The 53955-nt window shown below is 72.2% G+C and carries 60 protein-coding genes (2 of these 60 only partly in view); 23 read left to right on the top strand and 37 right to left on the bottom strand.

The features are described from left to right. The 6 genes from DEJ02_RS03875 to DEJ02_RS03900 all read left to right on the top strand — a co-directional run. Positions 1 to 123 carry the end of a hypothetical protein gene (locus DEJ02_RS03875; RefSeq protein ID WP_152376630.1) on the top strand. The gene continues 276 nt to the left of window position 1, outside the view, so 123 of the gene's 399 nt are visible here — the last part of the coding sequence; its start codon lies beyond the left edge, outside the window; the stop codon is at positions 121 to 123. Beyond that, the gene (locus tag DEJ02_RS03880; RefSeq protein WP_163342685.1) at positions 120 to 911 is read left to right on the top strand and encodes a YqjF family protein; all 792 of its coding nucleotides are present in this window, start codon (positions 120 to 122) and stop codon (positions 909 to 911) included. Before DEJ02_RS03875 ends, DEJ02_RS03880 begins: the two co-directional genes overlap by 4 nt. Next, positions 908 to 1375, top strand: a complete 468-nt coding sequence (locus DEJ02_RS03885) for a DUF1810 domain-containing protein (protein ID WP_111032051.1) — start codon at positions 908 to 910, stop codon at positions 1373 to 1375. The genes DEJ02_RS03880 and DEJ02_RS03885 overlap by 4 nt, the downstream gene beginning before the upstream one ends. A 175-nt stretch (positions 1376 to 1550) precedes the next feature. Then, positions 1551 to 2201 carry a GntR family transcriptional regulator gene (locus tag DEJ02_RS03890; protein ID WP_111032052.1) on the top strand — a complete coding sequence of 217 codons (651 nt, stop codon included), beginning with the start codon at positions 1551 to 1553 and terminating at the stop codon, positions 2199 to 2201. Between the two features lie 176 nt (positions 2202 to 2377). After that, on the top strand, positions 2378 to 2833 hold the full coding sequence (locus tag DEJ02_RS03895; protein WP_111032053.1) for a MarR family winged helix-turn-helix transcriptional regulator: 456 nt from the start codon (positions 2378 to 2380) through the stop codon (positions 2831 to 2833). 298 nt (positions 2834 to 3131) lie between these two features. Further along, positions 3132 to 4004 (top strand): phospholipase, encoded by an 873-nt coding sequence (locus DEJ02_RS03900; protein WP_111029332.1) that lies wholly within the window; start codon positions 3132 to 3134, stop codon positions 4002 to 4004. Between the two features lie 164 nt (positions 4005 to 4168). On the opposite strand, the gene DEJ02_RS03905 is transcribed toward DEJ02_RS03900, so the two are convergent. Beyond that, positions 4169 to 4975, bottom strand: a complete 807-nt coding sequence (locus DEJ02_RS03905; RefSeq protein ID WP_111032054.1) for a family 1 encapsulin nanocompartment shell protein — start codon at positions 4973 to 4975, stop codon at positions 4169 to 4171. Further along, on the bottom strand, positions 4972 to 6027 hold the full coding sequence (locus DEJ02_RS03910; RefSeq protein WP_111032055.1) for a Dyp-type peroxidase: 1056 nt from the start codon (positions 6025 to 6027) through the stop codon (positions 4972 to 4974). The genes DEJ02_RS03905 and DEJ02_RS03910 overlap by 4 nt, the downstream gene beginning before the upstream one ends. A 263-nt stretch (positions 6028 to 6290) precedes the next feature. Here DEJ02_RS03910 and DEJ02_RS03915 point away from each other — a divergent pair, with 263 nt between their 5' ends. Further along, entirely contained in the window at positions 6291 to 8252 is a 1962-nt protein-coding gene (locus tag DEJ02_RS03915) for a helix-turn-helix transcriptional regulator (RefSeq protein ID WP_111032056.1), read from the top strand. 179 nt (positions 8253 to 8431) lie between these two features. Next, positions 8432 to 11299 (top strand): LuxR C-terminal-related transcriptional regulator, encoded by a 2868-nt coding sequence (locus tag DEJ02_RS03920; RefSeq protein ID WP_111032057.1) that lies wholly within the window; start codon positions 8432 to 8434, stop codon positions 11297 to 11299. Between the two features lie 32 nt (positions 11300 to 11331). Here the strand turns inward: DEJ02_RS03920 and DEJ02_RS03925 are convergent, their stop codons facing one another. Then, a complete protein-coding gene (locus DEJ02_RS03925; protein ID WP_181440265.1) occupies positions 11332 to 11970 on the bottom strand; it encodes an acetolactate decarboxylase in 639 nt (212 codons plus the stop codon). 140 nt (positions 11971 to 12110) lie between these two features. Here DEJ02_RS03925 and DEJ02_RS03930 point away from each other — a divergent pair, with 140 nt between their 5' ends. Continuing rightward, positions 12111 to 12470 (top strand): UBP-type zinc finger domain-containing protein, encoded by a 360-nt coding sequence (locus DEJ02_RS03930; RefSeq protein ID WP_111022178.1) that lies wholly within the window; start codon positions 12111 to 12113, stop codon positions 12468 to 12470. 27 nt (positions 12471 to 12497) lie between these two features. Here the strand turns inward: DEJ02_RS03930 and DEJ02_RS03935 are convergent, their stop codons facing one another. The 7 genes from DEJ02_RS03935 to DEJ02_RS03960 all read right to left on the bottom strand — a co-directional run bounded on the left by DEJ02_RS03935 (position 12498) and on the right by DEJ02_RS03960 (position 17356). Beyond that, positions 12498 to 13187 (bottom strand): hypothetical protein, encoded by a 690-nt coding sequence (locus DEJ02_RS03935; protein ID WP_110863464.1) that lies wholly within the window; start codon positions 13185 to 13187, stop codon positions 12498 to 12500. Positions 13188 to 13202: 15 nt separating this feature from the next. Then, positions 13203 to 14480, bottom strand: coding sequence for an NAD(P)/FAD-dependent oxidoreductase (locus tag DEJ02_RS03940; RefSeq protein WP_111032059.1), 1278 nt, complete (start codon positions 14478 to 14480; stop codon positions 13203 to 13205). Positions 14481 to 14699: 219 nt separating this feature from the next. Continuing rightward, on the bottom strand, positions 14700 to 15008 hold the full coding sequence (locus DEJ02_RS03945; protein ID WP_110863466.1) for a hypothetical protein: 309 nt from the start codon (positions 15006 to 15008) through the stop codon (positions 14700 to 14702). Further along, positions 15005 to 15685, bottom strand: coding sequence for a hypothetical protein (locus DEJ02_RS03950; protein WP_146249214.1), 681 nt, complete (start codon positions 15683 to 15685; stop codon positions 15005 to 15007). The genes DEJ02_RS03945 and DEJ02_RS03950 overlap by 4 nt, the downstream gene beginning before the upstream one ends. After that, on the bottom strand, positions 15682 to 16236 hold the full coding sequence (locus DEJ02_RS03955; protein ID WP_027466268.1) for an RNA polymerase sigma factor: 555 nt from the start codon (positions 16234 to 16236) through the stop codon (positions 15682 to 15684). Before DEJ02_RS03955 ends, DEJ02_RS03950 begins: the two co-directional genes overlap by 4 nt. Before the next feature lie 9 nt (positions 16237 to 16245). Beyond that, positions 16246 to 16395 carry a hypothetical protein gene (locus tag DEJ02_RS18410; RefSeq protein ID WP_181440266.1) on the bottom strand — a complete coding sequence of 50 codons (150 nt, stop codon included), beginning with the start codon at positions 16393 to 16395 and terminating at the stop codon, positions 16246 to 16248. A gap of 124 nt (positions 16396 to 16519) precedes the next feature. Then, positions 16520 to 17356 (bottom strand): alpha/beta fold hydrolase, encoded by an 837-nt coding sequence (locus DEJ02_RS03960; RefSeq protein WP_111032061.1) that lies wholly within the window; start codon positions 17354 to 17356, stop codon positions 16520 to 16522. A gap of 185 nt (positions 17357 to 17541) precedes the next feature. On the opposite strand from DEJ02_RS03960, the gene DEJ02_RS03965 reads away from it, so the two are divergent. Then, a complete protein-coding gene (locus DEJ02_RS03965) occupies positions 17542 to 18183 on the top strand; it encodes an MOSC domain-containing protein (protein ID WP_111032062.1) in 642 nt (213 codons plus the stop codon). Here DEJ02_RS03965 and DEJ02_RS03970 read toward each other — a convergent pair. Then, on the bottom strand, positions 18167 to 18958 hold the full coding sequence (locus tag DEJ02_RS03970) for an SDR family NAD(P)-dependent oxidoreductase (RefSeq protein WP_111032063.1): 792 nt from the start codon (positions 18956 to 18958) through the stop codon (positions 18167 to 18169). The genes DEJ02_RS03965 and DEJ02_RS03970 overlap by 17 nt on opposite strands. A gap of 90 nt (positions 18959 to 19048) precedes the next feature. Here DEJ02_RS03970 and DEJ02_RS03975 point away from each other — a divergent pair, with 90 nt between their 5' ends. After that, positions 19049 to 19537: a MarR family winged helix-turn-helix transcriptional regulator gene (locus DEJ02_RS03975; RefSeq protein WP_111032064.1), complete on the top strand. Its 489-nt coding sequence runs from the start codon at positions 19049 to 19051 to the stop codon at positions 19535 to 19537. A gap of 9 nt (positions 19538 to 19546) precedes the next feature. On the opposite strand, the gene DEJ02_RS03980 is transcribed toward DEJ02_RS03975, so the two are convergent. Further along, entirely contained in the window at positions 19547 to 19930 is a 384-nt protein-coding gene (locus DEJ02_RS03980) for an MmcQ/YjbR family DNA-binding protein (RefSeq protein WP_111022173.1), read from the bottom strand. Between the two features lie 141 nt (positions 19931 to 20071). Here DEJ02_RS03980 and DEJ02_RS03985 point away from each other — a divergent pair, with 141 nt between their 5' ends. Then, a complete protein-coding gene (locus tag DEJ02_RS03985) occupies positions 20072 to 20371 on the top strand; it encodes an excalibur calcium-binding domain-containing protein (RefSeq protein WP_209049853.1) in 300 nt (99 codons plus the stop codon). Positions 20372 to 20496: 125 nt separating this feature from the next. On the opposite strand, the gene epsC is transcribed toward DEJ02_RS03985, so the two are convergent. The 3 genes from epsC to DEJ02_RS04000 form a co-directional block, all read right to left on the bottom strand. Next, positions 20497 to 21057 carry a serine O-acetyltransferase EpsC gene (gene epsC, locus DEJ02_RS03990; RefSeq protein WP_111032065.1) on the bottom strand — a complete coding sequence of 187 codons (561 nt, stop codon included), beginning with the start codon at positions 21055 to 21057 and terminating at the stop codon, positions 20497 to 20499. 20 nt (positions 21058 to 21077) lie between these two features. Then, positions 21078 to 22016, bottom strand: a complete 939-nt coding sequence (gene cysK / locus DEJ02_RS03995) for a cysteine synthase A (RefSeq protein ID WP_111022171.1) — start codon at positions 22014 to 22016, stop codon at positions 21078 to 21080. A gap of 284 nt (positions 22017 to 22300) precedes the next feature. After that, a complete protein-coding gene (locus DEJ02_RS04000; protein WP_111032066.1) occupies positions 22301 to 23338 on the bottom strand; it encodes a dipeptidase in 1038 nt (345 codons plus the stop codon). Between the two features lie 43 nt (positions 23339 to 23381). On the opposite strand from DEJ02_RS04000, the gene DEJ02_RS04005 reads away from it, so the two are divergent. Both DEJ02_RS04005 and DEJ02_RS04010 read left to right on the top strand, forming a co-directional pair. Then, positions 23382 to 23957, top strand: coding sequence for a GNAT family N-acetyltransferase (locus DEJ02_RS04005; RefSeq protein ID WP_111032067.1), 576 nt, complete (start codon positions 23382 to 23384; stop codon positions 23955 to 23957). Beyond that, complete coding sequence (locus DEJ02_RS04010; protein WP_111032068.1) at positions 23954 to 24463, top strand: SRPBCC family protein; 510 nt, start codon at positions 23954 to 23956, stop codon at positions 24461 to 24463. Before DEJ02_RS04005 ends, DEJ02_RS04010 begins: the two co-directional genes overlap by 4 nt. On the opposite strand, the gene DEJ02_RS04015 is transcribed toward DEJ02_RS04010, so the two are convergent. The 6 genes from DEJ02_RS04015 to DEJ02_RS04040 form a co-directional block, all read right to left on the bottom strand. Continuing rightward, complete coding sequence (locus tag DEJ02_RS04015; protein WP_111032069.1) at positions 24430 to 25263, bottom strand: MurR/RpiR family transcriptional regulator; 834 nt, start codon at positions 25261 to 25263, stop codon at positions 24430 to 24432. The two genes, DEJ02_RS04010 and DEJ02_RS04015, sit on opposite strands and share 34 nt — an antisense overlap. After that, positions 25260 to 26519: an allantoate amidohydrolase gene (locus tag DEJ02_RS04020; RefSeq protein ID WP_111032070.1), complete on the bottom strand. Its 1260-nt coding sequence runs from the start codon at positions 26517 to 26519 to the stop codon at positions 25260 to 25262. Before DEJ02_RS04020 ends, DEJ02_RS04015 begins: the two co-directional genes overlap by 4 nt. Then, complete coding sequence (locus DEJ02_RS04025) at positions 26516 to 27769, bottom strand: alanine--glyoxylate aminotransferase family protein (protein WP_111032071.1); 1254 nt, start codon at positions 27767 to 27769, stop codon at positions 26516 to 26518. Before DEJ02_RS04025 ends, DEJ02_RS04020 begins: the two co-directional genes overlap by 4 nt. 43 nt (positions 27770 to 27812) lie before the next feature. After that, positions 27813 to 29189 (bottom strand): allantoinase AllB, encoded by a 1377-nt coding sequence (gene allB, locus DEJ02_RS04030; RefSeq protein ID WP_111032072.1) that lies wholly within the window; start codon positions 29187 to 29189, stop codon positions 27813 to 27815. Further along, positions 29186 to 29950, bottom strand: a complete 765-nt coding sequence (locus DEJ02_RS04035) for an aspartate/glutamate racemase family protein (RefSeq protein WP_111029312.1) — start codon at positions 29948 to 29950, stop codon at positions 29186 to 29188. Before DEJ02_RS04035 ends, allB begins: the two co-directional genes overlap by 4 nt. Before the next feature lie 158 nt (positions 29951 to 30108). Further along, positions 30109 to 31674 carry an NCS1 family nucleobase:cation symporter-1 gene (locus tag DEJ02_RS04040; protein ID WP_111032073.1) on the bottom strand — a complete coding sequence of 522 codons (1566 nt, stop codon included), beginning with the start codon at positions 31672 to 31674 and terminating at the stop codon, positions 30109 to 30111. A 273-nt stretch (positions 31675 to 31947) separates the two neighbouring features. Here DEJ02_RS04040 and DEJ02_RS04045 point away from each other — a divergent pair, with 273 nt between their 5' ends. Beyond that, entirely contained in the window at positions 31948 to 32511 is a 564-nt protein-coding gene (locus DEJ02_RS04045) for a VOC family protein (protein ID WP_071405071.1), read from the top strand. A gap of 4 nt (positions 32512 to 32515) precedes the next feature. On the opposite strand, the gene DEJ02_RS04050 is transcribed toward DEJ02_RS04045, so the two are convergent. Then, positions 32516 to 33247 (bottom strand): FadR/GntR family transcriptional regulator, encoded by a 732-nt coding sequence (locus DEJ02_RS04050; RefSeq protein ID WP_111022162.1) that lies wholly within the window; start codon positions 33245 to 33247, stop codon positions 32516 to 32518. An 86-nt stretch (positions 33248 to 33333) separates the two neighbouring features. On the opposite strand from DEJ02_RS04050, the gene DEJ02_RS04055 reads away from it, so the two are divergent. From DEJ02_RS04055 to DEJ02_RS04070, 4 genes are all read left to right on the top strand, one after another. After that, positions 33334 to 34239 (top strand): proline iminopeptidase-family hydrolase, encoded by a 906-nt coding sequence (locus tag DEJ02_RS04055; protein WP_258378653.1) that lies wholly within the window; start codon positions 33334 to 33336, stop codon positions 34237 to 34239. 110 nt (positions 34240 to 34349) lie between these two features. Continuing rightward, the gene (locus DEJ02_RS04060) at positions 34350 to 35756 is read left to right on the top strand and encodes an APC family permease (protein WP_111032075.1); all 1407 of its coding nucleotides are present in this window, start codon (positions 34350 to 34352) and stop codon (positions 35754 to 35756) included. After that, positions 35753 to 36682 carry an acetamidase/formamidase family protein gene (locus DEJ02_RS04065; protein WP_111032076.1) on the top strand — a complete coding sequence of 310 codons (930 nt, stop codon included), beginning with the start codon at positions 35753 to 35755 and terminating at the stop codon, positions 36680 to 36682. Before DEJ02_RS04060 ends, DEJ02_RS04065 begins: the two co-directional genes overlap by 4 nt. Before the next feature lie 75 nt (positions 36683 to 36757). Continuing rightward, complete coding sequence (locus tag DEJ02_RS04070; RefSeq protein ID WP_258378654.1) at positions 36758 to 37525, top strand: SGNH/GDSL hydrolase family protein; 768 nt, start codon at positions 36758 to 36760, stop codon at positions 37523 to 37525. Positions 37526 to 37531: 6 nt separating this feature from the next. On the opposite strand, the gene DEJ02_RS04075 is transcribed toward DEJ02_RS04070, so the two are convergent. The 3 genes from DEJ02_RS04075 to DEJ02_RS04085 form a co-directional block, all read right to left on the bottom strand. Further along, entirely contained in the window at positions 37532 to 38023 is a 492-nt protein-coding gene (locus DEJ02_RS04075) for a GNAT family N-acetyltransferase (RefSeq protein ID WP_110862263.1), read from the bottom strand. A gap of 4 nt (positions 38024 to 38027) precedes the next feature. After that, entirely contained in the window at positions 38028 to 39431 is a 1404-nt protein-coding gene (locus DEJ02_RS04080; protein ID WP_220038360.1) for an LLM class flavin-dependent oxidoreductase, read from the bottom strand. Positions 39432 to 39568: 137 nt separating this feature from the next. Then, on the bottom strand, positions 39569 to 39937 hold the full coding sequence (locus DEJ02_RS04085) for a VOC family protein (RefSeq protein WP_111032077.1): 369 nt from the start codon (positions 39935 to 39937) through the stop codon (positions 39569 to 39571). Between the two features lie 62 nt (positions 39938 to 39999). Between DEJ02_RS04085 and DEJ02_RS04090 the strand changes: the two genes are divergently transcribed. Beyond that, positions 40000 to 40452: a MarR family winged helix-turn-helix transcriptional regulator gene (locus tag DEJ02_RS04090; RefSeq protein WP_111032078.1), complete on the top strand. Its 453-nt coding sequence runs from the start codon at positions 40000 to 40002 to the stop codon at positions 40450 to 40452. On the opposite strand, the gene DEJ02_RS04095 is transcribed toward DEJ02_RS04090, so the two are convergent. Further along, entirely contained in the window at positions 40440 to 41009 is a 570-nt protein-coding gene (locus tag DEJ02_RS04095; protein WP_111032079.1) for a uridine kinase, read from the bottom strand. The genes DEJ02_RS04090 and DEJ02_RS04095 overlap by 13 nt on opposite strands. A gap of 53 nt (positions 41010 to 41062) precedes the next feature. Between DEJ02_RS04095 and DEJ02_RS04100 the strand changes: the two genes are divergently transcribed. Beyond that, the gene (locus DEJ02_RS04100; RefSeq protein ID WP_111032080.1) at positions 41063 to 41518 is read left to right on the top strand and encodes a GNAT family N-acetyltransferase; all 456 of its coding nucleotides are present in this window, start codon (positions 41063 to 41065) and stop codon (positions 41516 to 41518) included. Here the strand turns inward: DEJ02_RS04100 and DEJ02_RS04105 are convergent. Continuing rightward, on the bottom strand, positions 41472 to 42047 hold the full coding sequence (locus DEJ02_RS04105) for a TetR family transcriptional regulator (RefSeq protein ID WP_111032081.1): 576 nt from the start codon (positions 42045 to 42047) through the stop codon (positions 41472 to 41474). The two genes, DEJ02_RS04100 and DEJ02_RS04105, sit on opposite strands and share 47 nt — an antisense overlap. A 95-nt stretch (positions 42048 to 42142) precedes the next feature. Between DEJ02_RS04105 and DEJ02_RS04110 the strand changes: the two genes are divergently transcribed. Then, complete coding sequence (locus DEJ02_RS04110; RefSeq protein ID WP_111032082.1) at positions 42143 to 43195, top strand: zinc-binding alcohol dehydrogenase family protein; 1053 nt, start codon at positions 42143 to 42145, stop codon at positions 43193 to 43195. On the opposite strand, the gene DEJ02_RS04115 is transcribed toward DEJ02_RS04110, so the two are convergent. The 7 genes from DEJ02_RS04115 to DEJ02_RS04145 all read right to left on the bottom strand — a co-directional run bounded on the left by DEJ02_RS04115 (position 43182) and on the right by DEJ02_RS04145 (position 50455). Next, positions 43182 to 43658, bottom strand: coding sequence for a GNAT family N-acetyltransferase (locus DEJ02_RS04115; RefSeq protein WP_111032083.1), 477 nt, complete (start codon positions 43656 to 43658; stop codon positions 43182 to 43184). The genes DEJ02_RS04110 and DEJ02_RS04115 overlap by 14 nt on opposite strands. Positions 43659 to 43685: 27 nt before the next feature. After that, on the bottom strand, positions 43686 to 44135 hold the full coding sequence (gene sufU, locus DEJ02_RS04120) for a Fe-S cluster assembly sulfur transfer protein SufU (RefSeq protein ID WP_071405057.1): 450 nt from the start codon (positions 44133 to 44135) through the stop codon (positions 43686 to 43688). Further along, entirely contained in the window at positions 44132 to 45424 is a 1293-nt protein-coding gene (locus DEJ02_RS04125) for an aminotransferase class V-fold PLP-dependent enzyme (protein ID WP_111032084.1), read from the bottom strand. The genes sufU and DEJ02_RS04125 overlap by 4 nt, the downstream gene beginning before the upstream one ends. 135 nt (positions 45425 to 45559) lie before the next feature. Beyond that, positions 45560 to 45772 (bottom strand): Rv0909 family putative TA system antitoxin, encoded by a 213-nt coding sequence (locus tag DEJ02_RS04130; RefSeq protein WP_071247674.1) that lies wholly within the window; start codon positions 45770 to 45772, stop codon positions 45560 to 45562. 95 nt (positions 45773 to 45867) lie between these two features. Then, positions 45868 to 47151: a chloride channel protein gene (locus tag DEJ02_RS04135; RefSeq protein WP_071405054.1), complete on the bottom strand. Its 1284-nt coding sequence runs from the start codon at positions 47149 to 47151 to the stop codon at positions 45868 to 45870. 100 nt (positions 47152 to 47251) lie between these two features. Continuing rightward, positions 47252 to 49363 (bottom strand): alpha-galactosidase, encoded by a 2112-nt coding sequence (locus DEJ02_RS04140; RefSeq protein WP_111032085.1) that lies wholly within the window; start codon positions 49361 to 49363, stop codon positions 47252 to 47254. Positions 49364 to 49471: 108 nt separating this feature from the next. Next, the gene (locus tag DEJ02_RS04145) at positions 49472 to 50455 is read right to left on the bottom strand and encodes a magnesium and cobalt transport protein CorA (protein ID WP_111032086.1); all 984 of its coding nucleotides are present in this window, start codon (positions 50453 to 50455) and stop codon (positions 49472 to 49474) included. A 153-nt stretch (positions 50456 to 50608) separates the two neighbouring features. Between DEJ02_RS04145 and DEJ02_RS04150 the strand changes: the two genes are divergently transcribed. Then, the gene (locus tag DEJ02_RS04150) at positions 50609 to 51418 is read left to right on the top strand and encodes a tryptophan-rich sensory protein (protein ID WP_111032087.1); all 810 of its coding nucleotides are present in this window, start codon (positions 50609 to 50611) and stop codon (positions 51416 to 51418) included. Positions 51419 to 51501: 83 nt separating this feature from the next. On the opposite strand, the gene ald is transcribed toward DEJ02_RS04150, so the two are convergent. The 3 genes from ald to DEJ02_RS04165 form a co-directional block, all read right to left on the bottom strand. Then, a complete protein-coding gene (gene ald, locus DEJ02_RS04155; protein ID WP_111032088.1) occupies positions 51502 to 52602 on the bottom strand; it encodes an alanine dehydrogenase in 1101 nt (366 codons plus the stop codon). 141 nt (positions 52603 to 52743) lie between these two features. Continuing rightward, positions 52744 to 53703, bottom strand: a complete 960-nt coding sequence (locus DEJ02_RS04160) for an AraC family transcriptional regulator (RefSeq protein ID WP_111032089.1) — start codon at positions 53701 to 53703, stop codon at positions 52744 to 52746. Positions 53704 to 53751: 48 nt separating this feature from the next. Then, on the bottom strand, positions 53752 to 53955 hold the end of the coding sequence (locus DEJ02_RS04165) for a sugar-binding transcriptional regulator (RefSeq protein ID WP_027466231.1). Its footprint extends 759 nt past the window's final position; only the last 204 of its 963 coding nucleotides appear in the window; the start codon falls outside the window, past its right edge — the gene reads right to left on this strand; its stop codon occupies positions 53752 to 53754.

The following is a 53955-nucleotide window of genomic DNA, read 5'->3' on the forward strand; positions in this document are numbered from 1 at the left end:
GACCTGCTCGACCATCCCCGCTCGAGCCGAGCGATGCGGCTGATCGGGGTCCTGCGGCTTCCCCTGCAGCTGCCGCTGGTCCTCTGGAGCATGCGCGTCGGTCGGCACGCACCGAAGCCGTGACGCAGCCGTCGTGGACCCGCGCGGCGGTGCCGCTCCTGCACCGCCCGGTCACCCAGCACGCCTGGGAGGACATCGTGTTCGCGCACTGGCGGCACGACCCGGCGTCGCTGCAGCGGCTCGTCCCGCGCGGCACCCGTCCGGACGTGGTCGACGGCAGCGCCTGGGTGGGGCTGTCGGCGTACGTGTTCCGGGAGACCCGGGTGCCGCCGTTCCCCTCTGCCGGGCGGCTCGGCACCATGACCGAGGTCACGATCGAGGTGCTCACGGTGGACGACCAGGGGCGCCGCGGGGTGACCTACCGCACGGTCGACACCGCGAACGTGCCCGCCATCGTGGCCGCGCACGCACTGCTCGGCGTGCCGTACACGTTCGCGCACGCACGTTCCCGTCGCCGCGGTGACGCGGTGGCGCACCGGTCCGTCCGGCACCCGACCCGCGCGCTGCACCCCGTGCGGTGGGCGCGGTCGCTCCGGCAGGAACGCCCGACCGGTGCGGTGCGGCCGAAGCACGCGGCCTCGGTGCGGGTGACCGCCGGCGAGGTCGTCGACACCCCGCTGGCCGCCGAGCTCACCACCCGCGCCGGCATCCACGCGCGGTACCTGGCGCAGACCCTCTTCTGGCAGCGGCAGCACCCGGTGCTCACCACCCGTTCGGCCACGCTCGACCGGCTCGAGGGCGACCTGCCCGACGCCGTCGGCATGCCCGGCCTGTTCGACCGGGCGCCGGACTCCCTGCTCGTGGTCGACGGCACGACCGTCCGGTACGGCTGGGGCGGGGTCGTCCGGTGACGGACGCACAGCCGCACGCACAGGCCGACGACCCGTTCGACCTCGACCGCTTCGTCCGGGCCCAGCAGGGTGTGTACGACGTCGCGCTCGACGAACTCCGTCGGGGCCGGAAGTCGTCGCACTGGATGTGGTTCGTGTTCCCGCAGCTGGCCGGTCTGGGGCGGAGCGCCACGGCCGTGCGCTACGCGATCACCGGCGTGGACGAAGCCCGCGCCTACCTGACGCACCCGGTACTCGGGCCCCGTCTGCGCACGGCGACCGACGTCGCACACGACGCCCCCGCCCGCTCCTCCGACGCCCTGCTCGGGGGCATCGACTCGGTGAAGCTCCGGTCGTCGATGACGCTGTTCGCCCGGGTCGCGACCGACACGCGGCCGTTCGCCGCCGTGTTGGACCGCTGGTACGACGGCACCGAGGACCCGGCCACGGTCCGCCTGCTCGAGGAGCACTCGGGTCGCGAGTGACGCACGCGACGCACGACGCCCGACACGCGTGACCGGTATCTGAACGTCGACACTGACACGCGCTGAGCCGACCGCAACGCCGTTGTCATATCAGGTACGGTGATGCGAGCACGTGCGATGTCGACCGTGCCCGTTCGCCCGGCGCCCCGACGCCGCCGCCCCCGAAGGAGAACGCATGCCGGTCCCCCGCAGCGCCCCGACCGAGCACCAGCTGCTCCGTGACACCGTCCGCCACAAGATCCACGACGCGATCATGGACGGCACGCTCCTGCCGGGCGAACGACTGAACGACGACGAGCTCATCTCTTGGCTCGGCGTCTCCCGGACACCCATCCGCGAGGCCCTGAGCCAGCTGTCCCGCGCCGGCCTGATCGAGATGGCCCCGAACCGGTACACCCGGGTCACCACGCCGGACCCCGCCGAGGTCATCGAAGCGATGCAGACCCTCGGCGTGCTGTTCGGCGGCGTGGTCCGACTCGCGGTCCCGCGCCTCGGTTCGGCGAGCCGGAAGAAGATCCTGGCCCAGCTCGACAAGACGATCACCGAGCTCGAGGCCCACGAGGTCGCCGCCGTCAACCACGACGCCCTCGACGTCTTCGCCCTGTACGTCGCCGAGTGCGGCAACGAGAACCTGCAGCGCGTCTGCCGCGACACGATGGACGGCCTGGCGTTCCGGTTGCGCCTGCCGAACCTCGACGAACTGGTCGACTGGGACCGGATGACCGAGGACTTCCGGCGTCTCCGGACGGCGACCGAAACCGGCGACAACGTCACGGCCGAGCTCGCGACCGAGGCGATCCACCAGCTGCCGGGCGAGAAGCACTGAGTTCACCTGTACCCGTGTACAGGAACCGCCCGTCTCGCACACGCGAGGCGGGCGGTCGACGTTCCACGGGCCTCCCGGCCGGCGGCCCGGCCACGCGCGTGACGCTCCCAGTCCCGGGGCCGCGCGGACCGATAGCATCGCTGGCGACCACCTGAACCAGGCACCCGGAGCAGCACATGAACCCCCGCCCGACGGACCGTACCGAGGTCGCCGCACGCCTGGCCGCCGCGGTCGGTCGGATCAACCGACGGGCCCGCACCGACTCGGCCTCGCTCGGGTACGGCATCGTGTCGGCGCTCGCGTCGATCCAGCGGCACGGACCCCTGCGCCCCGGCGACCTGTCGCGGATCGAGGTGGTCACGAAGCCCACGATGACCCGCATCCTGACCGAGCTCGAGCAGCGCGGCTTCATCCAGCGCGAAGCCGACCCGCGCGACGGCCGGGCGTTCATGGTGACGGCCACGCCGGAGGGCATCGAGGCGGTCGAGCAGGCCCGCGCGAACCGCACCGGGATCGTCGCCGAACTCATCGCCGATCTCGACGAGTCGGACGTCCAGGCGATCGCCGGCGCCCTGGCCGCGCTCGAGCGTGTCGCTCAGGGCGAGCACGCCCAGGAACCTCACACCTTCTAGGCCCCGCGCGACCGTTACCGAACCGTTACCAAGCGGTGGACGGACCGTTCTGCCAGCGTTCCTGGACGCGCTGCCCAGTCTGACCGGTCATGGTGTCGGCTCCGCCTGACCGCGGCCACCCCACGGCTGCTCCCGGCGGACGGACGGGCCCCACACCACCGTCCGGTCCTCACCGGCTCGAGGACTCCTCGTCGTCGTCGACGGTGTCACCGACACCGCCTGCCTCCGGCGTGCCCGCACGACCTCGGTCGCGTGAGCAGGAGTCCCTCCCCCACCGAGCCGCCGACCTGCGGAACCGATGCGACACACCCCTGAGCTCCCCACCACGACGGCCTCGACCCGACGTGAAGCCCTGAACACCCCCACCCGCCGGATGCGCCGGGCCCTGCGCCACCGCGCGACACTGATCGCCGGAGGCGCAGCGGTCCTCGCCGTCGCCGGTGGCGCCCTGACCGTCGGCACGCAGCCCGCCATCGGCGAGGCCCTCGGCATGCCGACCGGCACCCCGAGCGCCTCGGCGACCGCGGAGCCCGCCCTGCGCGGCACCGCGCTCGACCGTGCCCAGGCCGCCGCCACGATCACCACGGCGAAGACCGTCATGCAGACCGCGAACCACAAGGTCGACACCTCGGCGCTCGAACAGCGCGTCGACGCGCTGAGCGACTACCCGGACCTGTCCGGCGCTGCGCTGACGAACCGCATCTCGACGACGGTCGCGTCGACCACGCACGTCGCCCAGGCGAGCGCCACGCAGGACAAGCGGGACGTCGACGCGAAGGCCGCGGCCGCAGCGAAGGCCGCAGCCGAGCGGAAGGCTGCCGCCGAGGCAGCGGAGGCCGCCCGGAAGCTCGCCGCCGGCAACACCGTCGCCGGTGCCAAGGCCACGGCGAGCTCGCTCGCGTCGTCGGAGTACGGCTGGGGTGCCGACCAGTTCCAGTGCCTCGACAACCTGTGGACCAAGGAGTCCGGCTGGAACTACCAGGCCGTCAACGCGAACGGCGGCGCGACCGGCATCCCGCAGGCGCTCCCCGGCTCGAAGATGGCCACGATCGCCGCGGACTGGCGCACCAACGCCACCACCCAGATCACCTGGGGCCTGCAGTACATCAGCTCGGCCTACGGCACCCCGTGCGCGGCGTGGGGGCACTCGCAGGCGAACAACTTCTACTGATCGGCGCGGGTCGCGACGGCGACCGGCAGACGGACGGGAGGCCCGTGGCGGATCCGCCACGGGCCTCCCGTCCGATCTATGGTCGCGGTCAGCCCACCCGCGCGACGCGCACGTCGGTGCGGGTGGGCATCGGACCACGTCGGGCCGGCCGTCGTGTCTGCTCCTCAGAGTGACCGGCGGAGGACGACGGACGCCTCGGGGGTGTTCACCTGGAACGCGAAGGTCTCCTCGACGTACATCGTGACGTCGACGCCGTCGTGGCCCAGGTAGCCGAGGGCCAGGTCCTCGCCGACGGTGAACACGAAGTCCCCGCCGCGCTGACTGATCAGCAGCGACTCGTCGATGCCGGGCGCCCGCTCGACCTGGCCGCCGGTGATGCCCTCGAGCTGCTCACGCAGGGGTGTGCCGGCATCGTCGGTCTCGACGATGTCCGCCCAGTCACGGGGGCTGCAGGCCAGGGCGTACGGCCCGGCGACCCCGACGTCGCGGAGTGCGGCGACCGCAGCGGTGACCGCGGCCCGGAACGACGCCGGCGAGCCGTCGTGCGACTGTGCGGGCTGGGTCGACGCGTGGCCGGCCCCGGTGATGCCGCCCTCCGGCCACCCGCGCAGCGTCGCCCGGTTCTCGTGGGCCGCGAGCCGCAGCACGGCCGCGTCGAGGTCGCCCAGGTCGACGTCGGTGGCGCCGCGGGAGGAGTCCACGAGCTCTTCGAGCGCGACGGTGAAGGTCGCACGGACCTCGCAGAGCGGCAGGACCCGGCGTCGCCGTGCGGTGATGCCGTCGGCAACCCCGCCGGTCACCGCGTCGGTGCGGCCGAGGTCGACCGAGGACCACTTCCAGCCGCGCGGTCCGTCGAAGTCGACGATGCGCCGTGCGGCGAGCGCCGGGACCAGCCGGTCACGGGCCTCGGCGTCGAGCACCGCCCAGGTGTCGTCGCCGAACGGCGCGAGTTCGCGGAGGAGGTGGTTCATGGCGTGTGCCCTTCCGTGCTGCGGAGCGAACCGATGCCGAGACCGGGACCGGTGGCGTCGGGGGCCGTCACCACGGACGGCGACGGTGGTGCCGCGAGCGCGGCGAGGTCCACCAGACGATCGCGAGCGGGTGCGAAGAACGTCGCCCCGGTGACCGCACGCGAGAAGTCGAGCAGCCGGTCGTACGTCCCGGGAGGATCGCCGACGAACATCCGTTCCAGCATCCGTTCGAGCACCCAGAGCTCACCGCTGTAGCCGATGAAGTAGGTGCCGTACTCCCCGCTGCCGGGTCGACCGAAGGGCATGTTGTCGCGGAGGACGTCGTGCTCGACCCCGTCGTCGTCGACGATGGTCGCGAGCGACTTGTGCGACGGCCGGACCTCGGTGGCGCTGTCCCGCTCCACGTTGTCCGACTTCGACCGGCCGATGATGCGTTCCTGCGCGTCCGTCCCGAGGGCGTTCCACGCCGGCAGGTCGTGCAGGTACTTCTGGACGACGACGTAGCTGCCACCGGCCCAGTCCGGGTCGTCGGAGCCGACGAGTGCGGAGGCTGCCAGGTCCTGCGCGACCGGGTTCGCCGTGCCGTCCACGAAGCCGAGCAGGTCGCGGGTGTCGAAGTACCGGAAGCCGCTGACCTCGTCGACCACGGTGACGTGGTCCCCGAGCGCGGCGAGCAGCAGGCGTTCGAACTCGAAGCAGACGTCGGTGCGTTCACCCCGGATGTGGAAGAGCAGGTCTCCCCCGGTGGACGGCGCCGAGTGGACCGGCCCGGTCAGCGCGGGGAACGGGTGCAGCGCGTCCGGGCGGGCATGCGGCGAGAACCGGTCCCACGCCACCGCCCCGATCCCGACGACGCAGGACAGGTGCGCGTCGAGGTCGCGGAACCCGACCGTCTTCAGCAGGCCGTCGAGGTCGCTGAGCACGTCGCGGACGGCATCGAGGTCGTCGTCGTCCGGCCCGACGTCGAGGGTCAGGAACACCGCCGAACGGGACAGCGGTGCGTCGACGCTCTGCGCGTCGATGGGGACGCGGCTGCCCGGTGCGCCGGGCATCAGGGTGCGCCGTGGACGGAGGCCATGGTGTCCGCCTTTCCTCCGCAGCCGTCCTGACGGTGCGGTTCGGTGCCGTGGGGTGTCTCCCGTCGAGCATCGCCACCCGGTGCCCCGTCACGCCTGAGTCGGATGACCCGCTCCGCAAGGGGGGATGCCCGCGCGACCACGGGGTGATGTGGTGACCGCGTCGTCGTCGCTAGCGTCCGGAGCAGCCGCCACGGTCCTCCCGGGCGGCACGGTCGACCGACGATCCAGGAGCGACGATGACGATCAGCATCTCGGACGCACGACCGGCGCACGACGACGGCACGGGGCGGGCGCTGCGCTCGCCGTCCGGCGGCACCGATCCCTTCGTGGTCGTCACCGGACCGGACGCGTCCGTCCGGGCACGGGCACTCGCGGACATCACCGACGCCGCCCGGGCGGACGGCCACACGGTCGTCCGGTGGCGTGCGGTGGGCGGTGACCCCGTCATCGAGGCCGCGTCGCTGGCCCCGTGGCTCGCCCTCGTCCGGGCGCACGACGCCGGGGCACCGGGGCCCACCCGCAGCGTCGTGCTCGTCGAGGACTTCGACGCGCTCGACGAGGACGCCAGGACCGTGCTGCAGGACCTGCTCGCCGCACTGGCGCGGGACCTCGGGACGGTCGTGGTGGTCGCGGTGCGCGAGGGCCGGGCCCTGGCCGGATCGGGCACCCGGCTGCCGTCGGCCGACGTCTCCGTCACCGTCACGGCCGCCTTCACCGGGGACTTCGGTCTCGTCGACACCGAGGCCGAACGGGCCGTCCGCCGGGGCACCCGACCCGATCCGTCGCTGGTGGCGGCGGTCGAGTTCGTCCGGGCGGTCCGGTCCGGTGACGTGCACGCCGGCAGGCGGACCGTCCTGGCCGCGCTCGGGGAGTCCGACCGGGCGGGCGCCGACGACGTCCTGGTCGCGACGCTGCACGTGCTCTGCTACCTCGGCGGGCACGACTCCTGGTGGGACGAGGCGCTGGCGCTGACCGCGGACCGCGACCTCGACCCGGTGCTGCGGCTCGTCGAGGACTGTGTGGACGGATCCGGCCGGACCGAGCACGAGCGTGCCGCGCTGTACCGCGAGGTGCAGGCGTCCGCTGCCGACACCCGACCGTGGAAGGCCGTGGCACTGCACATCGCGTGGACGCTGCTCGACTCGACGGATCCGCGCCGGGACCAGGTGGAGACCGTGCTCCGGCGGACGGGCGACGCCGGGCTCCTCGGCTACTTCAGCTCGTGCCGTGCCGCCGTGACGCACTACCAGGCGGGGCGGCTCGACGCGGCGCGGGCGGCGTTCGACCACGTGCACCGAGCGGCCGAGCGCTGGCAGGCCGGGACGCTCGTCGCGCTGACCGAGGCGCTGCAGGCACTGGTGCTCTCCGTGCAGGGCGAGCCGGAGCAGGCGGCACGGAAGGCCGACCGCGCAGCACGGTGGGCGGCGCAGCACGGTACGCCGCTGGTCGCCCGGGCTGCGGAGCACGCCCGCGCCGCGCTCGACGTCGCGACGGGACGGTTCGAGGAGGCCTACAGCCGCTCGGCGACGCGACCGGGCAGGGCGGAGCGGTGGCTCGAGAGCAGCTACGGACCGATCGAGCTGCTCGACGCGGTGGAGTCGGCTGCGCGGCTCCGCCTGGCCGACCACGGTGCCGCGCTGGTGGCCCGGGCGGAACGGGCGTTCACCGTCCAGCCGACCCCGCGCCGCTCCCTGGTGCTGCTCGCCTGCCGAGCGGTCGTCGACGAGACGCACGGGGCCCGCGCCCTCTTCGAGGACGCGCTGGCCAGCGTCGACGGCGACGTCTCGCCGTTCGAGGTGGCCCGCGTCCGTCTGGCCTACGGCGAGTGGTTGCGTCGTGGGATGCACGCCCTGGAGGCCCGGGGCCAGTTCCGGATGGCGGCGCGCGCCTTCGAGGTGCTCGGTGCCGGTGACTGGCAGGCCCGCGCGGAACGCGAGCTGCGCGCAGCCGGTGCCGCCCGTCCGGTGCCGACGGCGCTGGAGGCGGTCGACCTGAGCGAACAGGAACGCCGTGTGGCGTCCCTCGCTGCGGCCGGGCTGACCAACAAGCAGATCGCCGGGCAGCTGTACCTCTCCCCGCGCACCGTGAGCGGGCACCTGTACCGGCTGTTCCCGAAGCTCGGCGTGACGACGCGCGCCGGACTCCGGGATGCGCTCCTGCGACTGGGAGGCGACGGGGCGGGCGACGTCCGGACGTGACCCTGTCAGGGACACCCTCGCCGGCCGCGCGCTCCGTGGGCCCCGGATGCTCCCGCCACCACCCGCGACACCCCGGGCGGACGGCCCAGGAGCGTCACCGGAACCCGTCGCCGGGGTAACGGCAGGGCCCGTCGCGAGCCCGCGGTCCGTTCGTAGACTCCAGCCACCGACGAGGACTGGTGGCCGCCGTGTTGACGGACGAGGAGTTGCTTCCCCGCGGAGACGAGGTCTCCGTGCCGGTGTCCGCCGTGCCCAGCAACCGGCTGCCGATCCGCGGCCGGAGCATCGAGCAGGCCGTCGCCGCCGATGCCCTGGCCGGTCTGGCACGGGGTGCTGGTGACGTGCTCGTCGTCCGCGGAGCAGCGGGGGTCGGCAAGTCGCGTCTGCTCGAGGACGTCGTCGACCAGGCGACCGTGGCCGGCCTCCGCGTGGCCGTCGGTCGCACGGACCGCGACGCACGCCTGATCCCGCTCGCACCGATCATGGACGCGCTCGGCGCCGGGCCCCGGCCGATCTCCGACCGCGTCCGGCTCAGCGCGGTGACGCTGGAGACGGAGGCGCGGTACTGGCTCCTCCAGCAGCTCCAGGACGACCTGGAGCGGGCCGCGGCGTCGGACGGCGTCGTGGTCGTCGTCGACGACCTGCAGTGGTGCGACACGACGACCCTGGCGGTGCTCCGATCGCTGTCGCGTCGACTCGCCGACGTCCCGGTGCTCTGGGTCGTCGCGGTCCGGACCGAGCACCAGGACCCGCCGGTGACGGCGACCGTCGACGAGCTCGCCGCGACGGGACGGGTCCTCGACCTCGACCCGCTCGACGAAGAGGCCACCGCCGCGATGATCGCCGACCTGGTCGGCGCGACGCCGGACGGCTCGGTCCTCCGTGCGGCGCGCCGGACGGAGCACATCCCGATCCTCGTCGCCGAACTCGTCCGCGGGCTCGTCGACGAAGGCCTGCTGGCGATCGTGGACGGCGTCGCCACGATGCCGGGCGCCGCGCTGCCGGCGAGGTTCGGTGCGTCGATCCGCGAGGGCCTCCGACGCCTGTCGAAGCCCACGCAGCAGCTCGTGCAGGTCGGAGCGACCCTGGGACGCTCGTTCTCGGTGCGGTCGTTGTCGGCGATGCTCGACCAGCCGGTGCAGCGACTGCTCCCCGGGCTGCAGGAAGCGATCGAGGCGGGCGTGCTCGTCGACGACGGCGCGGACCTGTCGTTCCGCCACGACGTCCTCCGCGAGGCGGCGGAGTCGATGATCCCCGCGGCAGTCCGCGACGACCTGCTCCGGCAAGCGGTGGACGAACTCCTGCGGCAGGGTGTCCCACCGGTCTCGATCGCCGCGCGCATCGCCGCGGTGGCGCAGCGCGGGGACGTCCGGGCCGCCGAGGTCCTGCGCACGGTGGCGATCGACCTCGCGAGCACGGATCCCACCGAGGCCGGCGCGCTCGCCCTCCGCGCCGCCGACGTCGCGCACGGCACCCCGGCGTTGCCCGGCATCGTCGTCGACGTCCTGCCGCTGCTCTGGCACAGCGGTCGGACGGCCGAGGCCCGCGCGCTGCTCGACGACCTGCAGGGCCGCCTCGCCCCGGAGGACGACGCACGCCTGCACCTCACCCTGGCGCGGCTGCAGACCGAGGGCTCGAAGCCGGAAGCGCTGCGGACGGTCGAGTCCGCACTGGCCCTGCCCGGCGTGAGCGCCGGTGTGCGGTCCCGTCTGCTCGCCGTCCGCGCGCTGAACCTCGCCCAGGCCGGACGGCACGCGGACCTCGCGACCGCGCTGCGGCAGGCCCGGGCGACGGGCGATGGTGACGCGGACCCGGTCGCCGTCGCCACCTTCGAGGCCAGCGCGTCCGTGCTCGCCTTCAACGAGGGCCGGTTCGCGGACGCGACGCAGGCGATCACGTCGGCGATGAGCCGGATCGCCGCCACCGGGGGCTCGTCGAGCACCTGGTTGCCCGAGGGGCTCTGGGTGGCGTTCCTCGCGGGTGCACTCGGTGACACCGAACGGGCAGGACGCATCGCCGAGGCGAACGCCATCGAGACCCGCCGCAACCACCTGGCCCGTCCGACCGCCGCCTGGATGATGCTGCGCACGCGGGTGCTCTTCGACCAGGGCCGCCTGGAGGACGCCAAGACGTCGGCCGAGTCGGTCCTCGACCTGGCCGAGGACCTGGAGCTCGGTCAGTTCGCGGCGCTCACGGCCGGGACGGTCCTCTTCCGTACGGCGCTGCTGCAGGGCGACCGCTCAGCGGCCGACCGGACGCGGCACTTCGCCGAGGCCCTGCACGCCGATCCGGCCTTCGCACGCTCCGGCTCGTGGCTGCTGGCGCTCGAAGCCGACGCGCACGGTGATGTGCGGGCCGCCGTCGACCGCAGCGAGGTGGCGTGGCGGAGCCTGGAGGAACCGGTCGCGTCGATGTCGAGCCCGGCCGACTTCGCCGACGACGTCCACCTGGCGCGCATCGCGATCCGTGGGGGCCGACGGGACCGACTCGAGCGGATCGAACGGGTGGCGCGACTCCGGGCCGCGGCGAACCCGGACAACGACCTGTGCGGCGGGACCTGGCTGCACGTGCACGGACTCGTCCACGACTCCGTGGAGCACCTCGGCGCGGCGGTGGAGCGGCTGCGCCGGGTCGACCGCCGGCTCGTGCTCGCCGCGGCGCTCGCGGACCTCGGGAACGCCCTGCGGCGGCGCTCCGTGCCCGCGGCCGTCGAGGTGTGGCGGGAGGCGACCACGATGTTCGACGACGCCGGCGCCCTGCGCGAGGCCGAACGCTCGCGGCGGCACCTGCGGGGCGTCGGCGTGACCGTCCGGGCGGCGACCCCCGACACCACTGCGTCGGGCGCCTCGGGACTCCCGGGGCTCACCGCTCGCGAGACCCAGGTCGTCGAACGGGTCGCCGCTGGCCTGACGACGCAGCAGATCGCGTCCGACCTGTTCATCTCGACCCACACGGTGACGAGCCACGTCCGGCACGTCTACACGAAGTGGGGCGTGGCATCCCGCCGGGAGCTCGCGGCGCGGTTCCGGCAGCACCGGTCCGGCTGACCTCCGGTCGGACCGCACCGGGTCGCACCGGGTCACACCGGTCCCCCGTCGAACCCGGCACCGAGCGCACGAACCGCCAGGTGCGGCGCGGTGGAGAAGCCGAGCTCGATCCTTCCCGAGAACCCCGCGAACCCGGCGAGCGCTCCGGCGCGGGTGCGGGTGGCGTCGAGGAACCCGAGGTGCAGGTCGGCACGGCCCCCGCTCGGGCCCGGCGTCCGGAAGCCGACGAGACGCCCCGTCACCGCGCGGTGCACCGTCGTCCCGGTCGTGCCGTCCTCGGTCCGGACCTCGTCGAAGACGCCGTCGACCGAGACCGCCACCGCGAAGTCGCGCGGCGGCAGGACGGAGGCGATCCGAGCCTCCAGGTCGGCAACGGAGGCGACCGACGCGACCGTCACCACCAGGTCGGGCGAGAACGTCGAGACGACCGCGAACGCGACCGGGTCGGCCGTGTCCGCGACCGCTGCGGCGCCGTCCGGCAGCATCCGGAAGCACCGGCGGTCGAACACGACCAGGCCATCGGCGGTGCCGGTGCCGGTACCGGCGAGCGCACCGAGCCCGAGGGTGCCGTGCCGACCGAGGTCCGCCACGGCGACCGGGACGTGGACGGCCGGTCGTCGGTGCCGAGGATCGTCGACGACCTGCTGCGCCCACGTGGCGAGGGTCGTCAAGGACGTGGTCCTGTCATCCGTCGTCTCCCGCACCACGCACTCCTCGTCCGGCCTCGGTTCGACCGTAGGAAGTCCGCCCGCGCGGTACCAGCGCCGTTTGACTCAAGCGCTCCGGTGGGTGCGCGGCGCACGGTTGGACCATGAGTGCACGCGCGACCATGGTCTCCCCGTCCGTCCCCCCGTCCGGCACGGGGTGCGTGGAGTGCGACGCGACGGGCTCGTGGTGGGTGCACCTGCGTCGGTGCGCCGCCTGCGGGCACGTCGGCTGCTGCGACGACTCCCTGAACCGGCACGCCACCGCGCACTTCGCGGTCACCGGGCACGAGGTCATGCAGTCGTTCGAGCCGGGCGAGGGGTGGTTCTGGGACTTCGTCGCGCAGGACTTCGTGGACGGACCCCGCCTCGCCGACCCGCAGGCACACCCGACGACCCAGTCGGTGCCGGGTCCGGCCGACCGGCTCCCCCGCGACTGGTCGGAGCAGCTGGCCGAGCGACGCTGACGCCGGGACGCGGCCTCCCGCGACCGGTCAGGGCAGCCGACGGTCGGTGTCGAGCGCCTCCGACCGGGCGATCACCTCGTGCATCGTGGTGTGCGACCGCACCTGGTACGACAGGTGTGCCACGGCCAGCACCACCGCCGATCCGACGCCCCACGCGATCGAACCCGGGTCGTCGACACCGAGCTGGTCGACCAGGATGGCGACCCCGGCGCCGGCGACGATCGAGTTCACCACCGCGATCGCGGACGACATCGTGAACAGCAGCCGGTACCACGACGGGGCCCGGCCGATGTCGAGCAGCTCGTTCGCCGCGTGCCGCCCGCGGGGCATCGGGAAGTACGTGTCGGCCTCGGGCAGCAGCCGACCGTAGTAGCGACGGATCCGTTGCATCGCGGCGAGCGCAGCGACGTCCTCGAGCGAGGTCTCGACGAGGCGTTCGTAGGTGAAGGCACCGAGCAGGACGATCACCGGGATGATCGCGCCGAGGAACCCGAGCGCGAAGGGCGTGTGCGCGAGGAACCCGAAGGCGACGAGCGAGCTGGAGAGCGTGGTGAGGTACAGCGAGGAGCGGCTGCTCGACTCGCTGACCGTGATGCTCCGCGCGCTCTCGAGGACGAAGTGCTCGGTCATCAGGGCGTTGAAGAAGGCGGTCGGTCGGTCCAGGGAGGTGATCGACTCGGCGGCGGTCGGCAGTGTGGTGTCGGGTTCGTCGGGCATCACGGGGCTCCTCGGTCAGTCGCTCGTCGCCAGGTGGCGGTGGACGAAGGTCACGGCCATGGCGCCCTCGCCGACCGCTGCGGCGACGCGCTTGACGGACCCGGCGCGGACGTCCCCGGCTGCGAAGGACCCCGGCACGTTCGTCTCGAGCCAGAACGGACGACGCTCGAGCGGCCACTGGTCGAGTGAGCCGTCGACGGCGTCGAGGTCCGGGCCGGTGACCAGGTACCCGAGGCGGTCGCGGACCATGGGCGTCCGTTCGGCCCAGCTCGTGTCCGGTCGTCCGCCGATGCAGATGAACAACCGCGTGGCCGGCAGCGACACCGCGGCGCCGTCGCCGTCGGTCACCTCGATCGACTCGAGTCGGGTGTCCCCGTGCAGCGCCGAGACCTGGCAGCCCGTCCGGACCGTCACGTTCGGTGCGGCCGCGATCCTGGCGCTCAGGTACTCCGACATCGTGGCCGACAGTGACGCTCCCCGGACGAGCATCGTGACGTGCGCCGCGGAGCGGGACAGGTTCATCGCCGCCTGGCCCGCCGAGTTCGCCCCGCCGACCACGAAGACCTGTTCGCCGGCGCAGCCGTCCGCCTCGCTCGTCCCGGCACCGTAGTAGACACCGCAGCCGAGCAGCTCCTGCTCGCGCTGCAGCCCGAGCCGACGCCACTCGACACCGGTCGCGCAGATGTTCGCACGGGCGACGACGTGGCCGCCGTCGGCGAGGTCGGCGTGGATGCGGCCGTCGTGGAAGACCCCGCGCACCCCCTCGCGCATCACCAGGAGTTCGGCGCCGAACCGGACCGCCTGTTCCCGGGCACGCTCGGCGAGGTCCGCCCCGGCGATGCCCTCGGGGAACCCCAGGTAGTTCTCGATGAGGCTGCTCGAACCGGCCTGCCCGCCCACGGCGTCCCGCTCGAGCAGGACCACGTCGAGCCCTTCGGAGGCGGCGTACACGGCCGCGGACAGCCCGGCGGGTCCGGCACCGTAGATCGACAGGTCGTACTCCTGGCGGCGCGGAGCGTGGATCCACCCGAGCCGGTCGGCGACCTCGCGCAGGGTGGGTGCGACCAGTTCCGTGCCGTCGGGGAACACCACGAGCGGGAGCCGCGACGGATCGACCCGGTCGGCGGCCGCGACCTGGTCGCCGGGTACGGCACCACCGACGTCGACCGGGAACCAGTCGAACTGCACCACGGAGCGCGACAGGAAGTCCCGCAGGGCGTAGGAGTCCGCGTCGAACGGTCGTCCGTACACGCGGACGCGGCGTGACGGGACCACGGCGGCGTCGGTCTCCATGGTTCCTCCGGTCCGTGCGACGACGATCGGTGCGGAACTGCTGCCGCTCCCTCACGAGCACGCTACGGACTGCCGGCGCGCTGCACGTGGTCCTGCGAGGGTCTCCTTCGGCACCGGAGGCGGCGTCGGGTCGCGTCGGGCGGGATCAGCTGCGCCCACGGCGGACGGGAGGCCCGTGGCGGTGTCGCCACGGGCCTCCCGTCCGGTCTGTGGTCGCGGTCAGCCCACCCGCGCGACGCGCACGTCGACGCGGCTGAGCGCCAGGCCGTGTGCCGCGGCGGTCGCCAGGGCGACGTCGTGGACGGCGCGGGCGACCTCGGGGGCCGGGCGGAAGCCGTCGGTGCCGATGACGACGCGCAGGGCGTCGTCGTCGACGACGATCCGGAGCGGTCCGGTGCTCGTGGCGATGCTGCGGACCGCCTGCACGGCGCTCGCGACCGTCGGGCGGGAGCGGTACAGGTCGGTGACCCCGGGGACCTCGAGGACGGCGGCCTCGATCGCGGCGAGGGTCTCGTCGGTGGTGCTCATCGGGCCTCCTCCGGGTCGGTGCCGGGCTCGTCGATGCCTGTTTCGTCGGTGCCGCGCTCGGGGTCCGGCAGCAGGTCGCGGACGACGACGTCGATCGCCTCGACGAGCAGGTCGGTCTGCTCGGCCAGGGCGCCGGCCACGGCGGCGCGGACCAGCTCGGCGGTCGCGGGGATCGACGGACCGGACGCGATCGCGATCTCGACGACCACCCGGATCGGGGACGCGAGTTCGGTGACGTCACCGTCGAGGTGACAGCGGGCCACGAGCACGCCGGGGACCTCGTCGCCGGTGCGGCGGATGAGGGACCGGATGGCGCCTTCCGTCATCACGGGGCGCTCGGTCTCGGACAGGGGACGGAGCGGGACGTCGCGACCGGAGCGGGACTCGATCGAGATGTTCGCCAGGACGCCGCTGATCCAGGACTCGTCGGCCGGGGCCTCGTCGCGGGCGGCCGCCTCGAGCGAGCGGAGCGACGCGTGGCGGACGCGGATGATCGCGGCCAGGGCGTTCTGGCAGGCGGGCGAGTCGTCGATGCTCGGGTCCGCCGGCTGCATGCCGGTGTCGAGGTAGTCGGCGAGTTCGTCGATCGAGTGGCCGTCGAGGTCACCGCGTTCGAGGGCGTCGAGTGCTTCCGGGCTGTCGGGCAGGTCCGGCCGGATGCCGTCGTGGTCGGTCATCGCCATCCCTCCATGAGTCGGATCATGTTCTTCCTCGCTCGGGACAGCAGTCCCCGGACCGTCGAGGGTGGCAGGTCGAGTTCGGCGGCGATCTCGTCGTACCGGTACTCGAGCACCTCCTTCATGATCCAGCACCGTCGTTGGGCTTCGGGCAGTTCGGCCAGCGCACGTTCGACCGCGTCCTCGCGCGAGCGCGCCTCGGCGACCCGGTCGGGTGCGTCGTCGGCCGGCGCGGCGACCTCGAGCTCGGTGACGTCGTCGTGGACGCGCCGCGCGCGGATCCGGTCGAGACACTTCCGGCTCAGGATCCGCATCAACCACGACTTCACGCGCGCGAGGTCCTCGAGGGAGTCGAGGCGGTCCCACGCGGTGATGAAGGTCTCCTGCACGACGTCGTCGAGTTCGTCGGTGGAACCGAGGGTCCGACGGGCGTAGGCGCGGAGCAGCGGGGTGTGGCGACGGATCAGGACCTCGAAGGCCCGGACGTCGCCGTCGGACGACCGGCCGGCGAGGACCGCGTCGTCGAGCTCGGCGAGGGACTGGTGGTGCACGCGTTCCTTCTACTGGTGGTGGATGGTGAACGGCTGGGTGCGCCAGCGTGCCGGCACGACCTTGAACGGTCCGGCCGGCCGGGCGGCGAGCGAGCGGACACGCGCCATGGCGAGCACGTGTGCGGGGGCGTTCCTGGGGACAGCAGCGGTGCGGGTCACGTCGGCTCCTCGTGGTGTGGTCACCGATGGGACGTGCGTCGCACCCGATTCGTCACACACGACGTCAGGGGCGCACCCGGACGGTTCCGGTCTGCGCCCCTGACGTCGTGCGTGTCGGCTCGCCCTACTGCTGGATGAAGGCGAGCAGATCGGGGTTGATGACGTCCGCGTGGGTCGTCAGCATCCCGTGCGGGTACCCCTCGTAGATCTTGAGCGTGGCGTTGCTGAGCAGCTCGGCCTGCTTGAGCGAGGCCGCCTTGTACGGCACGACCTGGTCGTCGTCGCCCTGCGTGACGAGGACCGGGACGGAGATCGCCTTGAGGTCCTCGGTCTGGTCCGTCTCGGAGAACGCCTTGATGCCCTCGTAGTGGGCCAGGGCGCTGCCCGTCATGCCCTGTCGCCACCAGTTCGCGACCACCGGGGCGGAGACCTCCACGCCGGGTCGGTTGAAGCCGTAGAACGGCCCCTCGGCGACGGCCTGGAAGAACTCGGCGCGGTTCGCGGCGAGGGCGCTCCGGAACCCGTCGAGCACCGAGATCGGCGTGCCCTCGGGGTTGGAGTCGCTCTGCAGCATGATCGGGGGCACCGACGACACCAGGACGGCCTTGGCGACGCGGCCCTGGGGCTCGCCGTACTGCGCGACGTACCGTGCGACCTGGCCACCACCGGTGGAGTGCCCGATGTGGACCGCGTTCTGCAGGTCGAGGTGCTGCACGACCGCATCCGTGTCGCTCGCGTAGTGGTCCATGTCGTGACCGGTGCCGATCTGCGACGAACGTCCGTGCCCGCGGCGGTCGTGCGCGATCACCCGGTAGCCCTTGCCCAGGAAGAACAGCATCTGCGCGTCCCAGTCGTCCGACGACAGGGGCCATCCGTGGTGGAAGACGATCGGCTGCGCGTCGCGCGGCCCCCAGTCCTTGTAGAAGATCTCTGCACCATCGCTCGTGGTGACGAACGCCATCGTGAACCTCCGTGAGTTTCTGCTCCACATGTGACGCGGACTGGCCGCTGCCTCCCGTTCGGCGGGAGACCGAAGCCCCTTCACCGTAGGACCGGCGCTCGGACGACCGCTTGGGTCATTCATCCCGATCCGGCCGGGCCGGGCACGGCTTGGTGCGGGGGCGTGTGTGCACCAGAGTTGATCCCATGTCGCTCGTCACCGCCGTCTGCCGCGTCGACCGTCTGCTGCCGGACTCCGGCATCATCGGCGTCACCGCCATCGACAAGCGTCCGGTCACCGGCAGCGTCCGGGTCCGGCCACTCGGCCTGCGCGCCGACGTGCAGGCGAACCGCAAGTACCACGGCGGTGTGGACCAGGCCGTGTACGCCTACGCCGACGAGGACGCCGCGTACTTCGCCGACCTGCTCGAGCGCGAGGTCCCGCCCGGCCTGTTCGGCGAGAACCTCCGCACCAGCGGCATCGACGTCACCGGGGCCGTGACCGGGGAACGCTGGCGGATCGGCGACACCCTCGTGCTCGAGGTGACGGTCCCCCGCACACCCTGCGGCACCTTCGCCCGGCGCATGGGGATCGACGGGTGGGTGAAGCGGTTCGCCGACGAGGGGCGGCCGGGGGCGTACTTCCGCGTCGTCAAGTCCGGTTCGGTCGCCGCGGGTGACCCCGTCGAGGTGATCCACCGGCCGGAGCACGGGGTGACCATCGGCGAGATCTTCGGCGACCTGGCGCCCGATCGAGCACGGGCCGTGCTCGAGTCGGGGGAACGGCTGGCGCCGAAGGTCGTCCACGACCTGTCGAAGGTCGCCGCGCGGTCTACAGCATCGCGGTGAGGACGCCGCCGTCTGCCCGGACCGCGGCGCCGTTCGTTGCGGAGGTCCGGGGACTGGCGAGCCACAGGACGACATCGGCGATCTCCTCCGGCGTGAGGAACCGTTCGAGCAACGTCGTCTGATTCTGGCCGATGACCGCGTCGCGCATCGCTGCGACGGGCACGGAGCGTTCGGCCGCGATGGTCTTGATCGCGGTGGCGACGCCCTCGGAGTAGGTGGGACCCCCGAGCACGGTGTTGACGGTCACACCGGTCCCTCGAGTCCGCTTCGCCAGGCCGTTGCCCAGGGCGGTGAGCGCGGCCTTCGTCACGCCGTAGTGGACCATGTCCGCCGGGACGTTCACGCCCGACTCGCTGCCGATCGCGATGATGCGCCCCCACCCGCGATCGAGCATCGGGGGGAGGAGGTGACGTGACAGTCGTACAGCGCTCATCACGTTGACCTCGAAGTACCCCCTCCAGTCGTCGTCCGTGACCTGTTCGAACGCCGCGAGCCCGAACAACCCGACGTTGTTCACGAGGATGTCGACATCGCCGACCGTCGAGAGCAGCCGCTCGACGGCATCCGCGTCGGCGAAGTCCGCGGCGATGCCCCGGGGTTCCGACCCCGGATGTGCGGCGCGGAGCCGCTCGACTGTCTGCCGGACACGGGTCGTGTCGCGCCCGTTCACCACGACCTCGACGCCCTCGGCCGACAGCGCGTCGGCAACGGCGAACCCGATCCCCTGCGTTGATCCGCTGATGAACGCGGTCTTGCCGGTGAGCTGAAGGTCCATGGTGATCCCGTTCCGATCGTCTGACTTGCCTGGGCAAGTCAACCTATCCTCAATGACTTGCCTGAGCAAGTCGTCGGATACGCTCGACGCATGGCAGCCACCTGGAGCGCGACGGAACTCGAGACGTGGGCGTCGGTCGCCACCCTGTTGGAACGACTCCCCACTGCCCTCGACGCGCAACTGCTCCGCGACAGCGGATTGACCCACTTCGAGTACGGCGTGCTCTACGCACTCGACACCGCCCCGGAACGGCGTCTGCGCATGAGCGTGCTGGCCGGCTACGCGAGTTGCACGCTCTCACGGCTGTCACGGGCGGTGACACGACTCGAGGCGAAGCACTGGGCCGTGCGCGCCGTCGACCCGGACGACGGTCGGTTCACGTTGGCCGTCCTCACCGCTGCCGGGCACGAGCACGTCGCCCAGGCGACGCCGTCGCACCGAGCGCTCGTCGATCGAGTCGTCTTCGGTGCCCTCGGCCCCGGTCAGGCAGAGGTGCTCGGTGAGATCGCGCGTCGCGTCTCGGCAGAGCTGGGCCCGGACGGGTGGACTCCGTCGACGTCGGGCGGCCCCCGAGGCTGAGGCCCGGAGTCAGCTCGGCAGCACGCCGCGCGAAGGGTCGATCGGACGCTTCGCCACGGGCAGCCCGGCGACCACCAGGTCGTAGGCGTTCGCCACGAGGTCCTCGACCAGGGTCTCGTCGATGCCGTCGCCGGGCGTCAGCGTGATCCAGTGCCGCTTGTTCATGTGCCACCCGGGCGTGATCTCGTCGTGGTCACGCACGAGCGCTGCCCCGTGCGGCGGCGCGCACTTGAGGTTCACGATCGGGGTCCCACGCACCTCGGTCACCATCACGAACATCTTGCCGACGACCTTGTAGACCACCGAGCCCTCGCCGAACGGCTGGGTCTCGACGGCCGCCGGCAGCCCCAGTGCCGTGCGGCTCGCGATGTCGTGCAGCTGCTCGCCGTCCATGTGACCAGGATGCCGCAGGCCGCCGACAGCGCACCCCGTTCGGGGGCAGGTCGTGAGTGTCGATCACGTCGTAGGATCACCACGCCGCGCACCCGACGCGGCGGTCGCTCGCGCGATCACCACCAGTTCCAGGGGGAACCCGTGCGCATCATCCGTACCCTCGGCATCGCCGCCGCCACCGCCGTCCTCGCGACCACCGTCGTCGTCGGCGGGACCTCGACCGCGCAGGCCGCGCCGAAGTCCTACGCCAACTGCACCGCGGTGCACAAGGTGTACTCCGGCGGCATCGCCAAGAAGTCCGTCACGAAGAACAAGGTCGTCTCCGGCGGCAAGACCACCTACCGTGCGCTCAAGGGCACGGTGAAGAAGGACGACGCCCTGTACAAGGCGAACACCAAGCTCGACCGCGACAAGGACGGCATCGCCTGCGAGAAGAGCTGACGCTCCCACTCGCTCGGTGACACCGGCACGACACCGGTGTTCGCGTCCTGAACACCCGCACGCCGGGGTGCGATGCGCGAACACCGGTGTTTTGCGTGCCCGCGGCGCGGGGTGGCGCGAGGCGCTCAGAGCGTCGGGACGCCCTCGTGCCCGGAACGGGGACGCGGAGTCCCGGCGACGCCGGTGACGACCGACCCCGCAGGCACGTCCTTCGTGACCACCGTGTTGGCACCGACGACGGAGTCCGGCCCGATCGTGATCGCCCCGATCAGCGACGACCCGGCGCCGAGCACCACGCGGTCCCCCACCACCGGGTGCCGTCGGGCTCCCGGCCCGTGGTCTCCGCCGCGTCCGCCGAGTGTGACGCCGTGGAACACGAGCACGTCGTCACCGATGACCGAGGTCTCGCCGATCACGACGCCCATGCCGTGGTCGATGAAGAACCGACGACCGATGCGCGCGCCGGGGTGGATCTCGATGCCGGTGACCGACCGTGCGATCTGCCCGAGCAGGCGGGCCGCGAACCGGGACCCGGGCAGCCCCTGCGCGTTCCAGAGACGGTGGGTCACCCGGTACGTCCAGATGGCGTGCAACCCGGAGTAGACGATCGCGTTCTCCAGGTCACCCCGGGCAGCGGGGTCACCGCGGCGTGCTGCGGACAGGTCCTCCCGGATGGTCCGCAGCACGCCTCGTCGAAGAGGATGACTCACGCAGTGAGCCCCTCGAAGAGCACCGTCGACAGGTAGCGCTCTCCGGTGTCGCACACGATGGCGACGATCCGCTTGCCGGCGTTCTCGGGGCGTGCGGCGATCTCGAGGGCCGCGTGGATGATCGCGCCGGACGAGATGCCCGACAGGATGCCCTCCTGCGTCGCCAGGGCACGGGCAACCCGGAGCGCGTCGTCGAGCTCGACGTCGAACACCTCGTCGATGACGCTCTGGTCGAGGACCTCGGGCACGAAGTTCGCGCCGATGCCCTGGATCTTGTGGGGACCGGCCTTGCCCTCGGTGAGCAGGGGCGAGTCCTTCGGCTCGACCGCGACGATCTGCACGCCGGGTACGCGCTCCTTGAGCACCTGCCCGACACCGGTGATCGTGCCGCCGGTGCCGACGCCCGCGACGAACACGTCGACGTGCTCCTCGGTGTCGCGGAGGATCTCCTCCGCCGTGGTCTTCCGGTGGATCTCGGCGTTCGCAGCCGTCTCGAACTGGTGGGCGAGGATCGCGCCGGGCGTCTCCGCGACGATCGACTCGGCCTTGGCGACCGCGCCCTTCATGCCCTCGGGCCCGGGGGTCAGGACGATCTCGGCCCCGTACGCACGGATCACCGCACGGCGCTCGACACTCATCGTCTCGGGCATCGTGATGACGACCCGGTACCCGCGAGCGGCGCCGACCAGCGCGAGTGCGATGCCGGTGTTGCCGGACGAGCCCTCGACGATGGTGCCACCGGGCTGCAGCGCACCGGAGGCCTCGGCGGCGTCGATGATCGCGACGCCCAGACGGTCCTTGACGCTGGCACCCGGGTTGTAGAACTCGAGCTTGGCGAGCACCTCGGCCCCGCCCGCCTTCGGCAGCCGGTTCAGCTTGACGAGGGGGGTGTTGCCGAACGCCTGGGAGATGTTCTCGTAGATGGTGCCGCTCATCCGGTCCGTCCTTCGCAGCTCAGGTCGCGCATCGCTCTTCCTGGAGGCGCGGTGTGCGCCCGATCCTAGCGACCGGACCCCAGGCGGTCCTGTCCGTGACGGCGCGTGCGCGCGGCAATTGGTCAACGGCCTGTTGACCAATTGACGCTTCCTCGGGCCATGCCTCCGAGCACCACCGCGAGAGCGACAGATGCCCGCGGAAGGTTTGCGGACACCTGTCGCTTTCGCGGGAGTGAGCACGACCAGCGCCGAGGAGAGTCGCTTTCGCGGCTCGCCCCACCGCGTCAGCGCACGAACGCCGTCCGGGCGAACCGCTCGTCGGTCGCCTCGAGCACCCTCAGCACGTTGCCACCGGCCAGCGCCCGCAGGTCCGACTCGCCCCACCCGCGCCGGACGAGCTCCGCCGCGAGCACCGGGTACCGCGACACGTCCCGCAGGTCCGGCGGCAGCACCGGGGTGCCGTCGTAGTCGCCGCCGAGGCCCAGGTGCGCGACACCGGCGACGTCGCGGGCGTGCTCGACGTGGTCGGCGACGTCCGACACCGTGACCAGGGGTGGCTCGCCGGACATGCCCGACTCCTCCCAGTCCGCCCACGCCCGCGACACGAACTTCGGCACGAAGGTGATCATCACGACGCCGCCGTTGTCGACCAACCGGGCGAGCACGTCGTCGGGCACGTTCCGCGGGTGGTCGTCGATCGCGACGGTCGACGAGTGGCTGAACACGACGGGCTGGGTCGCCACGTCGAGGGTGTCCCGCATGGTGGCCGGTGCGGTGTGGGACAGGTCGACGAGCATGCCGATCCGTTCCATCTCGGCGACGACCTGCCGCCCGCGGTCGGTCAGGCCGCCGTGCGCCCGCTCCCCGGTCGCGGAGTCGGCCCAGGGGGTGTCGTCGTTGTGGGTGAGCGTCATGTAGCGGACGCCGAGCCGCGCGAGGGTGCGGAGGACCGCGAGGTCGTCACCGATCGAGTGCCCGCCCTCGGCGCCGAGCAGCGACGCTACCCGGCCGGAGTCGACGGCGGCACGGACCTCGGCGGCGGTGCGGGCGAGCGCGAGGTCGTCGGGGTAGCGCTCGATGATCCGGTGTGCGAGGTCGACCTGCTGCAGCGTCGTCGTCACTGGGTCCGGGTCGTCCGCGGGCCCGAACACCGACCAGAACTGCCCGACGACGCCGCCGGCGCGGAGCTTCGGGATGTCGGTGTGCAGCGAGTCGGTCTCGGTGTCGATGCCCTCGACGCCGGAGTCGTGGCTGTCACGGCGCTCCCAGGGCAGGTCGTTGTGGCCGTCGATGACCGGGAACGGGAGCGCGTCGAACGTCATCCCCCGACGCTACCGCCCGCGCCGTCGTGGCTAGGCTCGAACCGTGCAGCCCGTCACCCTCCGCACCGAGCGACTGGTGCTCTCGGTCCCCGAGCTCGGCGACGCCGACGACGTGGTGGCCTACGCCAACGACCCCGACGTCATCGCTTCCACCCCGGTGCCGGTGCCGTACGGGCACGCCGAGGCACGGTACTGGATCACTGACGTCGTCGCGGCCGGCTGGGCGGCGGACAGCCGGTACGAGTTCGGTATCCGGCGCGCGGACGACCTCCGGCTGCTCGGCACGGTCGGGCTGTTCGCCTTCGCCGACGGGGCCGCCGAGATCGGCTACGCCATGCACCCGGACGGTCGCGGCTCCGGCATCATGACGGAGGCCGCCGAGCGCGTGCTGCAGTGGGCCTTCGCCGGTCCGCCCGAGGGACTCGGTCTCGTCCGGGTGCAGTGGCGCGCGATCGCCACGAACACCGCGTCGGCCGCGGTCGCACAGCGGCTCGGGCTTCGGTTCGAAGGACGTACGCGGTCGAGCGTGCTGCACCGCGGCAGCCGGCACGACCAGTTGCTCGCCGCCGCGTTGCACGACGACGATCGGTCCGCCGTAACGGTCTGGCCGGCGTCGTGACCGTCTCGTTCCGGGTCGTGACGGAGCTGCCGGTTCCGCCGGAGCGCGCCTTCGCGCTGTCGCTCGACATCGGCGCGCACGAGCGATCGATGGTCGCGACCGACGAACGCGCCGTCGCCGGGACGACGGCCGGCATGATCGGCCTGGGCGAGTCCGTCACCTGGCGTGTGCGGCACTTCGGGATCGTCTGGCGGATGACGAGCCGGATCACCGCCCTGGAGGCGCCCCACCGGTTCGTCGACGAACAGGTGCGTGGGCCGTTCGCCCGGTTCCACCACGAGCACCGGTTCGAGCCGTCGGCCGGCGGCACGCGCATGGTCGACACCATCACGTTCCGCGCACCGCTCGGTCCGCTGGGCCGCCTGGCCGAGGTGCTCGCGCTGGCCCGGTACATGCCGAAGCTCATCGCCGACCGAAACGCCTCGCTCGCCGCCGAACTGCGTGCCGAGCAGCGCGCCGGATCCGACGGCGATCAGGGCGCAGCGAGCTCCCCGAGCGCGTCGTAGGCGGTGGCGACGGCGTCGACCCGCACCCGGCCACCGGGACCCGAGGCGTCGTAGACGTCGTTCGTGATCGCTGCGACGACGGCGAACAGCGCGGCCATCGAGTCGAACGCCGACGGTGAGTCGACCGGGCAGAGGATCGCGGTGGCGGCGGGAGCGGCGATGACCGCGGCCGTCGGGTCGCCGAGGACGATGACGTCCGCCCCGGAGTCGACGCAGTGCCGGACGATCCGTTCGACCCCGGCGGTGTGCCGACGCACGGTCACCAGGATCACGAGGTCGTGCCGGTCGAGGTCGGCGACCTCTTCGCCAAGCCGCTGCCCGGGCGACGGACCGACCCGGACGTCGGACCGCACCTGCGCCAGCTGGGACCGCAGCTGCAGCGCGATCGGGTACGCGCCGCGTTCACCGAGGACGAGCACCCGGCGGGCCCGGACGATCCGACGGGCCAGTCGCGGGCGGTCCGCTCGGCCGAGGGATGCGAAGGCCGCGTCGAGGTTCCGCGCCTCGACCGCACGCTGGTCGACGTGGGCGGCGTCCTCGGCGACCCACGGCAGGCCCGAGCCCCGTGCGGACATCAGGTTCTGCCGGACCTCGGCGGCGTCCTGGAACCCCAGCGACCGCACGAGTCGCGAGACCGTGGCCTTCGAGGTGCCCGACTCGGCCGCGAGTTCGGCGGAGGTGCCGACGAGCAGGAGTTCCGGGTCGTGGCGGACCATCGCGGCGACCCGACGTTCGGCGGGCGAGAGCTGTTCCCAGACGGAGTCGATCCGGGCGCGGACGTCGGGGCCTGCGGTGCTCATGCGCGGGCCACCCGGTCGACGGCGACGGCCAGGGCATCGAGGCCGAGGGCGATGTCCGGCGTCGACACGAACTCGTCCGGGTGGTGGCTGATGCCGTCGGGGTTGCGGAGGAACAGCATCGCCACGTCGGTCACGAGTCCGAGCGACATCGCGTCGTGGCCGGCTCGCGAGAACAGCTCCATCGGCGCGGTCTCACCCGTCGACGCGATCCCGGCGCGGACGGCGTCCATCAGGCGGGGCGAGCAGAACACCGCGGGCGCCCGGTGCACCTCGGTCGGGGTGACGCTCACCCCGCGCCGTTCACCGATGAGCGTGAAGGCCTTGGTGAGTTCGTCCCAGACCTCGTCGCGCTCGTCGTCGAACTCGCCGCGCAGGTCGACGGAGAACCGTGCGAGCCCGGGGACGACGTTGACGGCTCCGGGTTCGACGGTCATCGTGCCGACGGTGCCGACCTGGTGCGATGCCCGGCAGATCCGTTCCACCGCGAGCGCGGCCTCGGCGGCGGCGAGCAGGGCGTCGTGCCGGCGCTCGTAGGGGGTGCCGCCGGCGTGCCGGGCCTCTCCCACGGCCTCGACCGAGAACCGGCGGGCACTCGCGATGCTCGTGACGACCCCGAGGGCCTGCCCGGCCTGTTCGAGGTACGGCCCCTGCTCGATGTGCGCCTCGAGGTAGCCGACCACCGAGGCCGGGTCGACCGCGGCGTCGCCGACGCGCTCCGGGTCGAGGCCGAAGTCGGTGAAGGCCTGCCGGAGCGTGACGCCGTCACCGTCGGCCAGGTCCCACCAGGCGTCGTCCCAGACCCCGGCCACCGCGGACGACCCGAGCAGGGCCTTGCCGAAGCGCGTGCCCTCTTCGTCGGAGAACGCGATGACCTCGAGCGCGACGGGCAGCGGACCGTCGGCGGTGAGCCGGGCGACCGTGCGGATCGCCATGAGCACCCCGACGACGCCGTCGTACCGGCCGGCGTCCACCACGGTGTCCAGGTGCGAGCCGAGCAGCAGCACGGGGGCGTCGGGCGTCGCGCCCGCGGCCCGGCCGTGCAGGTTGCCGGCGGCGTCCTGCCAGGTGGACAGTCCGGCGTCCTGCATCCAGCCGGCGACGAGGGCGTTCGCCCGGGCGTGCTCGGGTGACAGGTAGACGCGGGTGATCCGGCCCGGTTCGGCGCTGAGGGCGGCGAGCTCGTCGCACCAGCGGGCGACGAGTTCGGCGTCGGCGGTGCCCACGGCGGTGGCGTTCAGGACGGGCACGGCGCTCACGCGAGCACCTCCGCCCCGGCGGGAGCGACCGCTGCGGTGTCGTCGCGGAAGACGTCGAGTGCGGCATCGACACCACCGCCGTGCGGGACCGTGTGCCCGGCCCGGCGCAGGGTGTGCTCGAGCGCGGCCAGGGTCGTGACGACGGTGTCCTTCCGGGCGTTGTAGCCCATCGTGCCGATGCGCCAGACGCGTCCGTGCAGCGGCCCGAACGAGGTGCCGATCTCGATCCCGTGGTCGTCGAGCATCGCGCCGCGCACCTGGTCGCCGACGACGTCGGAGGGGATCTCGACGGCGACGACGTTGTGCATCTTGTGGGCGACGTCACCGAAGACCGGGAGTCCGAGGGCCTGCACCCCGGCGAGCATCGCGCGCCCGGCGGTCTCGTGGCGGGCGACGACGGCGTCGCGGCCTTCCTCGAGCAGGATGCGGGCGCACTCGTGGGCGGCGTAGAGCATCGAAGCGGCCTCGGTGTGGTGGTTCAGGCGGCGCGGGCCCCAGTAGTCGAGGATCATCGCGAGGTCGAAGTAGTTCGAGCGGATCGGTTCGTCGGCGACGTCGTCACCGGGTTCGCGGATGCCGGCCTCGACGCTCCGCCGCTCGTCGAGCACGGCCACGGCCTTGGGCGACAGCGTGACGGGTGCGCTGCCGGACGGGCCGCCGAGGCACTTCTGCAGCCCGGCGCTCACGGCGTCGATCCCCCAGGCGTCGACCTCGAGCGGGTTGCCGCCGACCGTCGCCGTGGCGTCGGTGTAGAGCAGGACGCCGTACCGCTCGCAGATCGCACCGAGCTCGTCGAGCGGCTGGTTCATCGTGGTCGAGGTGTCGCCCTGCACGACCGCCAGCACCTTCGGACGGACACGGGCGATCGCCGACTCGATCGCGGACGGCGTGAAGACCTGGCCCCAGTCGGTCTCGATGGTGTGGACCTCGGCCCCGGCACGGCCGGCGATCTCGGCGAGCAGGTGCCCGAACCGACCGAACACCGGCACGAGCACGCGGTCACCCGGGGCGAGCAGTGACACCAGCACCGCTTCGATCCCCGCGCGCGAGGTGCCGTCCACGAGCAGCGTCGCGTCGTTGCGGGTGCCGAACACGCGGCGGTAGAGCGCCTGCGTCTCGTTCATCGTCGAGGTCATCCAGGGGTCGTACTGGCCGACGAGCGGCGTCGACAGGGCACGGAGCACGCGCGGGTCGGCGTCGATCGGACCGGGCCCCATGAGGAGACGAGCGGGTGGGTTCACTGGGAGCATGCTGGTTCCTTCCGTTCCTGATCCGACGATACCGGAACGATCGTTACAGGGGTGTTTCCGCCGCGAGCACGGGCCGTCCGGCCAGCTGCCCCTCGACACCGACCACACCGCCGTCCGCCGTGGCGATGCGACGGCCGCGGAGCCAGGTCTCGGTGACGCTGCCGCGCACGCGGAGCCCGTCGAACGCGGACACCGGGTTGCGGTGCTCGAGCCCGGCGACGTCGACGACCGACTCGGCGGAGGGGTCGAACACAGCGAAGTGCGCCAGGGCACCGGGAGCGATCACCCCGCGGTCGCGCAGCCCGACCAGGGCGGCCGGACCGGTCGTGAACAGCGGGAGCAGCGCCTCGAGCGGGATCCCGCGACGCTCGGCCTCGGTCCACACCGCCCGGAACCCGACCTGCAGGCCGGCGACCCCGCCCCAAGCGAGGCCCCAGTCATCGGTCTTCAGGTCGGCGGTGGAGGGCGAGTGGTCCGACACGACGAGGTCGATCGTGCCGTCGAGCACACCGGCCCACAGCGCGTCGCGGTTGGCGTCGTCGCGGATCGGTGGGCAGCACTTGTAGGCGGTCGCGCCGTCCGGGATCGTGCCCGCCTCGAACGACAGGTAGTGCGGGCAGGTCTCGACCGTGATCCGGACGCCGTCGTCCTTCGCCGCGCGGAGCATCGGCAGCGCGCCCGCGTCGGACAGGTGCAGCACGTGCACCCGCGCACCGGTCGCCCGCGCGCCGTCGATGACCTGCGCGATCGCGGACCGTTCGGCGGCGACGGGCCGGGTGGCCAGGAAGTCGGCGTACCGACCACCGAGCGCCCGGTGCGGCACGAGGTGCTCCGGGTCCTCGGCGTGCACGATCAGCAGGGCGTCGATCCGGGCGACCTCGGCGATCACGGCTCGGAGCTGCTCGGGGTCGAGGTGCGGGAACTCGTCGACACCGCTCGGCGCTGTGAAGCACTTGAACCCGAAGACGCCGGCGTCGTGCAGGGCGTCGAGCGACCCGAGATTCGCCGGAACCGCGCCACCCCAGAACCCGACGTCGACCGCCGCCCGGCCCTCGGCACTCGCACGCTTGACGGCGAGCGCCTCGACCGTGGTCGTCGCGGGGATCGAGTTGAGCGGCATGTCCACGATCGTGGTGACCCCGCCCATCGCAGCGGCCCGGGTCGCGGACGCGAAGCCCTCCCACTCGGTGCGGCCGGGCTCGTTGACGTGCACGTGCGTGTCGACGAGCCCGGGGAGCAGCACCTGCCCGGCCGGCACGGTGTGGTCCTGCACGGCGTCGACGACCGCGTCGACGGGCAGGACGCCGGTGACCCGGCCGTCGTGGACGACGACCGCGGCAGGACGGAACGCCCCGTCGACCCAGGCTCGCTGCGCGCGGACGACCAGGTCTGCCGTGTCGCCCGCCGGGAGGCCCGTCATGCGCCCGCCCCGGCCGTCGCGACCGCCGCCGGGTGGCGTTCGAAGCCCGCCAGCAGCCCCGACATCGCCTTCACCGGCGGCAGGGCGTACTCGCCGCGCTTGCCCGTGGACAACCCGAGCCGGACGAGCGACTCCGCCAGGACCGTGGCCGCCGCGACGCCGTCGACGACCGGTGCCCCGATCGCCAGCGAGACCTCGGCGCAGAAGTCGGCCATGCCCGCGCACCCGAGCACGACGGCGTCGGCTCCGCCGTCGATGACCGCTCGGCACTCCTCGATCACGAGCGCACGGGCACCGGACTCGGGGTCGTCGAGCTCGAGCACCGGGACCTCGCACGCCCGGATCTCGGTGACGAGCGGGGCGAAGCCGTAGCGCTGGGCGAGCTCGTGGGCGCGGCCGGTCGTCCGCGCCAGGGTCGTGACGACGCCGAACCGGCGGCCGAGCATCGCGGCGGCGTGGAACCCGGCCTCGGCGATCCCGATCACCGGCACCGTCGCGAGCTCCCGCGCGGCGTCGAGCCCCGGGTCCCCGAAGCAGGCGACGACGAACGCGTCCACCCCGTCCTGCTCGCCGCGCGCGATCTGCTCGAGCAGCCCGGGCACGGCCAGGGCCTCTTCGTAGTGGCTCTCGATCGAGGCCGGCCCCATCGAGGGTTCGACCGCTTCGACCAGCGTGCCGGGGGCCGCGGCGGCCTGGGCCGCGACGCCGATCGCCCGTGTCATCGACGCGGTGGTGTTGGGGTTGACGACGCGGATGCGCATCGGGGTCCTTCCGGTGGAGCGAGTGGAGCGGTGGAACCGGTGGTGCTGGGTGGTGACCATCGTGGCGGGGGCGGGGCGGGCCTCCCGGCCGTGGTGTGGATCTGTGGACGACCGAGCGCCGCGACCGCCCTGTGGAGGACAGGCCGCGACGCCGGGGGTCAGGCGCGACCGACGGCCGCGCCGTCGTCGACCGAGGGGTCGTCCGCGTCGAGCACGGGCATGCTCGGCCGGACACGCTCGAGCGCCCAGAAGACGACGAGGCCCAGGCCGCACCCGATGAACCAGCTGTAGCTCGCCAGCCACGGCAGCACGCCGAGTGCCGGGGGCAGGACCGCGCTCGCCACCGAGATCGCGCCGGTGACCGCGAGGGTCCAGATGGCGTTCGGGTTGAACCCGCCGCGGTACCAGTACCGGGCGGTGCGGCTCGTGGAGTACATGTCGTCGATCGCGATGCGCTGCTTGCCGACGATGTAGTAGCCCGCGATGAGGATGCCGAACAGCGGGCCGATCAGCGCACCGAGCACCCCGAGCGTGTACAGGATCGCCTGGTCGTTGCCGTACCAGTTCCACGGGGTGAGGAGCACGGAGCCGACCGCGGCGATCATGCCCCCGGCCCGCCACGAGATCTTCCGGGGTGCCACGTTCGAGAAGTCGAACGCGGGGCTGATGAAGTTCGCCACGATGTTGATGCCGACGGTCGCCGTGACGAAGGTCAGGCCGCCGAGCAGGATCGCGAAGGGTGCTCCGATGGCCTGCACGGTCTCGATCGGGTCGGTGATGAGCTTGCCGAACACCGGCACCGTCGCACTGGCGCAGAGGACCGTCAGGACCGAGAAGAACAGGAAGTTGATCGGCAGACCCCAGAAGTTGCCGCGCTTGACCGCACGGAACGACCGGCCGTAGCGCGAGAAGTCACCGAAGTTCAGCATCGGGCCGGAGAAGTAGCTGACCACCAGGGCGACCGCGGACAGCATCACCGGGATCGACGCCCCGAACGACAGCGGCTCGCCGGCCGACAGGGTGAACGAGATGTTGCCGACGCCCGCCTGGCTGACCAGGTAGACCGCGAGCACGATCATCACCACGTAGACCGCCGGACCGGCCCAGTCGATGAACCGCTTGATCGCCTCCATGCCCATCCAGAACAGCGCGCCCTGTGCCACCCAGAGGATCGCGTACGAGATCCAGCCCAGGGCCGACAGCCCGAGGAACGAGTGGTCGAGCAGCCCCGCCGACGCCGGGATGAACTTGAGGAAGATGATGTTCAGCGACTGGGCGGCGAGGAAGGTCTGCACGCCGTACCAGGCCATCGCGATGAGGCCACGGATGATGGCGGGGACGTTCGCGCCGAGCACCCCGAACACCGCACGGTTGATCACCGGGTACGGCACACCGGTGCGCTGCGACGGCTTCGCGACCAGGTTGGCGAAGACCTGCACGATGAGGATGCCGACCACCAGAGCGATGAGCACCTGCCAGCTCGCGATGCCGAGGGCGAAGAGCGACCCGGCGGTGACGTAGCCGCCGACGGAGTGCACGTCGGACATCCAGAACGCGAAGAAGTTGTAGCTCGTCCAGCGCTGCTCGCGCAGCGGGGCGAGGTCCTCGTTCGTGAGCGCCGGGTCGTACCCGGGCTTGACGACACCGGCACCCGCTGGGGCGGGAGCGGCGGTCGTGGTGGGGGCGTGGGGCGCGGCGACTGGTGTCGCGATGTCGGTAGCCATGGCGTCCTCCGAGGGAGTGGGAAGCGGGGCGGTGCGTGCTTGAGCACGAAGCTACGGAGCGACTTCGCCCCCGCCGTTTCCCTCGTGTAACGGTCGTGTGTCCCGCACCCCGTCCTGGAACGACCGTTCCGGGACGGTGGTCGAGACCGGCGCCGACCGCTCCCGGTGCCGCGCGCCGAGCCGCGGTGCGGCTTGCCGCATCGATGGGCACCGACCCCGCACGGACCTCGCCCCGACCCGAGCCGCGGGGACCGCCGGTGGTACGAATCGACCATGAGCAGGGGAATCAGGATCGACCACGTGGGCGTCACGGTGCCGGACATCGACGCAGCCACGCAGTTCTTCGAGGCGGCGTTCGACGCCGTCGTCCTGTACGACATGCGGCGTCGTGACGAGACGCCGAACAGCAGTTCCGAGGCGCACGGCTACCTCGGCATCCCGAGCACCATGGCGCAGGGGGCCATGCGGATGCTCGCGCTGCCGGAGGGGCCGGGGCTCGAGCTGTTCGAGTACCTGGGGCCCGAGCAGCGGAACGCCGCACACCCGTCCGACCTGGGATGGCAGCACCTGGCGATGTACGCCGACGACCTGGACGAGACGCTCGCCCGGGTCGAGTCAGCCGGCGGTACCCGGAACTCCGACCCGCGCGACCTGCGCGGTGACGAGGCGGGTGCCGGCAACCGGTTCGTCTACACCCGCACGCCGTGGGGGTCGACGCTCGAGCTCGTCAGCTACCCGACGCCGCAGCCGTACCTGGTGTACGCGCCGCGGCCGAAGTGGGCGCCGTGGCCGATGCCGGACGACGTCTACCCGGTGCCGGCACCCGCCGTGCACTGACCACTCAGTGGCGGGGCACCTGCCCCGTCCGCCGCACGGCCCGTTCGAGCAGTTCGACGTCGATCCCGACGTGCTGCCGGGCGATGACGCCCGCCTCGGGCGCCCGCCCCGAACACACCGCGTCCACCAGCAGTTCGTGCTCGTGGAGCGCGCGGGTCTCCATCTCCGCCATGCCCTCGGCCGTGCCCCACAGGTGCGCCGGAGCGGCGATGGAGATCTGCGCCTCCAACCCGGCGAGCGCCGTCCGCAGGGCGTCGTTCCGCGCGGCGTCGATGATCGTCCGGTGCAGCACGGCGTCGGCCTGCTGCTTCTCGAGGCCCGAGGTGGCGTCGCGGAACACCTCGAGCCGCGCACGGATCAGGGCGGCGTCGTCCGGGGTGACCCGTTCCGCGGCGGCCGTCGCGAGTGCCCCGTGCAACAAAGCGATGGCGTCGGCGGTGTCCTGGATCGCCTCCCACCGGGCGAGCAGCACCCGTCCGACGGCGTCCGATGAGTTGTCCGGCCACTCGGTGCGGACGAACGTGCCGCCACCCCGGCCTCGACGGGTCTCGAGCAGGCCCCGTTCGACGAGCCGGGCGATCGCACCGCGCACGGTGACCCGGGCGACGCCGAGCAGGCCGGCGAGTTCGCGTTCCGGCGGCAGGTTCGCGCCGGGCAGGTACTCACCCACGGCGACGGCGGTCACGAGGCGGTCCTCGACCTCGTCGACGCGCGTCTCGGTCGCACGATCGGACACACGGACCCCCTTCGCGGTGTTACGACCACGTTAAGGCAGCAGAAAAGGTATTGCGTGGGACCTTTTTCCGCTCCATGCTGACCCCCATGTCCAGCATCACCGAATCCACGATGCCGTTCCGCGACGGCGAGACCTGGTACCGGGTCACCACGCCCGACACCCCGGTCGCCGGCGCGCTGCCCCTCGTCGTCCTGCACGGCGGGCCCGGCATGGCCCACGACTACCTCCGGAACCTCGCGGCCCTGGCCGACGAGACCGGCCGGACCGTCGTCCACCACGACCAGTTCGGCTGCGGCCGGAGCAGCCACCGCCCGGACGCGCCGGTCGACACCTGGCAGCCGCAGCTGTTCGTCGACGAGTACGCCGCCTTGGTCGAGCACCTCGGGCTCGGCGACCACCACGTGCTCGGGCAGTCGTGGGGCGGCATGCTCGGCGCCGAGATCGCGGTGCAGCAGCCCGCGGGGCTCCGGTCGCTGGCGATCTGCAACTCCCCCGCGTCGATGCAGCTCTGGGTCGACGGCGCCGCCGAGCTCCGCGCGCAGCTGCCCGCCGACGTGCAGGATGCCCTGACCCGGCACGAGACGGCCGGCACCGTCGACGACTCCGAGTACCTGGCGGCGACGCAGGTCTTCTACGAGCGGCACGTCTGCCGCGTGGTCCCGATGCCGCAGGACTTCGTCGACTCCGAGGAGCAGATGGAGCGCGAGCCGACGGTCTACCACACGATGAACGGCCCGAACGAGTTCCACGTCATCGGCACGATGCGTGACTGGACCATCGTCGACCGGCTCGACCGCGTCGCCGTGCCGACGCTCGTCGTCGCCGGCGAGCACGACGAGGCCACCCCCGCCACGTGGGCGCCGTTCGTCGAGCGGATCGCCGACGTCCGGCAGCACGTCTTCCCCGGTGCGAGCCACTGCTCGCACCTGGAGCAGCCGGCGGAGTTCCGCCGGGTCGTCGCGACCTTCCTGGCCGCGCACGACGACGCCTGACCCGGCCACCTTCGGTCTGGAGGCGCGGGGCGGGCCCGCCCCGCGCCTCCAGGCAAGCAGTCCCCACCCCCACCGCCGCACCCGTCCCTCCACCCGAAACGGAACCCGACATGTCGCAGCAGCACAGCGAGCTCTCCGCACAGCAGCAGCTCGAGGCCTACGGCTACAAGCAGGAGCTCAAGCGCTCCGTCTCCACCACCGACCTGCTCATCTACGGGCTGGTCTTCATGGTCCCGATCGCCCCGTGGGCGATCTTCGGGACCGTCTACAACGCCTCCAGCGGCATGGTGCCGCTGGTGTACCTCGTCGGCCTCGTCGCGATGATCTTCACCGCCCTGGCCTACGCGCAGATGGCGAAGTCGATCCCCCTCGCCGGCAGCGTGTTCTCGTACGTCGGCCGCGGCATCCACCCCACCGCCGGGTTCTTCGCCGGCTGGGCGATCCTGCTCGACTACCTGCTCGTCCCGACGCTGCTCTACGTGTTCGCCGCGGAGAGCATGGTCGGCATCTTCCCGGGCACGCCCCGCTGGCTGTGGGCACTCGTGTTCGTCGCGATCAACACGGTCATCAACCTGGCCGGGGTGTCCTCGCTCAAGCTGGCGAACCGCATCTTCCTGCTCATCGAGCTGGTCTTCGTCGCGATCTTCGTCGTCATCGCGATCGTCGCGCTGACCGGTGGCACGATCCCCGACGCGTCCTTCGGCACCGAGCAGATCTGGGACCCGGCCAAGGTGTCGGCGCCGCTCATCGCCTCGGCCCTGTCGATCGCGGTGCTGAGCTTCCTGGGCTTCGACGGCATCTCGACGCTGTCCGAGGAGTCCACCGGCCGTCGTGGCGGAGCCGGCACGGCGATGATCCTGGCGCTCGTGATCGTGGCGTTCCTGTTCATCCTGCAGACCTGGCTCGCATCCGCCCTGGCTGCGGGGCGGGACTCGTTCTCGGACAGCGAGGCCGGCAACGCCTTCTTCACCATCGTCGAGCAGGCCTCGTCGAGCGGGTGGGCCACCGCGTTCTTCGCCGTCAACGTGCTCGCCGTCGGCATCGCGAACGCCATGGCCGCGCAGGCCGCGACGAGCCGCCTGCTCTTCTCGATGAGCCGCGACCGTCAGCTGCCCGCGTTCCTGCACAAGCTCAACGGGCGCCAGGTGCCGCAGAACGCGATCATCGTCGTCTCGGTGCTCTCCGCGATCCTCGTGCTGTTCTTCGTCGGGCAGATCGACACGATCTCGTCGCTCGTGAACTTCGGCGCGCTGTTCGGCTTCATGCTCCTGCACGTGTCCGTCTTCGTGCACCACGTCATCAAGGGGAAGTCGCGCAACTGGCTGCTGCACCTGGTCGTGCCGCTGGTCGGGTTCCTGATCATCGGGTACGTCCTGCTCAACGCCGCGGTCGAGGCGAAGGTCGGCGGGATCATCTGGCTGATCGTCGGCGCGGCCGTGTTCCTGTACTACCGACGGACCGGCCGTTCGACCGAGGTCGGCTCCGAAGCAGAACCGACGACGGAGGACGCACGATGACCCCGGACCACTTCCTGCCGAACACCCTCGGCCGCCCCGGGTTCTCGGCCGACCGGGAGCCCGTGCTGCGGGTCCGCCCCGGCACCGGCGAGACCATCGGCTTCGAGACCACCGACGCCGTTTACGCCGAACTCGACCAGCACCACGACATGGCGCAGCTGCAGGCACCGATCAACCCGGTGACCGGCCCGGTGTTCGTCGAGGGTGCGGAACCCGGCGACACCCTCGTGGTGACCATCCACGCCATCGAGCTGACCACGCACGGGTGGTCCGTTTCCCTGCCCGGCTCCGGGGCCCTGCAGCACGTGATGGGCGACCGGGTCTTCGCCCGCCGCTGCCCGATCTCGGACGACATGGTGCAGGTGTCCGACCGGCACCGGTTCCCCGTCCGGCCGATGATCGGGTGCATCGGCACGGCCCCGGCCGAGGGCGAGAACTCGACGATCATGCCGGCCTACCCGGAGGGCGGCAACATGGACGTCACCGAGGCCCGCCCCGGCTCGACGGTGTCCCTGCCCGTCCGGGTCCCCGGTGCGCTGCTGTCGATCGGCGACATCCACGCGCTCATGGCCGAGGGCGAGTCGTCGTTCGTCGCCATCGAGGCCCAGGGCACCGCGATCGTCTCCGTCGACCTGGTCAAGGGCGGTCCGGTGCTCCGCGCACCCCGCATCGAGACCGCCGACGACTGGCTGTTCGTCGGCCTCGGCGACCCCGTGCAGGAGAGCGTCCGGCGCGGGTACGAGGACGCCTTCGCGTTCCTCGTCGACGAGCACGGCTGGACCCCCGAGGACGCCTACGCGGTGCTCAGCGCGGTCGGTGACTCGAAGCTCGGCGGGCCGACCGGCTCCACCGCCCCGGACCCGTTGCACCCCTTCGCCGCCGTCGGTGCGGTCACCCTGCACCGGGTGCCGAAGTCGGTGCTGTGAAGGTTCGCTGATGCGGGTTCCCGGTACGACTGTCGCGCCGGGAACCTGCACAGGCATGTGCACGATGATGGGCGCATGCACGACACCATCCGCTACGTCGCGATCGGCGACAGCTTCTCGGAGGGCATCGGCGACGCCGGACCCGCTCCGCTCCCCGGCTGGACCGGACGACTCGCGAGCGCGATGGCCGCAGCCTCGGACGCCCACGTCTCGTACGCGAACCTCGCGGTGCGCGGCCGACTGCTCGCCGGGGTCCTCGACGGTCAACTCGAGGCCGCGCTCGCGCTCGACCCGGCGCCGACCCTGATCACCTTCTGCGCCGGCGGCAACGACCTGCTGCGCCCGCGCTTCGAGGTGGACGCGCTGATCGGACAGGTCGAGGCCGCCGCCGACCGCGTCGAGGCCACCGGGGCGCGCCTGGCACTCCTCAGCCCGGCCGACCCGAGCGCCCGCCTGCCCCTCGGTTCCCTGATCAACCGCCGCGGTGACGCCTGGGCCGAGGCGCTCGGCACCCTCGCCCGACGCCGTGGCCTGCCGTTCGTCGACGTCTCCCGCGACCCGCACCTGCGCCGCGCGGAGTTCTGGTCGGACGACCGGCTGCACATGAACGCCACCGGGCACCAGCGCGTCGCGGACCTGGCGCTGCACGCGGTCCTGGACGGCCCTGCGCCGGTCGAGCCCGCGGACCCCGGTGCCGCCCGGACCCGTCTGGGCGAGGAACTCCGCTACTACCGCGAGTACGTCCTGCCGTGGGTCCAGCGCCGGATCACCCGCACGTCGTCCGGCGACGGGCGCTCGGCGACCTACCCGACGTGGACGCCGGTGCGCGGTCAGGACGCGTAGCCAGCGTCAGCCCGCGACGTACACGCGGGTGGTGACCCCGCTCAGCGCGTGCGCGAACTCGTCGCCCGTCGCCACGAAGCCACCCGCCTCGTACAGCCGCACCGCCCGGTCGTTGTCGCCGAGCACGTGCAGCACGACGCGGGGGTGTCCGGCAGCCCGGGCATCGTGCACCGCCTCGGACAGCAGCGACCGTCCGACCCCGCGGGCCTGCACCCCGGGGCGCACCGCGAGCAACGACAGGTAGGCGGCGTCCGCCGGGTCCGTCGACCGACCGGTGCCCGGTGCCGTCACGAGCACGAAGCCGTCGACCGCCCCGTCCGGGCCGGGAGCCACCAGCCAGGCGACGTGCTCCGCCGCGAACTTCTGCCGCGCGCGCTCCCGCACCGCCGGGTCCTCGGCGGCACCGTCACGGGCAGCCACGGCCGCGGCCCACAGGTCGATGCAGGTGTCGGTCTCGTCCGGGGTCGCAGGACGCACGACCACGGACGACTCGATCACCCGATCAGCCTACGACCGCCCGGCTGCCGATCCTGAACGACGCCCCACGGTGCTCCTCGGGCAGCCGGTCCCCGCGGCCGTGCAGCTTCTGGCGGAGCGACCCCGGCTCGTACTCCTCCGGGTAGGCCCCACGGGCACGGAGCTCCGGGATCACGAACTCGATGACGTCCTCCCACGTGCCCGGGGTCACCGCGTACGCCAGGTTGAAGCCGTCGACGTCGGTCAGCTCCTGGATCTCCTGCAGCCGGTCGGCGATCGTCGCTCCCCCACCGACCGCCACCGGGCCGAGTCCACCGATCGCCGTCTGCCGCGCCAGGTCACGGATCGTCCACTTCGACCCGTCCTCGCCGGTCGCCGCCGCGATGTTCGCCGCCGCCGACTGGATCGCGTTCGACTCGACGTCACCGAGGGGCTGGTCCGGGTCCCACTGCGACAGGTCGACGCCCATCCAGCCGGAGTTGAGCACCAGCGCACCGAGCTCCGACGCGTAGGACAGGTAGTCCTCGTACTTCGCCTGGGCCAGTTCGTCGGTGGCATCCGTGATCACGGTGAGCAGCGTGTAGACGCGGGCTGCGTACCGGTCGCGACCAGCTGCCTCCAGGGCGTCCCGGACCTTCGCGACGGTCGACGCGAGCTGCTCGACGGTCGGCGCGCCCACGAAGACCGCTTCCGCGTTCTCCGCGGCGAAGCGGATGCCGCGCGGCGACGCGCCCGCCTGGTAGATGACGGGCGTGCGCTGCACGGACGGTTCGGACAGGTGGATGCCGGGGACGTCGAAGTGCGTGCCGTGGTGCTCGATCGGGTGCACCTTCGCCGGGTCCGTGAAGACCCCGGCTTCGCGGTCGGCGACGACGGCGTCGTCCTCCCACGAGCCCTCCCACAGCTTGTAGAGCACCTCGAGGTACTCGTCCGCCACGTCGTACCGGTCGTCGTGCGACAGCTGGTCGGTCTGGCCCATGTTCCGCGCGGCACTCGGCAGGTACCCGGTGACGACGTTCCAGCCGACCCGGCCCTTGGTGAGGTGGTCGAGCGTCGACATGCGTCGGGCGAACGGGTACGGGTGCTCGTACGCGGTGCCGGCCGTGATGCCGAAGCCCAGGTGCTCGGTCACCGATGCCATCGCCGACACGAGCAGGATCGGGTCGTTCACGGGCACCTGCGACCCGGTGCGGAGCGCGGCCTCGTTCGAGCCGCCGTACACGTCGTAGGTGCCCAGGACGTCGGCGATGAAGATGCCGTCGAACGCCCCGCCCTCGAGCGTCTTCGCCAGGTCCGTCCAGTAGGTCAGGTCGCGGTAGTCCCGCGACCGGTCGCGGGGGTGCCGCCACAGTCCGGAGGACTGGTGCGCGACGCAGTTCATGTCGAACGCGTTGAAGCGGATCTGCCGGTGCTCGCTGCTGGTGGTCACGGGTCGAGACGCTACGTCGGACACCTGCGACCGTCACGGATCGTGACGAAGCGTGACGGTCGGCTCCGGCACCGGCCTGGAGGCCCGCCCCGCGTCCGCCACGTCGCCCGCGCCGGGCGCGTGGCCGGTTCCAGGGCTCAGGCGCGGTCGTGGAGCGTGACGTGGTAGCCGTCGGGGTCGGCGAACGTGAACGTCCGACCGAAGGGACCGTCGATCGGCGCCGAGACGATGCGGTGGCCGTCGGCGACCAGCGCGTCGTGGATCGCCTGCACGTCCGTTGCGTGCAGCCAGACTGCGGCACCGACGCCGGGCTGCGCCACCGCGTCGAGGTCCGTGCCGGGCACCAGGTCGCGCAGGGCGAAGGCGATCGGCGTGGTCTCGAACACGACGGCGTGCGGCGGACCGGCCTGCGAACGGACGAGGCCGAGGTACCGCTCGTAGAACGCCTGCGAGGCATCGAGGTCGCGGGTCTGCAGGGAGATGAAGTCGGGGCCCGTGACGGGCATGGAGTGCTCCTCGGGTTCGTGTCAGTCTTCTGACACAGGACAAGCTATGTCAGACTACTGACATGCGTCAAGACGACACCGGCATCCACCTCGAGACGTCGATCGGCTACCTGCTCAAGGAGACCGCGAGCGCCCTCCGGGCGTCGATGGAGGCCGTGCTGCGTCCGCTCGGCATGACGGTGACGCACTACTCCTGCCTCGAACTGCTCGCGCAGCGCCCCGGCCTGTCGAACTCCGAACTCGCGCGTGGCACGTTCGTGACCCGGCAGTCGATGAACGTGCTGCTGCAGACCCTGGAGCGCGACGGCTTCGTCACCCGTGCCACCGAACCGTCGGTCGGCAAGGCACTCCCCACGCAGCTGACCGACAGCGGGCGACGGAGCCTGGCGCAGGCGAGTGCGGCGATCCGCGGGGTCGAGCAGCGGATGCTCGCCGATCTGACCGCCGACCAGCAGACCGAGGCACGTCAGATCCTGCGGAGCATGGTGACGTCGCTCCGCAGTCAGGGCGCGTAGTGCACCGAAGCGGCGTCCTTCGGTGCGTACCGATCCTCGAAGTCACGCTCGTTGGGGACCCACACATCTCGCCAGAGCGCATCGTGCCTGCGCCCGAGCGCACGATCACGAGCCGTGCCCCGACGCACCGCCGTGTCGAGGTCGACGTCACACCAGATGCTGACGTCGAGGTGCGGGAGCGCCTCGGGGTGGAAGAGTCCGATCAGGTCGACGATCAGGACGTCCGTCCGCGGCAGCGGCTCGGCCGGGCCGAGGGCTCGCACCGACCAGTCGAACCGCTGGAACGTGCTCGCACGACCGGCTCGGTGCGGTTCGAGCACCGACGACACCAGACGGGGACGATCGACGCCGTCCCAGTCGGAGGACCGCTGATGGGACCGAAGGGGGTCGAGGAAGTCGTCGCCGCGGATGCGGACCGCGCCGGGGAGCCTCTCGACGAGTGTGCGCGTCAGCGTCGACTTGCCGGATCCGCAGTAACCGGAGACACCGACGACGATCGGTGCACGGGCAGAGGCGCGGCGGGACGCGACAAGGTCGATGACGCCGTCGCGGTCCATCAGGCAAGCGTACGAGGTCGATGACGGTGCACCGGGGTTCGTAGGCTGAGCGGATGGACGTCGCACTGCGGGACAGCACCACCGAGGACCTCGAGTGGCTCGTCGAGCTCCGGGCCGTGGTGCTGCGCGACGACCTGACACGCCTCGGGGTGTTCGACGAGACGCGCGTCCGACAGCGCCTCCGCGACGCGTTCCAGCCGCAGCTGACCCGCATCGTCGTGGTCGACGACCGCGACGTCGGGTCGATCACCGTGCGGGTCGAGGACGACGTCCGCTGGGTCGAGCACTTCTACCTCGCGCCCGACGTCCAGGGGCGTGGAGTCGGTTCGACCGTGCTGCGCGCCGTCCTCGACGAGCCCCACGACGGCCCGACGCGGCTCAACGTGCTGGTGGGCAGCCCGGCTCGCCGACTCTACGAACGACACGGCTTCGTGCTCGACACCGACGACGGCGTCGACGTGTTCATGACGCTGCGGGCCGCCGATCGAGCACCCCACGGAGTGCACTGAGCTGCTCGTCGACCACGTCGGCCATCCGGCGCTCGGCCGGTCCGGTGAGCCAGGCCTCGAGGGCCAGGTGGAACAGCATCACGGTCGTCTCGGCGATGACCGCTGCCTCGGACGGATCGAGCCCGCGGTGGACGAAGGCCTCGCGCACGGCGTCCGTCAGGTCGGCGCGCTTCCGGGCGTCGCGCTCCCGGAGCGACGACTCGGACAGCACCAGCCGCCGCACCGAGCCGACCTCGCCGTGCCGCCCCTCGAACCGCTCGTCGGCGACGGTGCGGAGGCCGTGCACGACGATGTCGAGCGGGTCGATCCCGGCCGGCGCGCCCTCGATGGCGGCACGGGCGAGGTCGGGGATCTCGTCACCGGCGAAGATCACCTCGCGCTTGTCGGCGAAGTACCGGAAGAAGGTGCGGGTCGTCAGACCGGCCCGTGCGGTGATCTGCGGCACGGTCGTCGCCTGGTAGCCCTGCTCGGCGAAGAGCTCGAACGCCGCACGCTCGAGTCGCCCTCGGGCATCCGGAGACCAACGCATGTGTCCACAGTAGTGGTGATGACACGTCGTGTCATGGTTGACTGAGTGATGGCACGTCGTGTCATGACTCACTTCGAGCAAGAGATCGGGACACCATGTCGCCATCCGGCAACGCAGCACTCTGGACCACGTCGACCGGGCGGTTCGCCGTCGGGCCCGCACCGGTCCCCCAGCCCGGCCCCGGCGAACTCGTCGTCCGCGCCGAGTCGGTCGCCGTCAACCCGGTCGACGCCGTCGGCGGGCTCTTCCGGCACCTGGTGTTCCCGAAGCTGCGGTTCCCCGCGGTCCTCGGGTCGGACGTCGCCGGCACGGTCGTCGCGATCGGCCCGGACGTCGAGCGCTTCCGTGTGGGCGACCGGGTCGTCGGGCACGCCGCGGGGCAGGAACAGCACCGGAACAGTGCTGCCGAGGGCGCCTTCCAGCACCTGGTCCTGCTGCTCGACCGTGTGACGACCCCGGTTCCGGATGCCCTGCCCGCCGAGCAGGCGGCGGTCCTGCCGCTCGCCGTCTCGACCGCAGCGGCAGGTCTCTTCGAGCCGGACCAGCTCGCGCTGTCGCTCCCGACGGCCGATGCGGTCGATCGCGACGGGGTCGTCCTGGTGTGGGGTGCGTCCACGAGCGTCGGCGCCAACGCCGTCCAGCTCGCCCGGGCTGCCGGGTACGCCGTGATCGGCACTGCGTCGCCGAAGAACCACGCGTTCGTGCAGGATCTCGGGGCCGAGGCCGTGTTCGACTACCGCGACGACGGTGCCGCACGCCGCATCCTCCAGGCACTCGCTGACCGGGAGCTCGCCGGCACCCTCGCCTTCGGTCAGGGCTCGCTGACCCGCACGCTCCCGATCGTCCGGAGAGCCACCGGCTCCGGTCGGCTCGCATCCGCGTACCCGACACCGGTGACGACGATCCGTGCGCGGCTCGAGCGTCGACACGGGGTCCACGTCACCGCGATCTGGGGCGGCCGCCCGACGGAGTCCGAGGTCGGTCCCGCGATCTACCGCGACTTCCTGCCCGAGGCGCTCCGCACCGGTCGGTACCGAGCGACGCCGACCGCATCCGTCGTCGGATCGGGACTCGCCGCGATCCCGGACGCCCTCGCCGAGCTCCGCGCGGGCGTCTCCGCCCGGAAGCTCGTCGTCACGCTCCCCTGAGCGACTTCGCGTACCAGCGGTCGGAGTACGGATCGTCGTTGAACGCTGCCACCCGGACGAAGCCGAGCCGCTCGTAGAGCGCACAGGCCTCGGCGAGCTCAGCGCGGGTGTCCAGCCGCAGCGACGTGATCCCGCGTCCCCGGCAGACATCCTCGACGTGGCGCAGGAGCGCCGAACCGACGCCTCGGCCGCGGTGCTCCGGCAGCGTGAACACCTTCGTCAGCTCGCCAACGGCACCGACGAAGCGCACGCCGGCGCAGGCGACAGCGGCTTCCCCGTCACTCGCGATGACGAACACCCCGGAGTCCCCCTGCAGGTCGTCGTACGGCTCCTCGTCGAGCGCCCGGTCGACCTCGGCCGGCGTCGCCGCCCGCCCGTACCAGCGCGACGCGACCTCCGCCAGGTAGGCCCGCACGATCGCGTCGGCCCGGCCCGCGCCGGGTCGCTCCGTCTCGATGATCATCGCGCCCCTTGCACGGCCGCAGCCGGCTCAGCGGGAAGCGGTCGCCTCGCGCGCGGCGGCTTCCGCCGCGACCCAGGCGAGCATGCCGCACTTGACGCGCATGACGAACTTCGAGACGCCGTGGAAGGCGACGAGGTCCTCGAGGACGTCCTCGTCGGGCTCACCGACACCACGCGAGCGCATCATGGTGCGGAACTCCTCGGTCAGTGCGAGGAACTCGGGCACGGTGCGGCCGACGGCCATGTCGGTGAGGACCGATGCCGAGGCCATCGAGATCGAGCAGCCGTCGCCCTGCCAGGCGAGCCCGGCGATGCGGTCGGTGCCGGGTTCGAGCCGCAGGCTGACCGTGATCTCGTCGCCGCACGTGGGGTTCCGCTCGAAGTGCGAGGCATCCGCGTCGGGCATCGCACCGTCGCCGTGCCGCGCCTTCGCGTGGTCGAGGATGACCTGCTGGTACAGGCTGTCGAGGGCGTTCACGCGGTCGCTCCGAAGTAGTCGCGGATCTCGGCGACGGCTGCGAGGAACCGGTCGACGTCGTGCTCGGTCGTGTAGACGTAGGTGCTCGCGCGGCTGGTGGCGACCAGACCGAGGCGGCGGTGCAGCGGCTGGGCGCAGTGGTGGCCGGAGCGCACGGCGATGCCCTGCGCGTCGAGGTACTGCGAGACGTCGTGGGCGTGCACGCCGTCGACGTCGAAGGACACCAGGCCGGAGCGCGGGACGCCGGCGGGCGGACCGACCAGGCGGATGCCGGGCACGGCGGCAAGACCGTCGAGCATCCGGCGAGCCAGGTGCTCCTCGTGGGCGCGGACGCGTTCCATGCCGATGCCCTGCAGGTAGCGGACCGCCTCGGCGAGGGCGACCGCCTGGGACACGGGCTGCGTGCCGGCCTCGAACCGCTCGGGCGCCGGCATGAACTCGGAGCCCTCCATCGTCACGGTGGTGATCATCGAGCCACCGGTGCGGAACGGCGGCAGGGCGTCGAGCAACTCCGCACGGCCCCAGAGCACGCCGATGCCGTTCGGGCCGAGCATCTTGTGCCCGGAGAACGCGGCGAAGTCGACCCCGAGCTGCTGCACGTCGAGGGGACGGTGCGGTGCGGACTGGCAGGCGTCGAGCACCACGAGGGCGCCGCGGGCGTGGGCGAGGCCGACGACCTGCTCGACGGGGGCGATCATCCCGGTGACGTTCGAGACGTGCGAGAACGCGACGACCTTCGTGCGGTCCGTGATCAGGGCCGCGGCGTCGTCGGCGGTCCAGGTGCCGTCGTCGGCGACCGGGATCCAGCGCAGGGTGGCACCGGTCAGCGCGGCGAGCTCCTGCCACGGCACGAGGTTGGCGTGGTGTTCGGCCTCGGTGACGAGGATCTCGTCACCGGCGCCCAGGCGGAAGCGCTCCGCGTCGACACCGCCGCGGCCACGGCTGGCGTTGGCCATGCCGTAGGCGACGAGGTTGAGGGCGTCGGTGGCGTTCGCGGTCCACACGACCTCGGTCGGGGCAGCGGCGCCGATGAAGCCGGCGACGGTGGCGCGGGCGTCCTCGTAGGCGTCGGTGCTGAGCGCCGCGAGCGTGTGGGCCCCGCGGTGGACGGCGGCGTTGTCGTGTTCGAGGAACCGGCGCTCGGCGTCGAGGACCTGGCGCGGGCGTTCAGCCGTCGCCCCGGAGTCCAGGTACGCCAACGGCTGCCCGTTCACGTCCTGCGCGAGGATCGGGAAGTCCCGCTTGATCGCCTCGACCTCGGTCTCGGTGAGCGGCTGGTTCGGCGCCACGACTGTCACGTCTCGTCCTCCTGGTGCTGCTGTCCGGAGCAACCCGTCCATGGTGTCCGTTGTTCCCGACCACGTCCAGTCGGCACGGCGACGGCCCAGGACCACGCCGGGTCCTGGGCCGTCGCACGTCGTTCGCTACTCGTTGCCGATCTTCTTGTCCGCTGCGTCGCGGGCACCGTCGATCTTGTCGTCGTACTTGCCGCCCGTGGCCTTCTTGACCGCGTCGGCCACACCGCCGAGCACCTTGTCGCTGACGCCCTCGGCCTTCTCGCTCTGCAGGGCGTCCTGGACCTTGCCGTCCTTCAGGAACTCCTGGGCCTTCTTCGTGATGTCGTCGAACCCCGCCATCGGCTGCTCCTCGTCTCGGTGCGGAGCCCGTCGCTCCGTCCTGGCGCCGACAGTAGGCCCCGGGGCCGCCGTCCGTACCGGAACGCTCGGGGTCTTCACACCATCTGGGCGCTGCGACGGCGCGCGAGCACGTACCCGACGGCGACGGCACCGGACACCGCGAGCAACGAGGGCACGAGGATGTCGGTGCCCTGCTGGGTGAACTCGACGACGAGCACCAGGGCGGTGAACGGCGCCCGCATGGTGGTGGCGAGGAATGCCGCCGCCCCGACGAACGCGAAGGCCGCCAGGCTCGGGCCGTCAGCCGGCCACAGCAGCAGCCACGCACCGCCCAGCCCGCCACCGATCGCCGAACCGATCGCGATCGAGGGGGTCAGCGTGCCACCGACCGCACCCGCTCCGATGGTCGCCGAGGTGGTCACGGTCCGCAGGACACCGAGCAACAGCAGCAGGACGATCGGCGAGAGGCCGGCGAACGAGGCGTCGTCGAGCGTGGTGTTCATCGCGACGAGGCCGAGCGCCCGACCGTTGCCGAGGATCTCCGGGAACGGGATCGCGATGAGCCCCACCATCGCGAAGACCACCGGCAGCACGACGAGCAGGTGCCAGCCCTTCGGCGCGATGCCCTGCAGCCGGTTGGTCAGCTTGACGAACCCGACCCCGGCGAGCCCCAGCACGGGCCCGACGACGATCGCCCAGACCAGCAGCGACGGCGACAGGTGCATCGCGGGCACGTGGTACAGCACCTCGTCCGGGATCACGAGCCGGGCGGTGATGGCAGCGACCGCACTCGTGGCGAAGGCGGGCAGGGCGGTCGCGAAGCTGATCTCCCCGAGCAGGACCTCGACCGCGAACAGCGCACCACCGAGGGGTACGTCGTACACGGCGGCGAGGCCGGCCGCAGCACCGCAGGCGACGAGGATCTTCGTCTCGCGCGCGGTCAGTCCCGCACGACGGGTGACGAGCTGGGCGAGCCAGGCCCCGACCTCGCGCGGCGCCACCTCTTTGCCGATGGACGCGCCGAGCCCCACGGCCAGGATCTGGATGCCGGCGTTCGCGAGCGTCGCCAGGGCCGGCATCCGCTTGCCGTCGACGGCCGCGGTGACGGAGACGATCGAGCGCCCCCACCGACGGAGCGCCCACCAGGCGAACCCGGTCAGGACCCCGGCCGCCGTGAGCGCGAGGAACCGGTTCAGACCCGACGATGCGTCGGCGGCCTCGAGGTGCCCGCCGAACCCGTACCCGAAGGCGACGAACTGGATGAGCTGGAGCGCGAGCCAGACCGCGATGCCGGCGATGCCGCCGGAGACGCCCACCAGGGCGGTGACGACGGCGAGCTTGAGGGCCCAGACCGGGGTCGCGTGTCCGGAGTGCGGCATGACCGGAAGCCTAACGGGCTGGACGCACCCGATGACGGACCGCGACGGGCCTGCCGGACGCGGGACGGGCCTCCAGGCCGGGAGCCCCGACCACCCGCCGTCAGACGGCCGTCACCCGGAACGGCACCACGCAGTCGGCCGGCATGAGCGGTGGCTGCAGGCCGACGGTGCCGAGCACCCGGCCGCTGAACACCCGCGGGCCGGACCACCAGTCCGGTCGCACCAGGTCGTGGCCGTCGCCGATGACCACCGGGTCGACGCGGTACGACGTGTCGGGGTCGAGGTCGCGGAAGGTGACCCGGCCTGTGGCGGAGACCTCGGAGCGGCCGATGCTGGCGAGGAAGAAGACGGCCCGTTGCCGGTCCGGCGCGACCGTGCCGTACACGAGCCGTGCGGCGTCGACCTCGTCAGAACGCACCAGGTCGCCGCCGTGCAGGAGCGGGCGGAGCTCCCGGTACAGCGCGATCCACTCGGTCAGTGCGGCGGACTCGTCGGCGGTCGCGCCGGCCAGGTCCCACTCGATGCCGAGGTGCCCGACCAGCGCCGTGCCGGCACGGAAGGCGAGGTCGTGGACGCGACCGGTCGTGTGGTTCCGGCCGCTCGCGATGTGCGACCCGAGCAGCTCCGGCGGCAGGAGCTGCTGCGTCCACCGGTGCATCTGCTGCCGCTCCAGTGGGTCGATGTCGTCCGACACCCACACCCTCGCGGTGTGCTCGATGACGCCGAGGTCGACCCGACCGCCACCCGACGAGCACGACTCGATCTCCAGCGACGGGAACCGCTCGCCGAGCGTCGCCATCAACCGGTACGCGGCGAGGGTCTGCTCGTGGACCGCTGCGCCGCCGCCCGGGAACCCCGCCTCGACGAGGTCGCGGTTGTGGTCCCACTTCACGGCGTCGACCGCGTACTCGCCGATGATCGCCGTCATCCGTTCGAGCACGTGGTCGAAGGCCTCGGGGATCGCCAGGTTCAGCACCTGCTGGTCGCGGGACCGGGCGGGCAGCCGACCGTCGGCCTGCAGGATCCACTCCGGGTGGGCACGGGCGAGGTCGCTGTCCTCGTTCACCATCTCGGGTTCGAACCACAGGCCGAACTCCATGCCGAGCGCACGGACGCGGTCGACCAGCGGTCCGAGACCGTCCGGCCAGACGTCCTCGTCGACGTACCAGTCACCGAGGCCGGCGTGGTCGTCGCGGCGGCCACGGAACCAGCCGTCGTCGAGCACGTAGCGTTCGACGCCGAGGGCCGCGGCACGCTCGGCGAGGTCGACGAGACGGGCCAGGTCGTGGTCGAAGTACACGGCCTCCCACACGTTGATCGTCATCGGGCGGGGGGTCGTCGGGTGCTGCGGGCGGCTGCGGAGCCAGCGGTGGAACCGTCGGGCCTGGTCGTCGAGGCCATCCCCGTGGGCGAAGTACACCCACGGCCCCTCGTACGTGGCGCCGGTGCCGAGCCGGACCTCGCCGGGCAGCAGGAGTTCGCCGCCCCCGATGACCTGGCGGCCGGTGGCGAGCCGTTCGGCGTGGTGCCGGTGGTTGCCGCTCCAGGCGGTGTGGACGCCCCAGACCTGACCGTGGGCGAAGCCGAACCCCGGCTCCCCCACCGTCAGCACGGTCGCGGCGTCGGTGCCGGTGCGGCCCTTCCGGCCCTCGCGCTGGTGGGTCCCCACGACGAGTTCGCGGCGCTGCGGGGTCCGCTCCTTGCCCCAGCGGCCGGCGAAGTCCAGGATCTCGCGGGCCCCGGACGGGATCGGCATCGCGAGCGTCAGGTCGTCGACGGTGTAGAGGCCGTCGGCGGTGTTCGTCACGCCCGCGCGGGCCCGCACGAGCCCGGAGCCGAGCATCTCGATGGTGACCCGGACGGTGAGTCCGGCGACGGTGTCCTCGGCGTCGGCCGTGACCGCGGAGTCGGTGACCGCGAGCGACGTCACGGTGAACGCCGGCGACCAGTCGGCGCCGTCACGGTGCCCGGCGAGCCCCGGACGACCGCTCCAGCCCCGGTGTGGCTCGGGCAGCACCGACAGGCGGACCGGGTCGTCCATCTCGTTCGGGGACACCGGGGTGACGTCGGCGTCGGCGAGGGCCGTCAGCGCGTCGGTGTCGAGCGGGCCGAGTGCCGCTCCCCAGTGCACGACGGCGGGGAGCGCGTCGTCGCGGCAGTCCAGGACGAGCGAGACGCCACCGGCGGTCAGGTGGACGAGTTCGTGCGGCATGCGGGCTCCAGTCGGCGTCGTTGCACGTCAGAGCTTTCCGGTCCGGGGCCGCCCGCTGCAAATCCTGCTGCGGCGCGGCTCCGGTTACGGCTCAGGCTGCGGCGCGGCTCAGAACCAGCGCTTGACCTTGAACACCACGTACAGGATCGCGGCGAACAGGACCATCGCGACGATCGACAGCGGGTACCCCCACGTCCAGCCGAGTTCGGGCATGTGCGTGAAGTTCATCCCGTAGATCGCGGCGATGAGCGTCGGCGCGAACAGGATCGCCGCCCAGCCGGAGATCTTCTTCGTGTCGTCGTTCTGCTTCTGCGCCGCCAGGGTCGAGTCGACGGTCAGGGCGTTCTGCAGCAGCTGCCGGAACGTGTCGAGGCGCTCCACCACCCGGATCGCGTGGTCGAGGACGTCACGGAACCGCCGCTGCATCTCGATCGGCAGGTGGTACTTCTCGGCGCCGCGGTGCAGGTTCTCGATCATGTAGACCAGGGGACGTGCAGCTCGCTGGAAGTCGACGACCTCGCCGAACAGCTCGTACACGCGGCGGGACACCCCGGCCTCGCCCGAGAACAGCTGGTCCTCGATCTGGTTGATGTCCTCCTCGAGTCCGTCGATCACGGGCACGTAGCCGTCGACGATGGAGTCCATGAGCGCCCAGAGCTGCGCCTGTGGGCCGACGGTCACCAGCCCCGGCTTGCCACTCAACCGCTGCAGCGCCTTGGGAACGGTCTGCTTGCCGCGGGGGTCGGCCTTCACGACGGCGAGGAAGAAGGTCTCACCGACGAAGGCGTGCACCTCGCCGAACGCCACCTCTTCCTGCTGGTCGTTGTACAGCGCCGGCTTGAGGACCACGAACAGCGTCGAACCGTAGCGCTCGAGCTTCGGTCGCTGGTGCCCCTCGGCGGAGTCCTCGACGGCGAGTTCGTGCAGGCCGAGGGCGACCGCGACGTCGCCGAGTTCCTCGGCGTCGGGCTGGTGCAGGACGATGCACGCGCTGGCACCCTGGTCGTCGAGCATCCGGAAGGTGTCGTCGAGGGACGGACTCGCGATCGGGGCGATCCGGTCGATGTAGACGGTGTTCAGTTCCACGCTCACGCGCCCACCGTACGCAGGGTGGCCGGTCTCCGGCCTGGAGGCCCGTGGCGGCCCCGCCACACGCCCCGCGTCCTGCCTGAACGTGCGCTGCACGGCCGTCGACACCGGCCGCCTACGGTGCAGGTCATCAGCATGCTGACGAAAGGGACTGTCATGAAGAGGATCTGGAAGCGCATCGCGGTGGCCGTGAGCGCGGTCGTCGCCGTCATCGGCGCGTACGTGGGGTCGGGCGCTGCCGGCGGCACGCCCATCCAGGACGCCGCCGGTGGCGCCCTGTCGGCGTCCTCGACCGCGATCGCCCCGGACGGCCCGGCCTTCTCGATCTGGAGTGTCGTCTACGCCGGACTCATCGGCTACGCGGTGCTGCAGCTCTTCCGAACCGCGAACGACGAGCGGCACGAGCGGCTGGTGGTGCCGGCGGTGCTCTCCCTGCTGCTCAACGCCGCGTGGATCCTGTCGGTGCAGTTCGGGTTCCTGTGGGCGAGCGAGCCGATCATCGTCGCCCTGCTCGTCGTGCTGATCTGGACGTTCACGATCCTGCGCCGCACCCCGTCCCGCGGCGTGGTCGAGGCGATCCTGACCGACGGCACGTTCGGTCTGTACCTCGGGTGGGTCTGCGTCGCGACGGCCGCGAACACCGCTGCGGTGCTGACGGCGGCGGGCTTCCGGGGCTTCGGACTCGGGCAGGACCCGTGGGGCGTGCTCGTCGCCGCGGTGGCCGGGCTCGTCGGGGTCCTCATCGCGCTGTGGGGCCGGGGACGCCTGGCACCGATGGCCTCGGTCGCGTGGGGTCTGGCGTGGGTCGCCGTGGCCCGGTTCGAGGGACCGCTCGTCTCCGTGCCGACGGCGATCGCGGCCGTGGTGGCTGCGGCGGCCGTGGTCGTCGCGACCGTGGTGGTGCGTGCCCGCGCCGGCTGGGTCGGCGGGCGTGCCGGTCGGGCGGCGGCCCCGGTCGCGGCCTGACGCGCGGCTACCTTCGCGTCGTTTCGTGCTGAGCGACACCTCACGCAGCGATTGGGCCGTGAGGTGTCGCTCAGCGCGAAGAATCAGCGCGCGGACGCGACCAGGCCGTGGGCGGCGGCGACCGCGGCGTTCGTGACCCGGCCGTCGTGCACGTTCAGGCCGGCGGCGAGAGCGGGGTCGGCCTCGAGCGCAGCCTCCCAGCCACGGTCGGCGATCGCGACGGCGTACGGCAGCGTGGCGTTCGTCAGCGAGATCGTGCTCGTGCGCGGGACGGCACCGGGCATGTTCGCCACGCAGTAGTACACGGTGTCGTGCACGGCGAAGGTGGGGTCGTCGTGGGTGGTCGGGTGGGAGCCCTCGAAGCAGCCGCCCTGGTCGATCGCGATGTCGACCAACACCGAGCCCGGCCGCATGTCGGCGACCATCGCGTCGGTGACGAGCTTCGGCGCGGACGCCCCGGGGATGAGCACGGAGCCGATCACCAGGTCGGCGTCGCGCAGGGCCTCGGCGATGGCGTGCGCCGACGAGCGCAGGGTCGTGACGCGGCCGTCGAACCGGGCGTCCAGGGCCCGGAGCCGCGGCAGGCTGATGTCGAACACGGTGACGTCGGCGCCCATGCCGAGCGCCATCGTCGCGGCGTGCTCCCCCGCGACACCACCGCCGATGACGACCACGCGGCCCTTCGGCGTGCCGGGGACCCCGCCGAGCAGCAGCCCGCGCCCGCCGTTCGTGCGCATCAGGTGGAACGCGCCGACCTGGGCGGACAGTCGCCCGGCGACCTCGGACATCGGCGACAGCAGTGGCAGCGAGCGGTCCAGCAGCTGCACGGTCTCGTAGGCGATCGCCGTCGCGCCCGAGTCGATGAGGGCATCGGTCAGCGGCCGGTCGGCGGCGAGGTGCAGGTAGGTGAAGAGCACCTGGCCCGGCCGGATCATCGGGTACTCCGACGCGACCGGTTCCTTCACCTTGAGGATCAGCTCGGCGCGCTCCCACACCTCGGCCGCGGTGTCGACGATCGTGGCGCCGGCGGTGCGGTACTCGTCGTCGGTGAAGGCCGAACCGGACCCGGCACCGGCCTGCACCAGCACCTGGTGGCCGTGCGACCCGAGCTCGGCGACACCGGCGGGCGTGGCCGCGACGCGGTACTCGTTGTTCTTGATCTCGGTGGGGACGCCGATGCGCATGCTGACTCCTTCGTGGGCGGTGCGTTCGTCCCGTCCATTCAGCACCGGATTCGCCCACGACAGCGCTGAGCCGAACATCCGGACAGCGGCAGCGCGATCCGTGTCACGAGATTCGGCGGAACGGTCCGCAGCAGCAGTGGGTCAGTGCCCGCGCAGCGACTCACTCGGCAGCTCTCCGAAACGGCTGCGGTAGGTCGCCGAGAAGCGTCCGAGGTGCCCGAAGCCCCACGTCCGCGCGATCTCGGCCACCGTCGTCTCGTCCAGCGCACCGCCGACCAGGTCGGTCCGGGCGCCGTCGAGTCGCACGCCGCGCAGGAGTTCCCCCGGCGTCTGGTCGAGGCGCCGCCGCAGCGACTGCTGCAGCCCGCGCGGGCTGAGCCCCGCCGCCGCGGCGATGTCCGGCGTGCCGATCGCTTCGCGCGCGTGCTCGTGCACGAACTCGAGCGCCCGGCGCAGGCGGTCGTGCTCCGGGCCGCTGCCGGACACCGACGCCCGCCACTTGTTGCGCTGCGGGAACGCCCGGATCGCCGCGGTCGCGAACGCCTCGGCGATGTCGTGCTGGACCATCGGGCTCATCGACCGGTCGACGTCGAGCCACGTGGCCGAGTACTTCCGCACCACCGACCGCCACAGCGCGATGCCGTCGGCGGTCGGGCGGCGCATCGGCTCGAAGGCGAAGTCGTCGTCACCGGCCACGGCACGGACGAAGTCGCGGTCCAGGTGCACCAGGTTCAGGGCGATGTCGCGGTGGTGCAGCGCGTACGGCTCGGCGAAGGGCAGCACGACGGGCACCCCGGCCTCGAGCTCGTACGTCTCGCCACCCGTGGTGATCCGGCTCGAGCCGCTCCGCATCCAGGCGACCAGGAACTCGTCGTCGACCTGGCTCTCGCTCCGCAGGTCGACCATGAACCGTGACGAGCGCAGGGACATCCGCTCGTCACCGACGCCGGCGAAGTCCCAGTGGGCGTTCTCGTGGGTGCGACGGACCAGTGGCGCACGGAAGTCGTAGTCGCCCGTGAAGAACGCGAGCGCCTGGTCGACGTCGCTGCCGACCATCCGCCGGAAGTACCGCTGACCGGGCTGTTCGAGAGAAAGCACCATGCTCGAGAACCTACGACGGACCACCGACAAACTGCGTCAGGTCCTGACTCAGGGCTGCAGGATCGCCTGCCCCACGCTCTCGTCCAGGATCAGGTCCGTGATGAGCCCGGCGGCCAGTGCACCGCGCAGCGAAGCCGCCTTCGACCGCCCGGCGACGACGCAGACCCGCCGCGGCGCGCGCTTGATCGTGTCGAGGTCCGGAGCGCCGGCCCGGGCGTTCACCCCGATGTCCTTCCATGAGCCGTCGGCCCG

Source organism: Curtobacterium sp. MCLR17_042, from assembly GCF_003234695.1.
Taxonomy (GTDB): domain Bacteria; phylum Actinomycetota; class Actinomycetes; order Actinomycetales; family Microbacteriaceae; genus Curtobacterium; species Curtobacterium flaccumfaciens.

Excerpts from the sequence above, each read along its gene's own strand:
- DEJ02_RS03890 (WP_111032052.1), top strand. The coding sequence starts at position 1,551 with ATGCCGGTCCCCCGCAGCGCCCCGACCGAGCACCAGCTGCTCCGTGAC.
- DEJ02_RS03895 (WP_111032053.1), top strand. The coding sequence starts at position 2,378 with ATGAACCCCCGCCCGACGGACCGTACCGAGGTCGCCGCACGCCTGGCC.
- DEJ02_RS03900 (WP_111029332.1), top strand. The coding sequence starts at position 3,132 with ATGCGACACACCCCTGAGCTCCCCACCACGACGGCCTCGACCCGACGT.
- DEJ02_RS03905 (WP_111032054.1), bottom strand. The coding sequence starts at position 4,975 with ATGAACCACCTCCTCCGCGAACTCGCGCCGTTCGGCGACGACACCTGG.
- DEJ02_RS03910 (WP_111032055.1), bottom strand. The coding sequence starts at position 6,027 with ATGCCCGGCGCACCGGGCAGCCGCGTCCCCATCGACGCGCAGAGCGTC.
- DEJ02_RS03915 (WP_111032056.1), top strand. The coding sequence starts at position 6,291 with ATGACGATCAGCATCTCGGACGCACGACCGGCGCACGACGACGGCACG.
- DEJ02_RS03930 (WP_111022178.1), top strand. The coding sequence starts at position 12,111 with ATGAGTGCACGCGCGACCATGGTCTCCCCGTCCGTCCCCCCGTCCGGC.
- DEJ02_RS03935 (WP_110863464.1), bottom strand. The coding sequence starts at position 13,187 with ATGCCCGACGAACCCGACACCACACTGCCGACCGCCGCCGAGTCGATC.
- DEJ02_RS03940 (WP_111032059.1), bottom strand. The coding sequence starts at position 14,480 with ATGGAGACCGACGCCGCCGTGGTCCCGTCACGCCGCGTCCGCGTGTAC.
- DEJ02_RS03945 (WP_110863466.1), bottom strand. The coding sequence starts at position 15,008 with ATGAGCACCACCGACGAGACCCTCGCCGCGATCGAGGCCGCCGTCCTC.
- DEJ02_RS03950 (WP_146249214.1), bottom strand. The coding sequence starts at position 15,685 with ATGACCGACCACGACGGCATCCGGCCGGACCTGCCCGACAGCCCGGAA.
- DEJ02_RS03960 (WP_111032061.1), bottom strand. The coding sequence starts at position 17,356 with ATGGCGTTCGTCACCACGAGCGATGGTGCAGAGATCTTCTACAAGGAC.
- DEJ02_RS03965 (WP_111032062.1), top strand. The coding sequence starts at position 17,542 with ATGTCGCTCGTCACCGCCGTCTGCCGCGTCGACCGTCTGCTGCCGGAC.
- DEJ02_RS03970 (WP_111032063.1), bottom strand. The coding sequence starts at position 18,958 with ATGGACCTTCAGCTCACCGGCAAGACCGCGTTCATCAGCGGATCAACG.
- DEJ02_RS03975 (WP_111032064.1), top strand. The coding sequence starts at position 19,049 with ATGGCAGCCACCTGGAGCGCGACGGAACTCGAGACGTGGGCGTCGGTC.
- DEJ02_RS03980 (WP_111022173.1), bottom strand. The coding sequence starts at position 19,930 with ATGGACGGCGAGCAGCTGCACGACATCGCGAGCCGCACGGCACTGGGG.
- cysK (WP_111022171.1), bottom strand. The coding sequence starts at position 22,016 with ATGAGCGGCACCATCTACGAGAACATCTCCCAGGCGTTCGGCAACACC.
- DEJ02_RS04000 (WP_111032066.1), bottom strand. The coding sequence starts at position 23,338 with ATGACGTTCGACGCGCTCCCGTTCCCGGTCATCGACGGCCACAACGAC.
- DEJ02_RS04015 (WP_111032069.1), bottom strand. The coding sequence starts at position 25,263 with ATGAGCACCGCAGGCCCCGACGTCCGCGCCCGGATCGACTCCGTCTGG.
- DEJ02_RS04025 (WP_111032071.1), bottom strand. The coding sequence starts at position 27,769 with ATGCTCCCAGTGAACCCACCCGCTCGTCTCCTCATGGGGCCCGGTCCG.
- allB (WP_111032072.1), bottom strand. The coding sequence starts at position 29,189 with ATGACGGGCCTCCCGGCGGGCGACACGGCAGACCTGGTCGTCCGCGCG.
- DEJ02_RS04035 (WP_111029312.1), bottom strand. The coding sequence starts at position 29,950 with ATGCGCATCCGCGTCGTCAACCCCAACACCACCGCGTCGATGACACGG.
- DEJ02_RS04040 (WP_111032073.1), bottom strand. The coding sequence starts at position 31,674 with ATGGCTACCGACATCGCGACACCAGTCGCCGCGCCCCACGCCCCCACC.
- DEJ02_RS04045 (WP_071405071.1), top strand. The coding sequence starts at position 31,948 with ATGAGCAGGGGAATCAGGATCGACCACGTGGGCGTCACGGTGCCGGAC.
- DEJ02_RS04055 (WP_258378653.1), top strand. The coding sequence starts at position 33,334 with ATGTCCAGCATCACCGAATCCACGATGCCGTTCCGCGACGGCGAGACC.
- DEJ02_RS04060 (WP_111032075.1), top strand. The coding sequence starts at position 34,350 with ATGTCGCAGCAGCACAGCGAGCTCTCCGCACAGCAGCAGCTCGAGGCC.
- DEJ02_RS04065 (WP_111032076.1), top strand. The coding sequence starts at position 35,753 with ATGACCCCGGACCACTTCCTGCCGAACACCCTCGGCCGCCCCGGGTTC.
- DEJ02_RS04070 (WP_258378654.1), top strand. The coding sequence starts at position 36,758 with ATGCACGACACCATCCGCTACGTCGCGATCGGCGACAGCTTCTCGGAG.
- DEJ02_RS04085 (WP_111032077.1), bottom strand. The coding sequence starts at position 39,937 with ATGCCCGTCACGGGCCCCGACTTCATCTCCCTGCAGACCCGCGACCTC.
- DEJ02_RS04090 (WP_111032078.1), top strand. The coding sequence starts at position 40,000 with ATGCGTCAAGACGACACCGGCATCCACCTCGAGACGTCGATCGGCTAC.
- DEJ02_RS04095 (WP_111032079.1), bottom strand. The coding sequence starts at position 41,009 with ATGGACCGCGACGGCGTCATCGACCTTGTCGCGTCCCGCCGCGCCTCT.
- DEJ02_RS04100 (WP_111032080.1), top strand. The coding sequence starts at position 41,063 with ATGGACGTCGCACTGCGGGACAGCACCACCGAGGACCTCGAGTGGCTC.
- DEJ02_RS04105 (WP_111032081.1), bottom strand. The coding sequence starts at position 42,047 with ATGCGTTGGTCTCCGGATGCCCGAGGGCGACTCGAGCGTGCGGCGTTC.
- DEJ02_RS04110 (WP_111032082.1), top strand. The coding sequence starts at position 42,143 with ATGTCGCCATCCGGCAACGCAGCACTCTGGACCACGTCGACCGGGCGG.
- DEJ02_RS04115 (WP_111032083.1), bottom strand. The coding sequence starts at position 43,658 with ATGATCATCGAGACGGAGCGACCCGGCGCGGGCCGGGCCGACGCGATC.
- DEJ02_RS04130 (WP_071247674.1), bottom strand. The coding sequence starts at position 45,772 with ATGGCGGGGTTCGACGACATCACGAAGAAGGCCCAGGAGTTCCTGAAG.
- DEJ02_RS04135 (WP_071405054.1), bottom strand. The coding sequence starts at position 47,151 with ATGCCGCACTCCGGACACGCGACCCCGGTCTGGGCCCTCAAGCTCGCC.
- DEJ02_RS04140 (WP_111032085.1), bottom strand. The coding sequence starts at position 49,363 with ATGCCGCACGAACTCGTCCACCTGACCGCCGGTGGCGTCTCGCTCGTC.
- DEJ02_RS04150 (WP_111032087.1), top strand. The coding sequence starts at position 50,609 with ATGAAGAGGATCTGGAAGCGCATCGCGGTGGCCGTGAGCGCGGTCGTC.
- ald (WP_111032088.1), bottom strand. The coding sequence starts at position 52,602 with ATGCGCATCGGCGTCCCCACCGAGATCAAGAACAACGAGTACCGCGTC.
- DEJ02_RS04160 (WP_111032089.1), bottom strand. The coding sequence starts at position 53,703 with ATGGTGCTTTCTCTCGAACAGCCCGGTCAGCGGTACTTCCGGCGGATG.